The organism is Evansella sp. AB-rgal1, from assembly GCF_041820985.1.
Lineage (GTDB): Bacteria > Bacillota > Bacilli > Bacillales > Salisediminibacteriaceae > Evansella.
Window position 1 is genome coordinate 57,672 of sequence record NZ_JBGUAU010000014.1, and the last position, 57,671, is coordinate 115,342.

45 protein-coding genes, 1 pseudogene and 1 riboswitch (1 of these 47 only partly in view) are annotated in these 57,671 nt (G+C 38.6%); of the genes and pseudogenes, 35 read left to right on the forward strand and 11 right to left on the reverse strand.

Annotated features, from left to right (window positions below; all coding sequences use genetic code 11):
• Both ACERII_RS13340 and cysI read left to right on the forward strand, forming a co-directional pair.
• Window positions 1-100, forward strand: partial view of an assimilatory sulfite reductase (NADPH) flavoprotein subunit gene (locus ACERII_RS13340; protein WP_373642892.1) — the final stretch only. The gene continues 1,721 nt to the left of window position 1, outside the view; the window shows 100 of its 1,821 coding nt (coding positions 1,722-1,821); its start codon lies off the left edge, out of view; the stop codon is at window positions 98-100.
• 27 nt (window positions 101-127) lie between these two features.
• Window positions 128-1,864: an assimilatory sulfite reductase (NADPH) hemoprotein subunit gene (gene cysI / locus ACERII_RS13345; protein WP_373642893.1), complete on the forward strand. Its 1,737-nt coding sequence runs from the start codon at window positions 128-130 to the stop codon at window positions 1,862-1,864.
• A 202-nt stretch (window positions 1,865-2,066) separates the two neighbouring features.
• On the opposite strand, the gene hflC is transcribed toward cysI, so the two are convergent.
• Window positions 2,067-3,059 (reverse strand): protease modulator HflC, encoded by a 993-nt coding sequence (gene hflC, locus ACERII_RS13350; RefSeq protein WP_373642895.1) that lies wholly within the window; start codon window positions 3,057-3,059, stop codon window positions 2,067-2,069.
• A 19-nt stretch (window positions 3,060-3,078) separates the two neighbouring features.
• Window positions 3,079-4,017 carry an FtsH protease activity modulator HflK gene (hflK, locus tag ACERII_RS13355; protein ID WP_373642897.1) on the reverse strand — a complete coding sequence of 313 codons (939 nt, stop codon included), beginning with the start codon at window positions 4,015-4,017 and terminating at the stop codon, window positions 3,079-3,081.
• A 338-nt stretch (window positions 4,018-4,355) separates the two neighbouring features.
• Between hflK and ACERII_RS13360 the strand changes: the two genes are divergently transcribed.
• The gene (locus tag ACERII_RS13360; RefSeq protein ID WP_373642898.1) at window positions 4,356-5,750 is read left to right on the forward strand and encodes a PAS domain S-box protein; all 1,395 of its coding nucleotides are present in this window, start codon (window positions 4,356-4,358) and stop codon (window positions 5,748-5,750) included.
• Between the two features lie 379 nt (window positions 5,751-6,129).
• Entirely contained in the window at window positions 6,130-6,822 is a 693-nt protein-coding gene (locus tag ACERII_RS13365) for an ABC transporter ATP-binding protein (RefSeq protein WP_373642900.1), read from the forward strand.
• A gap of 161 nt (window positions 6,823-6,983) precedes the next feature.
• Here ACERII_RS13365 and ACERII_RS13370 read toward each other — a convergent pair whose 3' ends face one another.
• Window positions 6,984-8,222: a serpin family protein gene (locus ACERII_RS13370; RefSeq protein ID WP_373642901.1), complete on the reverse strand. Its 1,239-nt coding sequence runs from the start codon at window positions 8,220-8,222 to the stop codon at window positions 6,984-6,986.
• Window positions 8,223-8,437: 215 nt separating this feature from the next.
• Here ACERII_RS13370 and ACERII_RS13375 point away from each other — a divergent pair, with 215 nt between their 5' ends.
• The 3 genes from ACERII_RS13375 to ACERII_RS13385 all read left to right on the forward strand — a co-directional run bounded on the left by ACERII_RS13375 (window position 8,438) and on the right by ACERII_RS13385 (window position 10,811).
• Complete coding sequence (locus tag ACERII_RS13375; protein ID WP_373642902.1) at window positions 8,438-9,046, forward strand: YdcF family protein; 609 nt, start codon at window positions 8,438-8,440, stop codon at window positions 9,044-9,046.
• Between the two features lie 217 nt (window positions 9,047-9,263).
• Window positions 9,264-10,082 carry a histidinol-phosphatase gene (locus tag ACERII_RS13380; protein ID WP_373642904.1) on the forward strand — a complete coding sequence of 273 codons (819 nt, stop codon included), beginning with the start codon at window positions 9,264-9,266 and terminating at the stop codon, window positions 10,080-10,082.
• A 171-nt stretch (window positions 10,083-10,253) separates the two neighbouring features.
• Window positions 10,254-10,811, forward strand: coding sequence for a hypothetical protein (locus tag ACERII_RS13385; RefSeq protein ID WP_373642906.1), 558 nt, complete (start codon window positions 10,254-10,256; stop codon window positions 10,809-10,811).
• A gap of 105 nt (window positions 10,812-10,916) precedes the next feature.
• Here ACERII_RS13385 and ACERII_RS13390 read toward each other — a convergent pair whose 3' ends face one another.
• On the reverse strand, window positions 10,917-11,573 hold the full coding sequence (locus ACERII_RS13390; protein WP_373642907.1) for a hypothetical protein: 657 nt from the start codon (window positions 11,571-11,573) through the stop codon (window positions 10,917-10,919).
• A complete protein-coding gene (locus ACERII_RS13395; protein WP_373642908.1) occupies window positions 11,566-11,910 on the reverse strand; it encodes a PadR family transcriptional regulator in 345 nt (114 codons plus the stop codon). The genes ACERII_RS13390 and ACERII_RS13395 overlap by 8 nt, the downstream gene beginning before the upstream one ends.
• 221 nt (window positions 11,911-12,131) lie before the next feature.
• On the opposite strand from ACERII_RS13395, the gene ACERII_RS13400 reads away from it, so the two are divergent.
• From ACERII_RS13400 to ACERII_RS13420, 5 genes and pseudogenes are all read left to right on the forward strand, one after another.
• Complete coding sequence (locus ACERII_RS13400; RefSeq protein WP_373642909.1) at window positions 12,132-13,754, forward strand: HsdM family class I SAM-dependent methyltransferase; 1,623 nt, start codon at window positions 12,132-12,134, stop codon at window positions 13,752-13,754.
• Window positions 13,755-13,759: 5 nt separating this feature from the next.
• A complete protein-coding gene (locus ACERII_RS13405) occupies window positions 13,760-14,857 on the forward strand; it encodes a DNA cytosine methyltransferase (protein ID WP_373642911.1) in 1,098 nt (365 codons plus the stop codon).
• Window positions 14,858-15,137: 280 nt separating this feature from the next.
• Window positions 15,138-17,759 (forward strand): BpuSI family type II restriction endonuclease, encoded by a 2,622-nt coding sequence (locus ACERII_RS13410; RefSeq protein WP_373642913.1) that lies wholly within the window; start codon window positions 15,138-15,140, stop codon window positions 17,757-17,759.
• A 32-nt stretch (window positions 17,760-17,791) separates the two neighbouring features.
• Window positions 17,792-17,966 (forward strand): annotated as a pseudogene (locus tag ACERII_RS13415) (EamA family transporter); the annotation flags it as partial.
• A gap of 289 nt (window positions 17,967-18,255) precedes the next feature.
• Window positions 18,256-18,408 (forward strand): YpzG family protein, encoded by a 153-nt coding sequence (locus ACERII_RS13420; protein WP_373642915.1) that lies wholly within the window; start codon window positions 18,256-18,258, stop codon window positions 18,406-18,408.
• Between the two features lie 159 nt (window positions 18,409-18,567).
• Here the strand turns inward: ACERII_RS13420 and ACERII_RS13425 are convergent, their stop codons facing one another.
• The 3 genes from ACERII_RS13425 to ACERII_RS13435 form a co-directional block, all read right to left on the reverse strand.
• The gene (locus ACERII_RS13425) at window positions 18,568-19,197 is read right to left on the reverse strand and encodes a YfbR-like 5'-deoxynucleotidase (RefSeq protein WP_373642916.1); all 630 of its coding nucleotides are present in this window, start codon (window positions 19,195-19,197) and stop codon (window positions 18,568-18,570) included.
• A 124-nt stretch (window positions 19,198-19,321) separates the two neighbouring features.
• A complete protein-coding gene (locus ACERII_RS13430; RefSeq protein WP_373642919.1) occupies window positions 19,322-19,480 on the reverse strand; it encodes a hypothetical protein in 159 nt (52 codons plus the stop codon).
• 194 nt (window positions 19,481-19,674) lie between these two features.
• Complete coding sequence (locus tag ACERII_RS13435; RefSeq protein ID WP_373642921.1) at window positions 19,675-20,946, reverse strand: MFS transporter; 1,272 nt, start codon at window positions 20,944-20,946, stop codon at window positions 19,675-19,677.
• A 275-nt stretch (window positions 20,947-21,221) separates the two neighbouring features.
• Between ACERII_RS13435 and ACERII_RS13440 the strand changes: the two genes are divergently transcribed.
• Window positions 21,222-21,422: a cold-shock protein gene (locus ACERII_RS13440; protein ID WP_373642923.1), complete on the forward strand. Its 201-nt coding sequence runs from the start codon at window positions 21,222-21,224 to the stop codon at window positions 21,420-21,422.
• Window positions 21,423-21,968: 546 nt separating this feature from the next.
• Window positions 21,969-22,682, forward strand: coding sequence for a polysaccharide deacetylase family protein (locus ACERII_RS13445; RefSeq protein WP_373642926.1), 714 nt, complete (start codon window positions 21,969-21,971; stop codon window positions 22,680-22,682).
• Between the two features lie 684 nt (window positions 22,683-23,366).
• Here the strand turns inward: ACERII_RS13445 and ACERII_RS13450 are convergent.
• Complete coding sequence (locus ACERII_RS13450; RefSeq protein WP_373642928.1) at window positions 23,367-24,122, reverse strand: class I SAM-dependent methyltransferase; 756 nt, start codon at window positions 24,120-24,122, stop codon at window positions 23,367-23,369.
• Window positions 24,123-24,405: 283 nt separating this feature from the next.
• On the opposite strand from ACERII_RS13450, the gene ACERII_RS13455 reads away from it, so the two are divergent.
• The gene (locus ACERII_RS13455) at window positions 24,406-26,721 is read left to right on the forward strand and encodes a beta-galactosidase (protein WP_373642930.1); all 2,316 of its coding nucleotides are present in this window, start codon (window positions 24,406-24,408) and stop codon (window positions 26,719-26,721) included.
• Window positions 26,722-26,813: 92 nt separating this feature from the next.
• Here ACERII_RS13455 and ACERII_RS13460 read toward each other — a convergent pair whose 3' ends face one another.
• Window positions 26,814-27,701: an AraC family transcriptional regulator gene (locus tag ACERII_RS13460; protein WP_373642931.1), complete on the reverse strand. Its 888-nt coding sequence runs from the start codon at window positions 27,699-27,701 to the stop codon at window positions 26,814-26,816.
• A 123-nt stretch (window positions 27,702-27,824) separates the two neighbouring features.
• Between ACERII_RS13460 and ACERII_RS13465 the strand changes: the two genes are divergently transcribed.
• From ACERII_RS13465 to ACERII_RS13480, 4 genes are all read left to right on the forward strand, one after another.
• Complete coding sequence (locus ACERII_RS13465; protein ID WP_373642933.1) at window positions 27,825-31,154, forward strand: DUF5107 domain-containing protein; 3,330 nt, start codon at window positions 27,825-27,827, stop codon at window positions 31,152-31,154.
• Window positions 31,151-33,931 (forward strand): glycoside hydrolase family 2 protein, encoded by a 2,781-nt coding sequence (locus ACERII_RS13470; RefSeq protein WP_373642935.1) that lies wholly within the window; start codon window positions 31,151-31,153, stop codon window positions 33,929-33,931. Before ACERII_RS13465 ends, ACERII_RS13470 begins: the two co-directional genes overlap by 4 nt.
• Before the next feature lie 240 nt (window positions 33,932-34,171).
• The gene (locus ACERII_RS13475; protein ID WP_373642937.1) at window positions 34,172-35,326 is read left to right on the forward strand and encodes a Gfo/Idh/MocA family protein; all 1,155 of its coding nucleotides are present in this window, start codon (window positions 34,172-34,174) and stop codon (window positions 35,324-35,326) included.
• A 16-nt stretch (window positions 35,327-35,342) separates the two neighbouring features.
• Window positions 35,343-36,434, forward strand: a complete 1,092-nt coding sequence (locus ACERII_RS13480; RefSeq protein WP_373642939.1) for a Gfo/Idh/MocA family protein — start codon at window positions 35,343-35,345, stop codon at window positions 36,432-36,434.
• A gap of 808 nt (window positions 36,435-37,242) precedes the next feature.
• Here the strand turns inward: ACERII_RS13480 and ACERII_RS13485 are convergent.
• Window positions 37,243-38,190 (reverse strand): agmatinase family protein, encoded by a 948-nt coding sequence (locus tag ACERII_RS13485; protein WP_373642941.1) that lies wholly within the window; start codon window positions 38,188-38,190, stop codon window positions 37,243-37,245.
• Window positions 38,191-38,716: 526 nt separating this feature from the next.
• Here ACERII_RS13485 and ACERII_RS13490 point away from each other — a divergent pair.
• The 16 genes from ACERII_RS13490 to ACERII_RS13565 all read left to right on the forward strand — a co-directional run bounded on the left by ACERII_RS13490 (window position 38,717) and on the right by ACERII_RS13565 (window position 57,397).
• Complete coding sequence (locus ACERII_RS13490; protein ID WP_373642943.1) at window positions 38,717-39,355, forward strand: TetR/AcrR family transcriptional regulator; 639 nt, start codon at window positions 38,717-38,719, stop codon at window positions 39,353-39,355.
• Between the two features lie 53 nt (window positions 39,356-39,408).
• Window positions 39,409-39,918 (forward strand): acetyl-CoA carboxylase biotin carboxyl carrier protein, encoded by a 510-nt coding sequence (gene accB, locus ACERII_RS13495; RefSeq protein WP_373642946.1) that lies wholly within the window; start codon window positions 39,409-39,411, stop codon window positions 39,916-39,918.
• A gap of 90 nt (window positions 39,919-40,008) precedes the next feature.
• Complete coding sequence (locus tag ACERII_RS13500; protein ID WP_373642948.1) at window positions 40,009-41,565, forward strand: acyl-CoA carboxylase subunit beta; 1,557 nt, start codon at window positions 40,009-40,011, stop codon at window positions 41,563-41,565.
• 145 nt (window positions 41,566-41,710) lie between these two features.
• Window positions 41,711-43,828, forward strand: coding sequence for a methylmalonyl-CoA mutase family protein (locus tag ACERII_RS13505; RefSeq protein WP_373642949.1), 2,118 nt, complete (start codon window positions 41,711-41,713; stop codon window positions 43,826-43,828).
• A 59-nt stretch (window positions 43,829-43,887) separates the two neighbouring features.
• The gene (gene scpA / locus ACERII_RS13510) at window positions 43,888-46,026 is read left to right on the forward strand and encodes a methylmalonyl-CoA mutase (protein ID WP_373643040.1); all 2,139 of its coding nucleotides are present in this window, start codon (window positions 43,888-43,890) and stop codon (window positions 46,024-46,026) included.
• Complete coding sequence (meaB, locus tag ACERII_RS13515; RefSeq protein WP_373642951.1) at window positions 46,019-47,062, forward strand: methylmalonyl Co-A mutase-associated GTPase MeaB; 1,044 nt, start codon at window positions 46,019-46,021, stop codon at window positions 47,060-47,062. The genes scpA and meaB overlap by 8 nt, the downstream gene beginning before the upstream one ends.
• A gap of 279 nt (window positions 47,063-47,341) precedes the next feature.
• Window positions 47,342-49,168, forward strand: coding sequence for a MotA/TolQ/ExbB proton channel family protein (locus ACERII_RS13520; RefSeq protein ID WP_373642953.1), 1,827 nt, complete (start codon window positions 47,342-47,344; stop codon window positions 49,166-49,168).
• A complete protein-coding gene (locus tag ACERII_RS13525; RefSeq protein ID WP_373642955.1) occupies window positions 49,161-49,850 on the forward strand; it encodes an OmpA family protein in 690 nt (229 codons plus the stop codon). Before ACERII_RS13520 ends, ACERII_RS13525 begins: the two co-directional genes overlap by 8 nt.
• Before the next feature lie 213 nt (window positions 49,851-50,063).
• Window positions 50,064-50,510, forward strand: a complete 447-nt coding sequence (locus ACERII_RS13530) for a DUF5392 family protein (RefSeq protein WP_373642956.1) — start codon at window positions 50,064-50,066, stop codon at window positions 50,508-50,510.
• 277 nt (window positions 50,511-50,787) lie between these two features.
• A complete protein-coding gene (locus tag ACERII_RS13535; RefSeq protein WP_373642958.1) occupies window positions 50,788-51,003 on the forward strand; it encodes a hypothetical protein in 216 nt (71 codons plus the stop codon).
• A 366-nt stretch (window positions 51,004-51,369) separates the two neighbouring features.
• Window positions 51,370-52,413 (forward strand): LLM class flavin-dependent oxidoreductase, encoded by a 1,044-nt coding sequence (locus tag ACERII_RS13540; RefSeq protein WP_373642960.1) that lies wholly within the window; start codon window positions 51,370-51,372, stop codon window positions 52,411-52,413.
• 468 nt (window positions 52,414-52,881) lie between these two features.
• Window positions 52,882-53,550 carry a response regulator transcription factor gene (locus ACERII_RS13545; protein ID WP_373642961.1) on the forward strand — a complete coding sequence of 223 codons (669 nt, stop codon included), beginning with the start codon at window positions 52,882-52,884 and terminating at the stop codon, window positions 53,548-53,550.
• A gap of 35 nt (window positions 53,551-53,585) precedes the next feature.
• On the forward strand, window positions 53,586-54,884 hold the full coding sequence (locus ACERII_RS13550) for a HAMP domain-containing sensor histidine kinase (protein ID WP_373642963.1): 1,299 nt from the start codon (window positions 53,586-53,588) through the stop codon (window positions 54,882-54,884).
• Between the two features lie 175 nt (window positions 54,885-55,059).
• Complete coding sequence (locus ACERII_RS13555; RefSeq protein WP_373642965.1) at window positions 55,060-55,974, forward strand: ABC transporter ATP-binding protein; 915 nt, start codon at window positions 55,060-55,062, stop codon at window positions 55,972-55,974.
• On the forward strand, window positions 55,971-56,678 hold the full coding sequence (locus ACERII_RS13560; RefSeq protein WP_373642966.1) for an ABC transporter permease: 708 nt from the start codon (window positions 55,971-55,973) through the stop codon (window positions 56,676-56,678). The genes ACERII_RS13555 and ACERII_RS13560 overlap by 4 nt, the downstream gene beginning before the upstream one ends.
• Complete coding sequence (locus ACERII_RS13565) at window positions 56,678-57,397, forward strand: ABC transporter permease (protein ID WP_373642968.1); 720 nt, start codon at window positions 56,678-56,680, stop codon at window positions 57,395-57,397. The genes ACERII_RS13560 and ACERII_RS13565 overlap by 1 nt, the downstream gene beginning before the upstream one ends.
• Window positions 57,398-57,523: 126 nt before the next feature.
• Window positions 57,524-57,603, forward strand: a riboswitch (ZMP/ZTP riboswitch).
• Window positions 57,604-57,671: the final 68 nt, after the last annotated feature.

Sequence of the window (57,671 nt, forward strand, 5' to 3'; positions counted from 1 at the left end):
AGATATACTTGCAACAGAGGGAAAAATGAGTGCGGAAGATGCAGAAGCGTATCTGAAGGACATGCAAAAGAACAAACGTTATCTACGAGATGTGTATTGATAACGGGTTGGGAAGGAGTTTTCTTACATGGCTGATTCAAAAGTAGAATTAAAAGCACCAGAAGGTAAACCGGATGATGTGGAACGTATAAAAAGAGAAAGTAATTATTTGCGAGGTTCTTTAAAAGAGTCTATGCTAGAGCGAATTAGTGCTGGTATTTCCGATGATGATAATCGGTTAATGAAGTTCCATGGAAGTTATTTGCAGGATGATCGTGATTTGCGTCTGGAGCGTCTAAAGCAAAAGCTTGAGCCGGCATACCAATTCATGCTTCGTGTAAGACTTCCAGGTGGTATTTCTACACCAGAGCAGTGGCTAGTAATGGATGATCTTGCAACGAAATATGGAAATGGAACGTTAAAGCTAACGACTCGTATGACGTTTCAAATGCACGGTATTTTAAAGTGGAATATGAAGAATACCATGCAAGGCATTAACAATGCATTAATGGATACCATCGCAGCATGTGGGGACGTAAACCGTAACGTTATGTGTAATCCGAACCCGTATCAATCGGAGATCCATGGCGAGGTATATGAGTGGGCGAAAAAGCTTAGTGATGATTTATTGCCGAAAACTCGAGCTTACCATGAGATTTGGTTGGATGAAGAGCAAGTAGCAGGAACTCCTCAAGTGGATCCAAATGAGCACGAGGCGGAGCCAATGTATGGTGCCCTATACTTACCGAGAAAGTTTAAAATTGGGGTAGCAATTCCTCCATCGAATGATGTGGATATCTATTCTCAAGACCTTGGATTTATTGCTGTTGTAGAAAATGACAAGCTTGTTGGTTTTAACGTAGCCATCGGTGGTGGATTAGGGATGTCTCACGGAGATGAGAGTACATACCCTCAATTGGCGAAAGTAATTGGTTTCTGTAAGCCAGAGCAAATCTATGATGTAGCATACCAAATCATTACGATTCAGCGTGATTATGGAAACCGATCTGTTCGTAAAAATGCTCGCTTCAAATACACAGTAGATCGTCTTGGTTTGGAAAACGTGAAAGCGGAGTTGGAGAACCGACTTGGCTGGAGCTTGGAAGAAACACGTGAGTTTACATTTGATAATAACGGAGATCGCTACGGCTGGGTAAAAGGTGTGAAAGGGAAATGGCACTTTACATTGTTCGTAGAAGGTGGACGTATTGTTGATACGGAAAACTATAAACTGATGACAGCATTGCGTGAAATCGCTGGTATCCATAAAGGTGATTTTCGCTTAACTGCCAATCAAAACGTGATCATTGCAAATGTTTCAAGTCAAAAGAAAAAGCATATTAATGATTTGATTGAAAAATATGGTCTTATTGATAGTGAGAAGATTTCCGGACTTCGCCGTAGTTCCATGGCCTGTGTTGCGCTACCAACATGTGGTCTTGCGATGGCAGAGGCGGAGCGTTACTTGCCTACACTGATCGATAAGATTGATGAGATTGTGGATGCCAATGGTCTTCGAAACGAGGAAATCACGATTCGTATGACTGGATGTCCGAACAGCTGTGGTCGTCCATCTCTTGGTGAAATTGCCTTTATTGGGAAAGCACCTGGAAAATACAATATGTATCTTGGAGCAGCACACGACGGTAGTCGTCTAAACAAGATGTATCGTGAAAATATCGGGGAAGCGGAGATTTTACGTGAGCTTGGAGGATTGCTGTCTAGCTACGCGAAGGAACGTGAAAATGGAGAGCACTTCGGTGATTTCGTCATCCGAACGGGTGTTGTGAAAGCAACAACAGATGGAACGAATTTTCATAGTTGAGATTGATATGTTTTGATGGAAAGAACAGCCTGAGGGCTGTTCTTTTTCTGTTTTTTTGGATGAGGGGAGAGAGTATTGTGTATGGAACGCCAGATGCAATTAGAAACTGAAACAGCTTAAACGAGCAAATAAATGATTGGTTTTGAAAAAGACGGCCCACATATAAAATGGACCGTCCAACTTTCCTTATACATTATGAATACTAGTTTTGATTTCCAAGTAAATATTTCGCAAAATCACTATCTGATGGAATTACGATCGTTGTGTCGTTTATAAGCGCTTCTCGATACGTTTGTAAAGCTCGGAAAAACTCATAAAACTCAGGGTCTTGGTTGTAAACTTCCGCGTAAATTCTTGTTGCTTCTGCGTCCCCTTGACCACGAAGAATTTCAGCTGTTTCATAAGCTTCCGCTTCAATTACACGACCTTCTCTATCTGCATTGGAACGAATTTTTTGTGCTTCTTCTTCTCCTTCAGATAAATATCTATTGGCAACTCTTTCTCTTTCTGTACGCATTCTGTTATAAATATTTTCAAGATTTTGCTCAGGAAGGTCTGTTTGACGAATGCGGATATCTACAACTTCCATTCCATATTCCTGTAATCCTGCATTGGTTCTTGTGATCACATTCTCTAACATTCCTTCTACATGATCAATATCTGAAATGAGCTGTGTCATATTCGTTCTACCAATCTCACTATTTAAATTCGAATAAATCATATCATCAAGACGCGTGTTTGCATTCACTTCCGTACGCATTGTCACCCTGAATAACGCAGGGTTTGAAATAATCCACTGAGCATAGTTATCTAATTCGACACGCTTTTTATCTAATGTGGTTACTTGGCGTGGACGTGTATCATATGTTAATAATCGATCTGAATATGTTTCTACAGTGTCAATGAATGGAATTTTGAATTGAAGTCCTTTTCCTTCCACAATTTTAACACCACTTAAACGACTATGCTGTTGAATCTGCTCTACAACCTCGGGTGTTTTTTCAGAGATTACTATTTTTTGAACCTCTCCAAAACGAACAACAACAGCTTGATCTGTTTCCTTTACACTGAATGTAAATAGAAACCATGCTATGAGTACTACAAAGAAAATTCCAATAATAGCACCTATTTTTTTCACAGCTGGTAGTGTGTCTTTTTTTACTGGATTTACTTTTTCCATATCTATTACGCTCATCTATCATTCACCCTTTCCATTATTCTTCAATTACTTTTTTTGAACCGGTTAGAGGTAAAAAGTTCAGTGTATTCCCATCAGCACTATCAACAATAAACTTTTCCATACCTGGAAGAATCTCTTCCATCATTTCATAGTACATACGAGTTCGTGTAACCTCTTCCCCTAGACGATAGGATTGAAGTAATTCATTGAAAAGAGCTGTATCCCCATTTGCTTCTGCCACTCGTGCTGCTTTATAACCTTCTGCCTGAGCGATTGCTTCTGCTGCATTACCACGTGCTCTTGGAATAACTTGGTTTGCATAGCTTTCTGCCTGGTTAATTAACGCGTTCATCTCTTCACGGGCACCGACTACTTTGGTAAACGCCTCTTGAACCTCCACAGGTGGATTTACATCCTGAAGTTGAACGGTTGTTACTTGAACACCGATTTCATATTTATCTAATATTTCTTGGAAATGCTCATGAATTTCTGCTTCTACACCGCCACGGTTTTCCGTCACTACTCCATCAAAATCATTACTTGCGACTACGCGACGGATAGCCGCAGCACCTGCGTGGGCAATGGTTTCGTATTGATCGTCCACATTAAAGAAAAATTGCTCCACGTTAAATATTCGAAATTGAATAACCGTTTCTAATGATACTAAATTTTCATCTCCTGTAATCATAAGAGACTCTCTCGATACCTCTACATATTCAGATAGGTTTCTTGAATCCCCTTCTGATGTTGTACGAAAACCATATTCCATTCGTTTTACTTCTTGCGTATTTTCTTTCCACACTGTTTGAATAAATGGAATATGCCACTTCATACCAGATTCCACAACGGTATCATGGTGTTTCCCAAATTGAAGCACAACTGCTTCTTCTCCGTCATCGACAATATAAATTCCTAATAATCCAACTGCTGCAATGAGGATGAATAAAATAAGTCCAGAAATAATCTTATACAAAATAAATCAGCTCCTTTTGTTATAAAAGTAATACAGTAAAACATTATCATAAAAATCACTTCTTAAGTGGACTATTTTTTTACGAGATAAGTGTGTGAAAGGTTTCAAATTAAATTTGAAACCTTTCACACAACTTAGAAATAGTTAGATCATGACATTTCTTTAACAGAAAGCTTGATTGATCTTCATGGAGGAGGAAATATTATAAAAGAAGGAATTTATATAAAAAGGTAGAAGTAAATATAGATGATATGTATGAAGTTTCCGTGATTCAAGTAGAGGTCACCAATTATTCTTGTAACTTTTACGTGGCTTCGATAGAGATGGAGGAGTAAAATTTGGCAATACATAAAGAATATGAAATTTTAGATCGTATATCCGATGCATTTTTTGCAGTAGATAATGAGTGGAATATCACCTATTTCAACCATGAGGCAGAGCGGTTATTAAATAAGATAAAAAGTGAAGTTTTACATAAGTATCTATGGGATGCATTCCCTGAAGCAATAAATCAAGAGGTATATAGACAATATCATAAGGCTGTAAATGAACAAGTACCTGTCTTTTTTGAAATGTATTGGCCACCGCGCAATATGTGGTATAACGTCCGTGCTTTTCCATCGATGAATGGCTTGTCTGTTTTTTTTCAGAATATAACGGAACAAAAGGACCTAGCAACAAAGCGTGAAGAACATTATAAATCTTTGTTTCATAACAATCCTGATGCAGTATTTTCCTTTGATTTGGAAGGGAATTATCTAAGTGTAAATCCGGCGATGGAACAGTTAATGGGATATACTGAAGCCGAATTCACAAATATGAATTGGAACCCACTTGTAATAGAAGATGAAGTGGAAAAGGTAAATAGTTATTTCCGTAAAGCGGCAACTGGTGAAACACAGCATTATGAAACGAAAGTGGCCCATAAGGATGGTAGTATCAAACATGTGAAAGTTACAAACATGCCCATCATTGTACAAGGACAAATTGTTGGTGTTTATGGAACAGCAAGAGATGTAACGATAGAAAAGGAGACCGAGAAGCTACTGTTAGAGTCAGAAAAGTTGACGGCAGTAGGACAGCTTGCAGCCTCCATTGCACATGAAATAAGAAATCCATTAACTTCAGTAAAAGGTTTCTTACAGCTTATGAAACAATCAACAGGTGAATCTAATGAGACATATTTGACTATTTTGTCTGATGAGGTATCGAGGATTGAGCTCATAACTGGTGAATTGTTAGTTTTAGCAAAACCGCAAGCTCAAGACTTTCAGGTGGCAGATGTAGGGAAAATCATGAAAGATGTGATTGCATTAATTAGCTCTCAGGCCTTAATGTATTCTGTCGATATCCAATACAAATTTGGTGAACTTCCTAAATTGAAGTGTATCAAAAATCAATTAAAACAAGCATTCATAAATATATTAAAAAATGCTATTGAGGCTATGCCTAATGGAGGTAACATTCATATTACAGTAAACCATGAAAATGATAGGATTGTTGCTATTATTCAAGACGAAGGAGTTGGGATTCCAGAAGAAATTCTGAGTAAAATCGGGTCACCGTTCTATACGACAAAAGAAAAGGGAACGGGCCTTGGGATGATGACGACAGTAAAAATAGTGCAGACGCATCATGGAACATTTGAAATAACAAACACTTCTAATAAAGGTACTTCAATAAAAATTACATTGCCTACAAACCTCGAAGCTGTTGAGGATTTAATCCTTTAATTATGTTCCGTAAAAGCTCATAGTGCATGCGGGAAAATTTAATTAGAAGTTTTACAATGCTCATTTAGGGAGTTAGCCGTGTACATAGGATGAATTTTCATCGAAATTTAGAATGAAATTGGCGATGTGCCACATATGGAAAAATGCAACCTTTTAAGATAAGATAAACTATAACTGCTTGTCGTTGTTGTTCCTAACAACGTGATAGGCAGTTATTTTTATATTTAAGTAAAGTCGCTTCTCTGTACTAGTGCTTGTACTAAACGGAATCTATTGATAAAATTTTAAGGGAATATAGTTTTCGCAGCTAATGAATTTTGTAAGCAACCCGTTAAAGAGATAGATACAAACGGTTTTTGACAAGGAGGATATAAAGCGCATGTTTGTTGAGATAGAAAATCTAAAATACAAGTACCCTACCAGCAACGAGTTAACTATTAAAGATTTTAGTTTACAGATGGAAAAAGGAGAAATTGTAGCGATCTTAGGGGAAAGCGGCAGTGGAAAAAGTACACTATTAAAGCTAATTGCAGGTAAGGAGAAAACAAAGGTCGGGAAGATTGTGATCGATGGGGATGTGGTTGTTGATAAGAAAACTTGTAAATCCCCCAAAAAACGTGGCATTGGTATTGTTTTTCAGGAGCATGACTTGGCTGCAAATAAAACAGTAGAAGGAAATATCAAGCGGACATTACCACTCCTCATGGCGAAAAATGCAAAAGAAGATCGTGTAGAAGAGATGCTAGATTTAGTTGATTTATATATTTTTAGAGATCGTTTTCCGAAAGAATTAAGTGGGGGTCAACAGCAACGAGTAACCCTAGCGAAAGCACTAGCACCTGAACCCTCTTTAATTTTATTCGATGATCCTTTTAGAAACTTGGATCCTTCTACCCAAAAGAATCTAAGAGAAGAATTGCGTGCTATTTTGAAGAAGGCAGGAATTACTTCCATCTTTGTTTCAAATAACAAAGCAGATGCAAAAGTGCTTGCAGACCGCGTCTTATTTATGGAAGATGGGGAAATTAAACAGACATGTAAGCCTGAAGAAGTTTATAACGTGAATCTGTAGGGGCAGGTCGAGTTGACTCGTTTTAAATTGTCCCTTATGAAGGGCTCATAAGGACAAAATCAAGCTTGAATTAGTTGAAATTGTCCTTATGAAAGCCCAACAATGAAGATAGCCTTCAACTAGATATGAAATGTTTCTCATAACTAAAACCGGTCCGCATTTTATTTACTAGGATCAGCAACATGCCCTAGAAACAAAACCACATCTGTTTTTCCATCTACAATTCGGAATAAAAATGGACGATCTACAATCATTTCGAATGAGTCAATTGGCTCAGCTGATCCTGCCATCTCTGCAGAAGTCACAGCCGCTGCCTCTGTGCCAGTTTCATTCACCTCTACGAAAGATTTATGTTTTACTTCACTAATAAATAGTGGAGTATCGGTTGTTATTCCAGTAAAATCAGCTAGGTTTAAATCAAAAGCTTGTGTTATACCTAAGACTTGTAACACATCGCCTAATTGTAAATCAGTATCAAAGCCGAATTTTGGAAGTGCCAGTAAACCATGCTGTAATTCCTTAGGACTCTTCCATTCAAGAAGTCTATCCTTGAATTGTTTCATTATTTCCTCTACACTACTATCCTCCGCGGGCAAAAGAACCTCCATGAAATACCTTTCTTCTCCATATGGGATACGAATCGTTTTATATTCTTCCGTTTCTTCGTATGAATAATGTTCCTTTCTATACATCATAGGAACTTGCACGATTTCTCCTGAGGTCGGATAGAACGATTCGTCTCGTGTAAATTCCTTAGGAAACGGGTCGCTCCATTCTCCTAAGAAATAGACAGCGTTTATTAGAAACATTATTGTATCAGGGTTTATTTCATCCACGATACTTTCAATTTTTCCAGCAGTTTTATCCTTCACCCAGTTGTTTACTTCCTTTGCTGTTGATAATTGCTTAGCTTCCGCATTGTACTTTTCCTCAAGAAGTTGAATGAATTCTTCGTTAAAAACCACGTCTTCTTTCGTCCAAACCGAATTTCCTACTAATGTTGTGACTTTAGGTTCACTATGCATAAAGATATCGATTAGTGCTTGATGAGAATCATGAAGTACCTCTTCAGAAATATGTTCTGTATGTAATACATTTCTCAACTCTTCCTTCGTTTCTCCACCTGCACCAGCTAATGCCATGGACAGAACAGACGCGATGCTGTATGGACTAATCATTTGATTTTTGTCCTCCACATAAAGCTCGTAAAAGAGATTAGTAGAGAAATCTACAATACTTTCACTTAATTCAGGACTTACATCTTTTTCAGAAAAAAGAGGATCCCTTTTCTTGATAAGTTCCTTTCCCTGTCCAGTACCACCGGCACATCCAGCTAGAGTTACAAAAATGAAGATAATGAATGTAATAACTAATGATGCTCGAAATATAGATGTTTTCATCTTGATACCGCCTTTTTAATTAGTTGTAAATCTATTACATAACTTTAAGACGTATTGTAAAGTAGAAATGTTTCAACAAATGAAGCTATAATTAGTAGATATCACCAATCGTACAAAAAGAAGTCAGGGTTGAGGAGAAATTATTTTTTGAAAAATAAAAGATTATTATTTTAATCTTTCATACAAATATTTGATTCAGAGAAGGGAGAATTTAGTTGAAAAAATTACTAATCGTTCTCATTGCATGTAGCTTAGGCTTATTTATTATGGTGGGTTATATCGTCTACCAATACAACTCCATCTTAAAAGTAGGAAAAACGGTGGAGCCTACTCCAGCTGATGTGATCATCGTGTTGGGGGCTGGTGTGTGGGAGAATGGTCCGAGCCCAGCATTAAAAGCAAGACTCGATCGTGCATTAGAAGTTTATGACGAGGGGTTGGCGAAAAACTTTATTTTGACAGGTGGGTTAGGCACCTTCCCTCCAACGGAAGCGGAGGCCATGAAGGAATATTTGTTGAACTTCGGTGTACCAGAAGAGCATATGTTTCTTGAATCACTAGCAACAAATACGGAAGAGAACTTAAACAATAGTAAGGAAATCATGGACGAGGAAGGCTGGGAATCAGCCATTATCGTTACCGATGTTTTTCACATAAAACGAGCGTTAACAATTGCAGAAGATCTTTCCATAGACGCTTCTGGGGCAACTGCAATGGAGAGTGTGTTGTATAGGAACAGAAGCTTGCGAACGTCGTATACATTACGGGAAGTGGCTGCGTTAACTATGAAGTACTTCAATGACATTAATAGAACTATAAACTAGTAGTTAACATCTTATTTGCTTTGGAACTGCTGACCAATTACGATATGAGTCCAACTTAGACGAGCGTCTTCAATTAATGTTGTTTAGCTGGACCAATGTTCTTTTGGACAGAATGCAAGTTGTTATATCCTCCCAATAAAAAGAGACAACACTATTGTTTTCCTAAAAAACAAATTATACTAATACTAGACTAAAAGTTTCGTAGGAGGGGTACATTATGTCTAATGACATAAAATTTGATTTACACACACACCACGAACGTTGTGGTCATGCCATCGGTGATATTGAGGATTATGTAAAGCAGGCCATTGCTTATGGGCTACAGTTTATCGGTATTTCTGATCATTCTCCGTATTTTTACAGTGAAGAGGAGCAGTTGTTTCCTGGTATTGCCATGGGGAAAAGCCAGTTAGCAGAATATGTAATTGAAGTGCTTCAGTTGAAGGAGAAGTATAAAGATCAGATTACTGTCTTATTAGGAATGGAAAGTGATTTTTTTCCACAACATCTTGAACTCTATCGTAAGCAATATTCGCAGTATCCCTTTGACTATCTAATTGGATCTGTCCATTATGTAAATGACGTTAATATTTTCAAAAAAGGGCGTTGGGATGACGTAACGGAACAAGAACAAGTGAAGGTAAAAGAAGAATATTATCATCTAATAGAAGATTCAGCGAAAAGCGGCTTGTTTCAGATTCTTGGTCATATCGATGCGATGAAAGGATTTTATCCAGAGTTTACTCAAATTCAAACAGATGTGGTGGATCGCACATTACAAATCATCGGAGAAAGTGATGTAGCCATTGAAATTAATACTTCTGGAAAAACAAAAGACTGTGGTGGCTGGTATCCAGCGAATGATTTGTTAGAGAGAGCCCTCTTCCATAATGTTAAAGTCACCTTTGGATCAGATGCCCACACACCACAACGAATTGCAGATGATTTTGATAAGGTGAGAAAGCAATTAAAAGAGATTGGTTATAAGGAATGGGCGTATTTTGTGGAGAAAAAAAGGTACATGACACCTTTATAAAAATAAGCAATAGAAGAAGTCGTTTTTTGTTCCCAAAGATTCGTGAACAGGAAACGGCTTTTTTCTATTGTGTGATAGCCTATTTACGATCGTACAAGATTTCAAGATGATTCATTGTCATATAATGATATCGACCTATGAGTCGAATACCTAATATAGGAGGCTATTATTTTGAATCCATATAATATGAATCAATATGAGAATTCAAGTTATGAGTACGATCCTGCTTATACGAGACAAGTTCAAGAGCATAGCATCATGGAAGAAGGATATGATCAGAGGCAGTTTCCAAATTGGGGGCAATTTATTGGAGGGTTAACGGGGATGTTCGGACCTGGATTCGGGATGCCTGGTTCACAACCAATAGGAAGACCACCGTATGGACCACCAGGTGCTGGGCATGGATTTCCACCTTATGGTCCACCTGTAGGACCAGGGCCAGGAGCTCCATCTTTTCCACCCCCTCAGGTAGGGCCACCAACGTCTCCTCCACCTGCAACGATTCCAACTGCTCAGGCTGCTAATGTCGGAATACTTGCAGTGGACCCTGGTGCCATCCGTGGATGTTTACATCGATACACGTACGTTTGGTTAACAAATCGCCAGCAGTTTTGGATGTATCCAGTATATGTAGGGCATCGTTCCATATCTGGCTACCGTTGGACAGGATTTAACTGGGTGTACTTTGGAATTGATGTGAATCAGATAAGCTCGTTTCAGTGTTATTAGTAAAGGGTAGAGAAGTTGAAGCAGCGGCACTAAAAAGGTAGAAAACCCTTTTAGTGCTTTTTTTCTTTATTGTTACTATCTAAGCTAAGCAATTGAATGAATTTTTTAACCATTCATTGCCACTGTGATCCATGCCCTCTTGTATAACCTTGTAATGGCATAATACAAAATACTCCACCCAATCAAGTATCCTATCAAATAATAAAAAGAAAACAAAGGAACTCCATCTGACTGAAATGTTGATAGAAAAAAAGCCCCGATTGGTATTACCAATATTCCAATTATTCCTATTCGAGCAAAACGGAATATCTTCATTCTTTCCGCATTGAACCTTGTTGGAAAATACAAAAAGAGAAACGAGAGTGCAATCAACAACTTTAGACTGTGTGCTCCTAACGTTCCAGCCAGACTTCCATCAATTCCTCCATAGTATATAGGGAAAGCAAGGACGGCACTTCCTGAAAGGAGTGAACCTGTTATAAAAACGAATCCAATATTTTTACCACTAAAGTAATCATTTTGCTCCTTGTTGTACTGATCTACTATTTCTTTCGCTAATGTATCTACAGCAACAAATGACTCCAGTGCTTTTTGTTCAGCAGACTCAACTTTATAGCCAACGTCCGAAACCATCTCTTCTTTTAATGATAATAATTCGTCTTTTATTTCGTTTAAATGCTGTTGTTGTTCTTTTTTAGGTAAATATCGTAGTTTTACCTCCATAACAGCAAGGTATTCTTCTATGCTAACAACATCAGACATTATCTTCACCATCCTTTAATGCTGTAATAAATCCAAATAACTCCTCCATAAACTCATAACGTTCAACTAATACACGATTTCCCTCTTTTGTGGAGAAATAATATTTTCTACTCCTTCCTTCATGTTCTTCTTGGTAAGACTCAATCCATCCATTATTTGTTAATCTACGAAGAATAGGGTAGATGGAGCCGTTTGCTAACTGCATCCCGGTTCCTTGTTGAAGTTTTTTTGTAATTTCATACCCATACATTGCTTTTTTACTTACAAGAAGTAAGATAGCAAGCTCATACATTCCCTTTGTCAGTTGATTATTCCAATCTACTTTTTTATTGTTCATATCTTTAGTGTATATCATTAAACTATATATTTCAATAAACTATATAATGTGGTGATACTTTACGAATGAGAAGAAGTAAGCTTTTTGTAGCATTACCCCTATCAAAACATACAAAGTGATAGTATGACATATTTTTACTGGTGAAAATGTAAGCTTCGAATCAAAAACCTTGTCGAAATTCATGTATAATAAGATAGACGAACAATATAGGGGATACGAATATGGTAAAACAGTTTGATTTGGTTGAGTGGTTTGAAGAGAAAAAGACAAAAAAGCAACAAATGCTAGGACAAGTGTATACACCGAAGCATATCGCTGATTATATGGCTGAGCTTGTGTTGTCATTACAGCCAAAGAAGGTGCTTGATCCTTGTTTTGGAAAAGGGATATTTATCGATTCACTTCTTGAAAAAGGAATGGATTCCGACAGCATCGTCGGTGTAGAAGTAGATCCTTTTAGTTTCCGTGAGTATAAGGATATCCATCCATCTTTGCATTTGGAAAACAGTAATTTTTTTGATTTTCATAGACAGGTAGACTGTGTTATTATGAACCCTCCTTATGTAAGGCAGGAGAATTTGACAAGTGAGATGCCTGATTTTTTAAATAAAAAATTCTTACAAGATAAAATAAAAGAGTGTGACATACAGCTATCAGCTCGTAGCAATTTGTATCTTTATTTTTTCATAAAAGCGTGGTCAATCCTTGAAGAGAAGGGTAGCATCATTGCCATTGTTCCCAACACATGGGCCGTAGCGGACTACGGAAGTGAGTTTAAACGATTTTTGTTAGATTACTTTCAGATTAATCGTTTCATCTCCTTTGAGAAGGATGTTTTTCCCGATGCTGATGTAGAGAGTTGTATTCTTCATTTAACGAAGCTGGACAAGAACGAGAATCTCGAGAATCATGAGATGAGCTTTGTGACCCTTTCACATAAATCGGGTTCATTCCTGGATATGGATGAAAAGGTTGTTAGACGCTATAAGCAAAAAGATCTGCATGAGTCGATGAATTGGCTCACCATTTTTCACAAAAATGATCTTTGGGAGGAATCTGCGTTCGTTCCTTTAGAATCCATTGCTTCCATCAATCGCGGGATTGGAACAAACAGTAACTCCACGTTTATTACGGAACCAGCAAGATTTAAGGATTACTACTCAGAATTTTTCCAAGCGATCGTATGTAGCCCAAAGGATGTCGCTGGGTATACGACAAAAAAGCTGGTGAAAGAAGATGTTATGTTTTTTACGGATGTAGACAAAGAGAGTTTGCCTCAGGAACTGGGTCAGTATATTGAAGAGCAGGAAAGAAACATCGTAGCAGAACAAACACCGAAGACGCTTTATGAAAAAATAGTCAAGAGTCCGAATTCATGGTATAAATTTAAAGCGAGGAAAGCCGCACCAATCCTTTTTAGCTATATCATAAGAAAAAATAAGAAATTTATATGTAATGAGAAAAACGTAATAGCTAGAGATAATTTTTATGAGATTCACGTTCATGATGGAGTAGATGCTTGTCTATTGTTTTCCATATTAAATAGTGGAGTTACCTCCTATTTTCTAGAAAATATGGGGAGAAGTCACGGGAATGGATTATTAAAAATACAAAAATATGAATTGGATATATTGAGTGTTGTAAATCCATCTCTTCTTTCAATGGAGGACAAAATGGAACTCATTTCGTATGGGAAAAAATTGATGGATGAAAATAATCCTGACTTTATTGATAAGATTGATTCGGTTCTTCTATCGTATGTATCAAGTGATCTAACGGTAGACGAGCTTCGTTCCTTATTGGCCGAAAAGGTAAAAGAGAGATTGTCGAAGAAAAAGGTGTGAAGATAATGGGGTTAAAAACGATAAGTTTATTTTCTGGCGGTGGCGGCCTAGATTTAGGTTTCCAACAAGCTGGGTTTGATATTATATGGGCAAATGATTTTGATAAGGAAGCAGTAGCTAGCTATGAGGAAAATATGGGCAAGCATATCGTATTAGGTGATATTGCGACGATTGATAAATCTTCTATCCCTAAGGCGGATATATTAATAGGTGGACCACCTTGTCAATCCTTTTCTTTAGTGGGGAAACGACATGTGGATGATGATCGAGGTCAACTCGTATGGAGTTATTTAGAAGTTCTGTCAGAGGTTCAACCGGAGTGTTTCGTTTTTGAAAATGTTACTGGCTTAAAGTCGGCGAAAACAAGAGATGGAAACTATGTAATTGAAGACTTACTGAAAGCCTTTCATGAACGTGGTTATACGGTAAACTGGGAAATTATCAATGCAGCAGATTATGGTGTTCCACAGCGCCGTAAAAGGGTTATTCTTGTTGGTGTGAAGGGGGATCATTCCTTTGAGTTTCCTGAACCAACTCATGATGAGAAGGAAAGCTTATTAAGAAAACGATGGGTTTCTGTATACGATGCATTATCTGACCTGCCTAGTCCTGATGAAACAGGTACCTTTGAATATACGGCACCGATCATGAGCGATTATCAAAAGTATATGAGAGAAAATAGTGAGCTCATTACAGAACACGCGGTACCACGTCTGAGCGAGTTAGATAAAGTGATCATTGATCATATCCCTGTTGGTGGAAATTACATGGATGTTCCTGATTGGGTTCCGTCAAAGCGGATCAGTACGTTTAAAAAGACAGGTGGTCGAACCACTTGTTATGGAAGGCTTGTTCCAGAAAAACCAGCATATACGATAAACACTCACTTCAATCGCCCGAATGTTGGCTGCAATATTCATTACGGAGAGAAACGATTAATTACCGTCAGAGAAGCGATGAGGCTCCAAAGCTTTCCAGACAATTATAAACTTGTTTCTTCCACAAAACGAGGGAAACATACTATTGTAGGAAACGCGGTGCCACCATTGTTAGCAAAGGCTCTCGCGGAAAAAATAAAGGAAACTGTGTTGCAACGGGTTTAATGTATGGAAAACGTTCATTGAATAGTAAATGTCGGCTTAGGACCACTGTTTATGATGGTCCTGAGCCTTTTTATCTGGATTTGTTATGGAATAGATACCTTGTGGAAAGTTATAAGTACCATTTCATTAGTTTCAAGCTCATTTTTGTCCTTAACTGCCTATGAGAAAATAGATACCTTAGAATATCGACCAAATCCCCTACATCTCTACACACTTTCATCAATCCTTCATTTTTATGTTACTATTATCTTGTTACTTTACATTAGGGGAGGAAGCCACCTTGAGTACCTGTCCATTTACGAGATTACCTAATTATGGGGATGATGAAGTTCGAGTTTTTCACCCACTATGTGAGAAAGCATTGAAGCAAGCTCTGATTCACTTAGGATTAGATAATACATATGAAGTGCTTCATCACGAGGTAGTGGGGACATTACAAGCAGATTATGTATTAAAAAATAAAACAACAAAAAAGTATTTGCTTTTTATTGAAGTGAAGCGAACTCCAGGAGCTGTAAGTAGTACAAGATACAGAAATCAAGGACAAGCATATGTGAGAGAAGCAAATATTATGGTAGAACAGCCATATTACTGTTTAACGAATTTAGAGATAATAGATCTATTTAAACACGATTCCTCTCGACCAGTTGTATCACAGCAACTTATCGATCCTAGCCCAATTCGAGTGGGTAATTTTCAAGATCCAGTTACTGATTTTTACGATCATTTAGTAAAAGCATTTGAACAAATTATTTCCATATCTGTTCAGGATACAGGTGTTTATAAGCTGTCCACCGCTAAGCTATTAGCTATTTTACAGAGCAGAAGAGATAACGTTACAACATGGCATCAAGCATTAGTGGTTGCAGGCTATGAATACATAAGAGGAGTTCTAAAGGGACAAAAGGTTTCCGTTCCTGTTAGGGAAGCCGTAAATTTCCGGAACAGACCAGCTAAGCTTTTACAAGAAGGAAGGAAAATAGACTTTAACGTTCTTTTCTCGGAACCTCATCCTAATTCTACAGATTCAGATGTATGGGATGTCAACTTACTAAGTGAGATGAATGAGCTAGGAGAAAAGGCTCTAACGGGAGATGAATTAGCCGAGTTAATACATTCTATTGCCATCAGAGGGAAAGGTCATGAAGGGATTGTTCCCACGGATATTGAGTTAGGAAAAGTATTATCTATCTTGTCTCAACATGTTTTAGGGGGAGAGTTGGGTGAGGATGAGATCATTTGTGATCCTGCTGCAGGAAGTGGCAACTTATTAGCAACGGTGAGTACTGGTTTTCCAAATATTAGTCCTGAGCAATTGTGGGCAAATGATATAGAACCACTATTCCTAGAGCTACTATCCATACGGCTAGGTCTGCTATTTCCTCGAGTGATTAGTCCAAGAAACGCACCGATCATCACAGGAAGAGATATATGTGATATAGATCGGGACGAATGCCACAATGTGAAAGTTGTTGTACTCAACCCTCCCTATTTGTCCGGGGTATCTAATCCAGGGATGAAAAGAAAGTTTGCTGCGAAAATAGAACAAATTTCTGGAGAAGAGCCAAAAACAAATGTTGGTCAAATAGGAGTAGAGGCTCTATTTCTTGAATTAGTGACGGAATTAGTAAGTGATGGCACCGTAGTTTCCGCAATTATGCCAAAGCAATATCTAACTTCAAGAGGAAATGAAGCGAAGGCATTCCGAAACTTTTTGCTTGGTACGTTCGGTTTGCAGCACATCTTCCTTTACCCTAGACAAGGATTATTTGAAGAAGTGACGAAAGATACGGTTGTTTTTGTTGGGAAAAAAAATAGTGCTATTCAAGACATAGAGGTTTTCCATTCCTTTATATCGTTAGAGGAAATTGAGCTTCATTCTTTAAAACAACGGCTTAACCAAGTTCAAACTTCAGAGGACTCATCCATCTCTCTGGGAATGGGCTTAGAGCTCAACAAGATAAAGAAACAACAGCTGGCAGCACGAGTTGAAAATGGTTGGAGAAATATTACCAAAAGTGGAGAGTTAGCTGAAGAGTGGATCACGAACAATTTAGAAGGAACCTGCACGAGGTTATGTGATACAGAGTATCTGTTGAGACGAGGAAAAGTGGGGAATAAAGGTGCATCGGACTTAGTTTTTATCAATTCCAATAAATCCTTTTGGAGTATCGTACAAGAATTGGTTCCAACGAGTTGGTTATATCCTGCTTTACGCAAAGTCAATGAGATAGAGGAACCTATTATAAATCTGACTTCTACTCCGACAAAAGTAATGTGTCCACCACCGGAGACATTTGAAGAAAACACGAGAGAATCTGAAGTATTAGATGAGATTGTTGAAAAATATATTGAGTTTCAAGTTTATAAGTCGAAGCAAAAGAAAGCTGTTAAAACGAAAGAGGACTTAATCAGTATATTAAAATTCGAAGCTAATAACGGTACAATTGTAAATACTATCCTAATTCCTAGAGCGTTACGGCGAAAAGCAAGAGCCTTTATCAATGAACAGGAAGTATTTTGCTCCACAAATGTAATTGAAGTAATCGGAGGAGAAGAGGAAGAAAAGTGGTTATTACTTTCGTGGCTTTTGAGCATTTTCTCCCAGATGCAATTTGAAGCAATGGCGAAAGATCAAGAAGGTGCGCGGAAGCTAGAGAAAGATAATAGTATCGAGAACCTATATATCCCAGACTTCACTTCCATACCAACAGCAAGAAAACAAGAATTAATTCACGAGGCCCAAAACGTAGATTTCTTTGATTTAGTTGCACCAACCATTCGAAAGGTAGACGAGCTATGGGCTCAAACACTATGGCCAGAAGAAGAATCACTTAAAACAGCAGAAGCGGTTGACCTGCTAGAGGAATTGGTTTATGAGCGGTATCCAGTTAGCAGATAAACATAGTATGTTTTTGAGGTGGAGTTTTTATTATGATAGGTCGCAATAGAAAATTAGGTTTCCTACTTGTTATACTAGGTGCTTCTTCGTTCTGGGGGATCGGTGGTACGGTTGCGCAAAAGCTTTTTCAAGATTTTAGTATTTAAGGTAAATTGGCTTGTAACGGTAAAACTGTTGGTGGCGGGGATGCTGTTGTTAACTGTTCAATTTAGGTGTTGCCTTGATGAAAAAGGAAACTCGAGGGGATGAAAATCCACATAATAAGAAGGACTCATCAATGCAAGTAGGGTGAAGTGATCCTTGCAGCGGAGCAACGGTGGTTTAGTTAAGGAACGGAATTGAATGTTGATCAGAGTGATACAACCTTATTGTTTGTGCCTCCGCTTTGTTTTCCCAAAAAGGAAATCATTTCTCATCATAATATTCGTCTGTGGTGAAAGGATAATAGTGATATTCCTTTGAATATAACTTAATCCTTCAGAAGAGGTGATTCGTGATGAGCATTAGGAATCAGTTAGATCCCCATTCTCAGAAATTTCACCATAACTGGACGAGGTATAAGCGTTCGAAGTCGCAGGTGAATGGTCATACGGAAATGAGTCAGACCAACATTATTCTGCGGAGTAATGCGAAGGCCCATCGTTGGTAGGGATTGTTATGAATCAATTGGAATACAGGAAAGGCTTAGAGGTTCTCTAGGCCTTTTTCTGTTTTTACGAGATGACTAGATATGGTCCTTTTTCTCCCAAGACTAAACTAGATAACAAATGGAAACCAGCTTCTCCTTTTCAGAAGTGGTTTCCATTTGTTATTTCGCCAATATTTTATCTGTTATGATCCGAATGCCTTCTGTTGTCTCCGTATCATCTTCTAACATTTCAGCTAAAATATGATTGAAGAAGTAGGAAACACAGTGTAAATTTATTTTTTGAATAGAAAGCAATGCTTCTTCATACATTTCTCGATATACTCGCTCCGTATTTCCTTTCTCAATTTCATTAAATGCTTCATAAACTTGGTCCATCTTATCTGCAACAGCTAAGATTCTACCTTCTACGGTTTCATCTTTGCCTTCCTTTAATTTTTCTAAGTAAATAGGAAGTAGTTCATCAGGAAATTCTGCTTCAATAAATTTTTTTGTCATTCCCTCTTCCACTTGTGCTAGCATTTCTCGTAGCTCTGGGGTTGCATATTTTACTGGAGTTTTGATATCACCAATAAAAATTTCACTATAATCATGGTTCAATGCTTTCTCATATAACGATTTCCAATCAATTTTCGTTCCACTTTGTTCCTCTACCGTTGCTAATAACTGTGCATACTGCGCTACCTTAAAGCTGTGTGCAGCAACATTATGTTCCTCAAATTTAAATTCACCAGGGGCTCGATGTATTCGTTCTAGTTTTGATAATGACTGTAAATAAGTATGAATTCCCATATTAACTCCGCCTTTTAAGTTCGATTAACTATTATTTTTTTTCAATAGGTAGCAGGATATGCAATATTACTAAATGAAAGAATGAAAAAGACGAACAACTTTTGTCCGCCATTTGTTTTATCATTTATTCTTCTTCCAATTTTTCTTCATAATACACTTTTGCATCTGTATCGTTAAATTGTATTGTAATAGTTGTTAAGTTTTCAAGACTCCCCAGCCAGTCGCTAATTTGTTCAAAGACAGGTGTCGCTTTCGAATCAACTTCAAAAATTTTCTCCTTCACTTTCAAGACCTCCAATTAGTATGTAGCTACTTTCCATGTTGCTAATTCCATTATATTGGAGGAGGTATGAGAGATATGTTAGTTATTGTCTGTAGAAATACATTATTTTTGTCAGAAATTGAAAGGTATATTTTCATACTATTAGAAAATCAAAATGGCACTGAAAAAGTTAGGTTTCCAGTGCCAAAATTCAATTATTCCTGATTAATTTCCTTCAGTCGTTTATCCGACGGTAAAAACACTGTCAATATACCAATGAAAGGTAAAGAAACAACAAACAGCATAGTGTTCGATAACCCTACTAAGTCTGCAAACCATCCAAGAGCCACGGAGCCAACTGCCCCCATCCCAAATGCTAATCCGATGATTAATCCAGAAACAGTACCAATTTTTCCAGGAACTAATTCTTGCGCATACACTACTGTTACGGAAAAACTCGAAAGAATAATAAATCCAATGATTGCCATTAAAACATAGGTGAACCCTGGTCCGGCATGAGGAAGGATGAGTGCTAAAGGGGCGGATCCCAGCATGGAAAAGAAGATCATATTTCGTTTTCCAAATCGGTCAGCAAGTGGTCCACCAACAAATGTACCCACTGCACCAGCCGCTAAAAAGATAAAAATATACACTTGTGCTTGAGAAATTGTTAAGCTAAAACCATCAATAAGATAGAAAGCATAGAAGTTTGTAATTCCTGCGTGAAACCACGATCTTGCAAATACTAAAAAGATAAGTAAGCTGATCGAATAAATGATGACTTTACGCTTCTTCCCATTATCTATCACTTCGTTTGCATCCAACGCTGTGTCTGTTTTCGCTTTGTGTTTCTTCATAGGTTGATAAAGCTTAATCTGCTCTGAATACCAGCGAGCGATATACATTAGTAATCCAACTGCCAAAGCTGCTACAATAGCAAACCAGATTGCTCCAAATTGTCCTAGAGGAACTAAAATAAGCGCGGTGATAAGTGGAGCTAACGCTTGACCTGTATTTCCGCCTACTTGAAAAATAGATTGGGCAAGCCCACGTTTTCCACCAGTACCTGCAGCCATATAGGCGACACGGGATCCTTCAGGATGAAAGGTTGCTGAACCTAATCCAATAAAGATGACAGATACAATAACCATCCAAAATGATGGGGCAAAGGCCAAGCCGATCACTCCTAAAAAGGTAAAACAAAGGCCAATTGGTAAGGCATACGGAGAAGGTTTCTTATCAGTATAAATTCCCACAACAGGTTGAATGATCGAAGCAGTTAAGTTAAGTGCGAATGCAATTAACCCTAGCTGTGTAAATGTTAATCCCATGGATTGCTGTAATATAGGAAACATCGCTGGAACAACTGCTTGAATAGAATCATTTAATAAATGCACAAACCCAATAATAACAAGAATTTTATACATCGTTTGCTGCTGAGGTTTTTCCTCAGACAACACTTGTTTTTTTGCAATTCCCATGATCATACCCCTTTTCAGTTACGATTTAATCATACTGCAAAAGGGGGGGAGGTGTTAAGAAAAAAATGCTATTTTGGTGCTATTAACTTCACCATATATTTGCTCAATAAAAAATATTATAAAACAAAGTTTGCATTTTAAAAGAATATCTGTTATTCTAAATAAGAATTATATTTGTTCGGTAGAAAGGAAAGAACAAGTTACAAACTTTTCGCCTTGATATCCAAAAGAGCAACTATAGTAATAAATCGTGGGAAAAACCCACACAGGAGGAAACAAACATGCAACAAGGTACAGTAAAATGGTTCAACGCAGAAAAAGGTTTCGGTTTTATCGAAGTTGAAGGTGGAGACGACGTATTCGTACATTTCTCTGCAATCCAAGGCGAAGGATTCAAAACTTTAGACGAAGGTCAAGCAGTTACTTTTGAAGTTGAACAAGGTCAACGTGGACCACAAGCTACTAACGTAAACAAAGCGTAAATAGCTAAAAAGGACTCTTTATGAGTCCTTTTTTTTATGGTGTTTTCAGACTACGGTACAGTTGAAAACAAGTGTGGATTAATTATTTTCACTAGTGGAAATATTCAGTTGGATAATTAAAAAATAAAATCTAGTACAAACCAAATAAAGCTAACTACTGATGCCCTATCATTTAAAATATACAGGAGTTATATTTTAAGAAAAGATGACATGTTCGTTAGCTTCGGAGAAAACATGATACAGGTAGTTAAAAATGGTCAAACAAAGCATAACATATTTTTACAAAAATACCTAATAAATTTACAGAAGTGTCGAAATTTGTCCAAATATATTTTGGTAATGATTGAACCTGTCTATAAGTAACGTTATTCAGAGAATATGTATGAATCAATAAAACGGGTTAGAGCCGCCTATTATAAATTCAGATCAGTGACTTTTCACTCAAACCAAATCGCAAATTGCATGTTGATGCTTTGAAGAATTTGCAGAGACTGCTAAAAAGTGAGAACGAAAAATAGAAAAAAATCTAGATTAGCTGGGGGATAAATGAAAAAAATTACTATTATTTTGTGTATTGTATTAGCATTACTTGTCGGAAATAGTTATGTATTATACGAGGTGTCGGGTTCTAGAAGCTTTCAATTCTTTGGAGAACTTGTAACAAAGATAGAAACATCGGAGAAGGTGGTCGCATTAACATTTGATGACGGTCCGGGTATTAATACAGACGAGATTTTACATATGTTACAAACTCACGACGTAAAGGGAACATTTTATCTAACAGGTTCTGAAATTGAAGAAGACTTTGAAAAAGCTGTTCGAATAGTAAAACATGGTCATGAAATCGGAAATCACACCTATTCCCATCCACGGATGGTGTTAAAATCTCCATCATTTATTACGGAGGAGATTAAAGAGACAGACAAACTAATTAGGGAAATTGGATATGAAGGTGATATTCATTTTCGCCCACCTTACGGAAAAAGACTGTTCATTCTTCCATATTATTTATCAAGTAATGACCGTAAAACAATTTTATGGGATATTGAACCTGAAACATATCCTGAGATAGCAGCAAGCTCAGACAAGATTACAAAGCATGTGGTTGAAAACGTAGAACCAGGTTCCATTATTTTGTTACATGTGATGTACGAAAGTCGAAGAGAGTCATTGGATGCTGTTGCCCCCATAATTACGGCATTAAAAGACGAAGGCTATACCTTTGTCACAGTCTCACAACTGTTGGAGTATGAAGAGTAGAAGCGAATGGAATACAAACCAACAAACATATTAATACTTTAACTCCGCTTTATAACACGTATTTTGTTACCCAACTGCTTTTTTGTTGTGCTGTTCGGGCACATTGACGTCTTCATTGTTACCCAATTGCTTTTTTTTAGTGCTGTTCGGGCACATTGAAGCTTTCATTGTTACCCAACTGCTTTTTTGTTGTGCTGTTCGGGCACATTGAAGCTTTCATTGTTACCCAACTGCTTTTTTGTTGTGCTGTTCGGGCACATTGAAGCTTTCATTGTTACCCAATTGCTTTTTTTAGTGCTGTTCGGGCACATTGAAGCTTTCATTGTTACCCAATTGCTTTTTTTTAGTGCTGTTCGGGCACATTGAAGCTTTCATTGTTACCCAATTGCTTTTTTTTAGTGCTGTTCGGGCACATTGAAGCTTTCATTGTTACCCAACTGCTTTTTTGTTGTGCTGTTCGGGCACATTGACGTCTTCATTGTTACCCAATTGCTTTTTTTTAGTGCTGTTCGGGCACATTGACGTCTTCATTGTTACCCAATTGCTTTTTTTTAGTGCTGTTCGGGCACATTGAAGCTTTCATTGTTACCCAATTGCTTTTTTTTAGTGCTGTTCGGGGACATTGACTCTTAAAGGTAGACAAAAAGCTTAGAGAAAAACAACTTCTCTAAGCTTAAACCCCCGTTATCTTCTTTCCGAAACCACCATAATCTCCATGCTATCTACCTTCAAAGGGCTTTCCCTGAATGCTCCAGCAGTACACCCAAAAGCCGTTACCACTTCAAACCCTTCACTATCAAGTAAAAACTTCAACTCTCGGAAAGTAAAAGCTGTTGTATAGATGGTAACATCCTTTTCCACACCTTCAGCATTGCTTATCTTTTCCCGATCAATACTAGTGCAAGAATACGGATCAAATTCAGATTCATCCGTTATCCTTCTAGCTAAGTGCAGTGCATTAATAACTGTTAAAATAAATTGTGAGCCAGGCTTTAACGAACGATGAACTCCTCTTAACACTTTGCGATGATTTTTTTCATTCCCAGCTAATCCAAAAGCACCCTCACACAAGCAAATAGCAGCATCAAACTCTTGGTGAAACATTAACTCTCGTGCATCAGTAGTGATAAATTGTGCAGAAAGCTTCTCTTCAGTAGCTACTAGGGAAGCTAGATTTATGAATTCCGATGAAATATCGACTCCAACGGTTTCATAGCCTTGACGAGCAAGTGCTAATGAATGACGACCCGGACCACAACCGATGTCCAAAATACGAGAGCCTTTAGGAAGTTCCATATACCCAACAAGAAAATCTACCTCTTGCTTCGTACCTTTTGTAAAACCGTAATCTAAATACTTATCTTTTATAAAGTCTCCAATCTCTTCGTAAAAGCTCCCATCATATTCAAATGAGTTTGCTAGATTATTGTTCTTTTTCAACATGAAAACCTCCGTGTTTTTTATTTTGCACGGAAGGAAAATTCTTATCTATCCGTGCCCCCATTAACATTGTTTTCCTGCAAGTTTGTCACAATCATCTATATCACTCACTTTCAATTATTGATACTATAATTTTACTCCTTTGGTATAAAATGCACAATGAGGCTTGCGGAAATCATAGAAAAAAAGAGAGCGTTTACTTTTTCACAAAGGAATAATCAAATCGTTGGCGAAAGTATGTGAGGGAAGTTCTTTTCTAGAGTCAAAAAAAGGAGTGACAAAATTGCGAGAATATCGTATTTCATTAAACAATGTAAAAAAAGACATTTATCCAGCAGAGCTGAATGCTGGTGGCTCGAATCCAAGTGGAGACCATTTTGGTTTTAGTAATTATTATATGGAACTAAATGGCAAGCCTTTTTTCGGTATATCCGGAGAATTTCACTTCAGCCGTTATGATCACAAGAAATGGGAAGATGAGATTATTAAAATGAAAATGGCGGGAATAAATATCATCTCCACGTACATTTTCTGGAACCATCACGAGGAAGAACAAGGAGTGTTCGAATGGGACCGCAACAAAAATCTTCGTTACTTTATTGAGCTGTGCCAAAAACATGATCTATATGCAATCATCCGAATTGGTCCGTTCGTTCATGGAGAAGCAAGAAACGGTGGTTTTCCTGACTGGCTGTATGGTAGGCCGTTTGACTTACGCGCTAACGATGAAGAGTATTTACAGCTTGTTCGAAAACTATATTCTGAAATCAACAATCAAGTAACAGGTCTCTATTATAAAGATGGAGGACCCATCATCGCTACCCAAATTGAAAATGAATACGAGCATGCGGCGGCACCTTGGGAAATGACAACAGGAACTAGCAACGAATGGTTACCAGGAGGGAGAGACGGAGCCGCTCATATGAAAACACTGAAGGAAATGGCACGAAAAATAGGGATTGAAACACCGTTTTATACGGCAACTGCATGGGGCGGCGCATCGGCACCAACAGAAGAAGTAGTACCCTTGTGGGGCGGATATGCTTTTTGGCCATGGATCTTTTATGGTGATGTAAAAGAGCATCCAGCAACACCAGAATTTATATTCAGAGATTTTCACAATGATCAAATAAAAGAAACATACGGATTTGATCCCAAATATCGCCGTGAAAGCATTCCTTTTGCATGCTGCGAAATGGGTGGAGGCATGACCGTATTTTATAAATACCGATTCAAGTTACCGTTCGAAAGTGTAGATGCCATGACTGGAATCAAAGTTGCTGGCGGGTGTAACTTCGTAGGATATTATGTTTTCCACGGTGGCTCTCATCCGAAAGGAAAGCGCACACCATTTTTAAACGAAATTGCTACACCGAAAATTTCATATGATTACCAAGCTCCACTTGGGGAATTTGGACAAGTTCGCGATTCCTATCGTCGCTTAAAAAGACAACACTTCTTTTTTCAAGAGTTTGAAGCAAGTTTTAGCAAAACGAAAACAGTGCTTCCTTACGATACAGAAAATATGGATCCTACCGACGTGGACACACTTCGCTATGCGGTCCGCGCTCACGACAAGTCAGGCTATGTTTTCATCAATAACTATCAAGATCACGTGGAAACAAAGGATCAAAAGGATTTCTATTTAAACTTGAACATTGACGGCGAAGAACTGCGTATTCCGGATTCTGGAACACTATCCCTAGCGAAGGATAACAACTGCATGCTCCCCTTCAACCTAGATATAGAAGGAGCGAACCTTCGCTATGCCACAACACAACTACTTACGAAAATGGAGCACAAAGGAGAACAGCATTACTTCTTTTTTACCCCAAAAGGAATGGAGGGGGAATATTGTTTCTCCACTGACGTTCGAGGATTGACCGTGGATAACGGAACGGTGGAAGAGCTTTCTGGGAAAACAATTGTTCGTGTTCCAAATACGAAGGTAACGACTGCGTCCTTTCAAACTTTGACTGGTGGTTCTGTATTCATACACTCTCTCACAGAGAAAGACAGTCTAAACTTCTGGAAAGGACACTTTAAAGGAGAAGAACGAGTAATCATCACAGAAGCAAATGTACTTGCAGATAATGATCGAATTCGTTTGGAGTTGGAGGACAAGTCGGATGTTTCTCTTAAAGTATTTCCTGACTTTCACGAGCCAATTAAAATGGAGAAAAAAGAGAAGGAAGGTCTATTTACAACGTACCAAGTGGAGCTCGAGGAACAATCTATTACTCTCGGTGTAAAAAAGGTAAGTGACTCGAAAGCTACCGTTCATTTTAAAGCAGAGTCGTTTGAAGGAGCAAAAGAACTTTTACTAAGAGTGAAATATGTAGGTGATATTGGATATGCCTTTATTAACGGGGAACTAGTCCACGACAACTTCTGCAACAACGATGTATGGGAAATCGGTTTGAGCGGGATAAAAGAACAACTTCTAGAGCACGGCATGTACATTTCCGTTTCCCCTCTAAAAGGAGACAGCTTTGTAAAATCAGACTCCCCAATGGCAGCAAGACAGGAAATAGCCAAAAATCAGATCGCAGACATTGATTCAATAAGTGTAGTTGCGGTTCGGGAGATAGAACTTTAGATTACTTGGAAGAAGCGTGGGTCCCCATGCTTCTTTTTCATGATAAACAGTATTTTTCCAATTAATTGGATAATCTTACAATTAACTAAATCCTACCCCTTCTTCAACTTCCGATACTCTCTTGGTGACAATCCCATAACCTTAGAGAACAACCTCGAGAAATAATAGGGATCTTTAAACCCAACGCGCATGCTAATTTCTTTGATAGAAAGCATGCTTAAGTCAAGCAATTGCGATGCGTGTTGGATTTTCAGACGATTGAAGTAATCGATAGGTGAATATCCCGTTGTTTCCTTAAAGAGGTGAAGATAGTGACTTTTAGATACGTTTGCTTGAAATGCCAACTCATCAAGTGTGCACGTACTATCCATGTTTTCTGTCATCCACTGAATGGAACTATTCACATAATTACTTGTTTGCTTATGGGAAATGGAGTTGTATGAATGTGAATGAAAGAGAATACTGCCTAATAAATGACTCAATGTAGTAGATACATAGACTAAATTACGAATCATATATCCCTTCATCAATTGGCTATAGCATTCATCAAAAAGCTCGATAAGTTTCAAAGAGCTTGAAGGGGATAAACGTATAGGATTCCTTTGCATCGATTCAAAATAATACTCAGCCAACTCTCCAGATATATGAAACCAATAAATACTCCATGGATTCTCCTCACCTGCACCGTACTCATGGGGAGTGTGTGGTGGAAGGACAAAAAACGATGATTCTGGAATTTCCACCTTGTTTTCTCCATCAAAGCTCATCCAACCTTCCCCTTTGGCACAGTAAATAAATATATAGGACGAAGAACCAACATCTCGACTACGGAAGTGATGTTCCGCTTTAGGGAAAAAACCGATATCTGTTATGTATAACGTCTTAGTGATAGGGTGTTCCATTACTTTATCTATTATCTCTTTTGGTAAAACGAGAAGTTTCTGATTTGTAAAGCCATGAGCCTTCTTTTTATCTGTCATTCGTACGTCATCCCTCCAAAACAAAATCATCATATTGTCCATCAACATCAGTATATCGTGAATTGTCCTCAAATGAAATAGTACGTAAACTGACTATAAGAGAAAATAAACGAGGTGAAATCCATGCAACATGTAAAGGTATGGGAAGAAACAGTAGAAATACCCACGTACGGTGTAGGGAAGCCGAACAAGAACCCTATGTTTTTAGAAAAACGGGTATATCAAGGTAGCTCTGGAAAAGTATATCCTCATCCAGTGATTGATAAAATTGAGGACGAGAAAGAAATGAAACCATACAAGATGGTATATCTGGAAAATGAATACGTTCACATCGAGATCATGCCAGAACTTGGTGGGCGTATTTATCGAGCACTAGACAAGACGAACAACTATGATTTTGTTTATTACAACCGTGTGATCAAGCCAGCTCTCGTTGGTTTAGCGGGACCATGGATTTCCGGGGGAATTGAATTCAATTGGCCACAGCATCATAGGCCAAATACGTTTGGACCTGTGGAATACAAATTAGAAGAAAATGAAGATGGTAGTAAGACTGTTTGGGTTAGTGAAGTTGATCGAATGTATGGAACGAAAGGCATGGCGGGCTTTACTCTCCATCCAGAGAAAGCGTATCTCGAAATTCAAGGCCAATTATATAACCGGACAGCAGAGCCGCAAACCTTCCTTTGGTGGGCGAATCCAGCTGTTGCCGTAAATGATCACACTCAATCCGTATTTCCGCCAGATGTTCATGCTGTTTTCGATCATGGGAAACGAGATGTATCGAAGTTTCCTATTGCAACGGGAACGTATTATAAGATGGACTATTCTGCAGGAGTGGACATTTCAAAATATAGTAACATCCCAGTACCAACGTCTTATATGGCGTATCACTCTGATTACAATTTTGTTGGTGGATATGATCATTCTGTAAATGCAGGAATTCTTCACGTGGCAAACCATCACATCTCTCCTGGAAAAAAACAGTGGACTTGGGGGAATGGGGATTTTGGTCAAGCATGGGATCGCAACTTAACAGATGAAGATGGTCCATACATCGAATTGATGACAGGGGTATATACAGATAATCAGCCAGATTTCTCTTGGCTACAGCCGTATGAGGAGAAAACGTTTACCCAATATTTTATGCCGTATAAAAACGCTGGAATTGTGAAAAATGCGTCCATTGATGCAGCTGTGAACCTTGAAGTAGATGGAGACAAAATCACTGTTTCTGTTTATGCTACATCCGTTTTTGAACAAGCAACCATTGCGTTAACTGGGAAAAATAATAGCTATTTTCATCAAACAGTAGATATTTCTCCAAATAATACTTTTCAACAAACTGTTGTCTTGGATAAAAACGATGCGGAGCATGATCTCTGTGTAGAAGTGTATTCACAAGATGGAACTCTTCTTGTTTCGTATCAGCCTGCGAAACCAGAAGTTTTACAAACTCCAGATGCAGCGAAACCAATCGGAGAACCTGAAGAACTTCCAAATACAGAGGCACTTTTTCTAGCCGCTCAACATTTAGAGCAATATCGTCATGCAACCTATGAACCGGAATCATATTATTTAGAAGGCTTGAAGCGTGACCCAAAGGATATTCGCTTAAATAATGGTTACGGTGCGTTGTTGTATCGTAGAGGAAACATTCAGAAAAGTGAAGAGTATTTCCGAACTGCAATCAAGACGTTAACCAGACACAATCCAAATCCATATGACAGCGAGGCGTATTACAATTTAGGAAAGTCACTGAAATACCAAAACCACTTAGATGAAGCTTTTGAAGCCTTTTATAAAGCTGTTTGGAGCGCTGCTTGGCAAGACGTAGGGTATTTTTCCTTAGCCCAAATTGCAGCGGAGAAGAAAAACTACAACGAAGCATTGCAATTAGTGGAAAAATCACTCATCCGAAATATCAGAAACTATAAAGCTAGAAACCTAAAGACTGCATTATTGCGTCATCTAAACCAACACGAACAAGCAGAAAAGCTAGCATTAGAAACACTACAATATGATGTTGCTGATTTCGGAGCAAGAACAGAGTTGTATTTCATCTACAAAGAAACAAACCAAGAATCAAAAGGGGAGGAAACATTATCTCAGTTATCGAAGTTACTAAGGAATGATATTCACAATTATCTTACAATCGCTGCTGATTATGCTGAAGCAGGCCTGTTTCAAGAAGGCATAGACGTTTTGGCGCTCTGTGAAGAGCAAGGATATCCAATGGTGTCCTATTATTTGGGGTACTTCCTGGAAAAGACAGGGAACTCACAAAAGGCATTATATTACTATGACAAAGCTAGTAAAGCTTGCCCTGATTATTGTTTCCCAAATAGCTTGTTAGATATGCTCGTGCTGCAGCAAGCGATCAACACAAACGAGAGAGATGCGAAAGCACATTATTACCTAGGAAATCTTTTGTTTGATAAAAAACGATATGAAGAAGCAATTCAGCATTGGGAATTGTCAGCAAACCTAAATTCAACTTTCCCAACCGTTCATCGTAATTTAGCACTTGCCTACTTTAATAAACAGAAGGATGGAGAAAAAGCACAAGCTGCACTGGAAAAAGCCTTTGAATTAGATTCTACTGATTGCCGGGTGTTGTTCGAGTTAGATCAACTCTATAAGAAGCGAAACAAAGAACCGAGAGAACGACTTTTGATTTTACAAAAGTATAAGCAGTTAGTAGAAGAGCGAGATGACCTGTTCTTAGAATTTGTTACGTTGCACAATATGCTACAAAATTATGAAATGGCATTGGATTTGTTATTACATCGGAAGTTTCACCCTTGGGAAGGTGGCGAGGGGAAGGTTACGTCTCAGTATGTTCTCGCTAAGGTGGAATTAGGGAAAAAATATCTGGGGGAAAACAAGTATGAGCAGGCAATTCATGAACTAGAGCAGGCACTTTCGTATCCGGAAAACTTGGGAGAAGGAAAGCTTGCTGGTGCTCAGGACAATAATATTTACTATTACTTAGGCTGTGTTATGGAAGCTGCGGGGCGAACAGAGGAAAGTGTGTCCTATTTACGTAAAGCTTCCATTGGCTTAGAAGAACCCACAAGTGCGATGTTTTATAATGATCAGCCCCCAGAAATGATATATTACCAAGGCTTGGCCTGGAGAAAGCTAGGGAATGAGGAGCAGGCTCGTTCAAGATTTCATAAGTTAGTAGATTACGGAGAAAAGCATCTGTTTGACGAGGTGAAAATTGATTACTTTGCGGTGTCGTTGCCTGATTTTCTCGTGTTTGATGAGGATTTAAATAAACAAAATCAAGTTCACTGTCGGTTTATGATGGGCTTAGGTTATGTTGGACTTGGAGAGACGGAAAAAGGGAAGAAACAGCTTCACGATGTACTTAGGGTGAATCAAAATCACCAAGGAGCAAAGCTACAGCTAATAGAAATAGAGCAAAATGAGGAGGTTATAAAGTGACTTTACAATTAAATGGGAACTGGACATTTCAGTTAGATGAAGAGGACTCTCTAAAAATAGAAACAATAACTCTACCGTTGCAAAGTGAGATCACCGTACCTGGTTCGTGGGAGGAGCAAGTGTTTGGAGTAGAATCGCAGCATGAACCCATTGGAACGTGGAAGAAAAAGCAGGAGTACGTGGGGCGAGCTTGGTATGCTCGGGAGTTTACCGTACCTGCAGAGGAAGCAAAGTCGACCTTTATACTCCACTTAGCAGGTGTACACTGGTTTACGAATGTTTATATTGATGGCGAGTTTGTTGGATCTGGTGAGGGGCTTGTTATGGAACAAACGTTCGATATATCTAACTATATTCGTAAAGGAAAACAGCAACAACTCGTTATTTCTGTGGACAATCGACTTCATATACCGCTTATGGAAAGTCATATCCACTCGTACCATACCGCAACAAATTGGGGAGGAATCTCAGGTGGTGCCTGGATCGAGGCAATTGCAGATGTAACAATAGAGAAGGCTACTTTTAACTATCAATACGAGTCAAAAGTAGTCACAGTAAATGCAGAGGTTCGAGACATCAGCAAAGACAACACTGATTTTAAAGTGGTTGTTGCAATAGGGAACAAAAAGGAAACTGCAACAATTCAAACGAATCAGGGGAGCGGAGCTGTATCTCTGCAGCTTTCCATGGGTGAAGACGTAATCCAATGGACGGATTCGAATCCATACCTTTACGATGCAACAGTAACTCTGCTTCACTCCGGAGAAGAAGTAGCTACTTCTGCGCATAAGATCGGTCTACGTCAGTTTGAAACGAAAGGGAAAGACTTTCTCTTAAATGGAGAACCAGTCTTTCTACGAGGCTATGTGGACTGCTGTATTTTTCCAGAAACAGGCTACCCTAGTTGGGATATAGATCATTATCGTAAACAATTCCGCATCGTAAAAGAGCATGGATTCAATCACGTTCGGTTACACGGGTGGACACCACCAAAGCCATTTTGGATTGCAGCAGACGAAGCGGGTATGCTTGTGCAAACGGAACTTCCTCACTGGTCGTTTCATTATACAGATCGAAACACGGCGGCACCGACAGAAGTAAATGCTTTTTTCTATCGAGAACTAGAAAGAATCATTATAGCAATACAAGACCATCCATCCTTTGTCATGTTCGCTCTTGGGAATGAACTTATCGGACCAGATGGCCATGAAGAGTTAAATGATATGGTGCGGAAAGCACAAGAACTAGATCCTACCCGTCTATACACGGATAACACTGGCTTCGGTCAGCTACCTGCGCACGATCGCGAAGGAGATTATTACATTCAATCATTAAACTGGCACCCACCGTACACGCTCGATTACGCAGGTTCGCCGAATACGGAGCACGACTACCGAGAGCTACCTAAGCTTGATGATAAGCCATTAATCGGCCATGAACACGGACAGTTCACCATGTATGGAGATCCAACAGCGGAAGAAAAATACACAGGAGTTTTACAACCATCATGGCTCACCACCTTTCAACAAACGCTTGAAGCAAAAGGATGGTCAGACAGAGTACCAGAATTCAAAACAGCAACAGGAACACATATGGTTCGTTCCTACAAAGAAATTATGGAACGAGCAAGACGAACAAAAGGACTATCAGGCGTCCAGCTGCTAGATATTCGCGACTTCCCAGGCCAGGGGCACGCAACTACTGGAATTCTCGACGTCTTTTGGGATAGCAAAGGAGTGATTACTCCAGAAGATTATCGCCAATTTAATGACGACCGAGTTCTGTTAATGCGTAGTGACCGACGCACCTATTTCGGCGGAGAACAAATCGAAGTGAAACTAGAACTATCTAACTTCGGTGGCAAGATAAACGAAGGAGAAGTGCACTGGCAGTTGATGAGTGGAGACAACACGTATGTGGATAGTGGGAAAACAAGAGTGGCGAACCTTAAAACGGGTATCGTTTCTCACCTAGCTACAGTTTCTTTAGATACACTTAGCAAAGGTGCACACTCTTATAAATTAATCGTTACACTGGCAACAGAAGATGGATCGATTCTCTCTAACAATTGGGATTTTTGGTCCTTTGAACGACCATCCCTACCTGCAGATCTAGATACCGTTTGGACAAATATTGGATCTCTTCGTTCGTTCATGTATGGAGCTAGATATGGTGAAGAGATTGGTATAGAAGAAAGAAGTTATAAAGAAGAAAAAGGAGTATCGTTGGCAATAACAAATCAACTGTCACGAGATGTGCTTCAGTTTGCTATAGACGGAGGAACCGTTTGGCTCATGGCAAACAACGGTGGTAGCTATGATGAAGTTCGGACGAAATATCTTCCTATCTTCTGGAATTTCCTTTGGTTTCCGACGCAAGAAAGTACAACGATGGGAGTGATTGTACGAGATCATCCTGCATTAAAAGACTTCCCTTCAGATGCGTATTCCAATTGGCAATGGTACCACCTTGTAGATGGCGCACCAGCGATTGGATTAGATGGGGTAAAAGGCTTAGAACCAATAGTAGAAGTGGTTGATAATTTCAATCGAATGAAAAAGCTAACGTATATGTTTGAAGCAAAGGTAGGAAAAGGTAAGGTGTTTGTTTCCTCCTTCCGCACATTAGACGTAGTTGATTTGAAGAGACCAGAAACAAGCTACTTATTTTTACAACTATTGAACTATGTGAAAAGTGATGGATTCCAACCAACGACAACGTTATCGATGGGAGAACTACTGAGAATGTTTAAAATAAGCGGGCATTCGGCGACGTGATACTGTACGGGAAGCTAACTGGTTTTGGCTTCCCGTTTTAAATGGCTAAATTGATATCTGGAATTTAATGTGGATATGACTTCATCTGCAATCATATTCAAGTTCTGTACAGAAAAGGAAAGAGCGTTTGAATTCTAAATAAAAATATTCCTACATTTTAAAAACTACCATACTACTATACTGGCTTTTCGATTATAATGTAAACGTATACATAATTTAATGGGATAAGGAGTGTGGGATATGATTCAGGTTGCAATTATTGGTTCAGGTGCTATTTCTGGGGCACATATAAAAGGATATTTACAATTTCAAGATACGTGCAAGATTGTTGCACTTTGTGATATTTATCCGGAAAAGGCGAAAAAGCAGGCAGAACAATTTGGTTTAGATGTAACCGTTTTTAGTGACTACAAAGAAATGTTAGTGGACACAAAACTCGATCTTGTTTCTATTTGTACGCCACCGTATACTCATGCAGACCTAGCTATCGCCTCCATGCATGCGGGTGCTAATGTCCTTGTGGAAAAACCGATGGCATCTTCTTTAGAAGAATGTGACGCTATGAATACTGTAGCAAAATCAACAGGTAAAACCTTATCGGTAGTATCTCAAAATCGATTTATGACACCAATGATGAAACTAAAGAACGTCCTTGATACGAAGTTGATGGGACCAATCGTCCACACTCAAGTTGATTCTTTCTGGTGGAGAGGCCATAGTTATTATGATTTATGGTGGCGTGGTACCTGGGAAAAAGAAGGTGGTGGTTGTACATTGAACCATGCTGTTCATCATATCGATATCTTTCGCTGGATGAACGGAATGCCTTCAGAAATCACGGCTGTTATGAGTAATACGGCGCACGATAACGCTGAAGTAGAGGATATATCTATTGCTATTGCTCGTTATGAAAACGGAAGTTTAGCACAAATTACAAGTTCCGTTGTTCATCATGGAGAAGAGCAACAGCTTATTTTTCAAGGGAAAAATGCCCGAGTTTCTGTACCGTGGAAAGTAACTGCTTCCAACTCGCAATCCAATGGCTTTCCTATGGAGGATCAAGAGTTAGAAAAAGAACTTCAAGAGGTGTATGAATCTCACCGTCCGTTACAATATGAAGGACACATAGGACAAATTTATGATGTTTTACTTGCACTGGAAGGGAAGAAGGATGTACTAGTAACTGGGGAAGACGGAAGACAGACACTAGAGCTTATTACCGCCATTTTTCAAGCAGCGAGCTTTGGGAAAACTGTTGCGTTGCCATTGGACGAAAGTAGTCCTTTTTATACGAGAGACGGGGTTCTTAAGAATGCCACTCATTTTTACGAAAAGAAAAATAGTATTGAAAACTTTGAAACGAATGAAATCACGACAGGTGGAAATTACGAATAACGAGGAGGATATCCACATGAGTAAAAACGATGGGATGAATTATGCTCCAAAAGGAAATGTATCAAAAGTAGTCCAAGAAGGAGAATTTATTTTTGCAGCAATTGGCTTGGATCATGGCCATATTTATGGTATGTGTAACGGATTGATTGAAGCTGGTGGGGAACTAGTGGCAGTATATGACCCTGATCCTCAGAAAGTGGAAGGATTCTTACACACATTTCCTCAGGCAGTTGCTGCAGCATCAGAGGAGGAGATTCTCCAAGATCCTGCTATTAAACTAGTAGCAGGTGCAAGTATTCCATCCATGAGAGGAGACCTAGGGTTACGAGTACTAGATTATGGAAAACATTATTTCGTTGATAAGCCAGCATTTACAACGATCGAGCAACTAGAAAAAGCAAAGGCGAAAACAGCAGAGACTGGACTCAAGTGGGGTATTTATTATAGCGAGCGCCTTCATGTGGAAGGTGCTGTGTTTGCAGGACAATTAATTGAAGAAGGGGCAATTGGCCGAGTTATTCAAGTAATAGGAACAGGTCCACATCGAGCAAATCCTACTTCAAGACCAGATTGGTTCTTTGATCCAGAATATTATGGTGGTATTTTATGTGATATTGGAAGTCACCAGATCGAACAGTTTTTACACTATGCAGGGGCGAAGGATGCGAAGGTGCTTCATAGTAAAGTAGCAAACTATAACTTTAAAGAGTATCCGAAGTTTGAGGACTTTGGAGATGCTACGTTAGTTGCAGATAACGGAGCAACCTTTTATTTCCGAGTGGATTGGTTTACACCTGATGGATTAGGCACGTGGGGTGACGGGCGTGTAACGATCCTTGGAACAGAAGGATATATTGAAGTTCGAAAGTATATTGATATTGCTCGAGATTCCTCTGGAGATCACGTTTACTTAGTAAATAAAGAAGGGGAAAAGCATTTCGAATGTAAGGGGAAAGTAGGCTATCCATTCTTCGGTCAATTCATTTTAGATTGTTTACACGAAACAGAAAATGCCATGACACAAGAACATGCCTTTAAGGCTGCCGAGCTATGCATTGACGCGCAGGTAAAAGCAATAAAAGTGGAGACAGGAGAAACGGTAAAGTAAATCAAGGTAATCAAAGAGCAAAATTCTTATTTTAAAACAATCTAGCTGGGGCATAACGAAAGTGTTGAACCGAGAAGAAATGCTCAATTGAATAAATAAACGGAGAATTTTCCCTTATTTTATAAATAGCATGGAAAACAGTCTGAATAAACGGAGAAATTCCACTTATTGACTCAAATCTAGTTAAAAAGGTGGAAATTCCGTTGCATAGTCGGAAAAACTTCTCTTATTTTTCAAGAAATTAGCTGTATTTTTATTTTAAACGGAAATTCTCCGCTTATTTTATACTTTAAGAAGAGTTTAACTTCGCTAAAGGATTAAAGTATAAGATAAATTAAGACTTTCGCCATTAATGACTTGGCGATAAGCTAGGTTTATCTAATAAATTTCCAAGAAAAACTCATTTGTTTCAACAAACTGCTAGTGAAGTAAGCAAATATACGAAGAGGCTGGAACAGAAGTGTACTCAGCAAAGAGAAATCCGAACGAAATGATTCTTGGTATACTATTAGCTGGAGAAATATACTTCGCTTTCCGCGGGTGGCTGGTGAGCCTCCGAGTGCTTAAGCACTCTTGGGGTCTCACCCTTGCCTTTTGATCCCGCCGGAGTCTTCGTATATTCCCTCCGCTAAGGTTACCTATCATTCGTCTTTTCAATGTTACACTTTCGTTATGTCCCAGCCTCATTATTCGAATTATACTGTGAATCTAGTTGCGAAAGATGTGTGATTTATCGTGTGAATTTGTCTGTGAGTTGACGTTTTGCATCTCACAAGTAAACCCTTTTGTTCCAGCAACATGCTTTCTTTTATGATTTTGTATTTTTCTCTTCAATCACACCCGCCAGTGCATACAAAGCTATAGTGGATGCAAAGTGGGAAGAAACATCTGTCGGATCTTGCTGAGGGTAGACTTCCACGAAGTCCATTCCTACAATACCTCGTTTTGCAAACTCATAAATAAGTGTTAATAACTCGTAGGATGTAAGTCCATTCCCATCTACAGGACCTCCTGGATTGAAAGCAAAATCAAGGACATCACTGCAAACACTTAAGTATACTAACTCTGTTCCTTCGCTAGCCTGTTCATAGATAGATGCAGCTAGTTTTCGTAAATCTTTTGCTTCGCGTATATCGTTAATGGTTATCGTCTTTGCACCAGCTTCTTTTGCGAAGCGTCCACTTTGTGGTTTGTTTCGCGGGCCATGAATCCCGGTATGGATCAGACTTTCATTTCGAACACCGTCCAGTTCATAGATTCTTGCAAAGGGAGTGGATCTTGCGTACTTATCGCCTTCATGGTGCGGCATATTATCATAATGAGCATCTAAATGAATGATTCCTATTTTCTTCTTTGTTTTCTTCGTTAAAGCCTTAACAATTGGATAAGTAATTCCGTGATCGCCACCTAATGCGAGTGGGAATTTGCCTGATTCCCATACTTTTGTGGCAAAATCCTCAATTCTTGTCATTGTCTCTGGAACATCGGCAGGAACAACGTCCACATCCCCTAAATCAGCAAGCTTCAAATGTTCAAAAACATCGATATGATCAAGCTCTGGTAAATACCCACTATATCGTGCAGAACATATACGCATGACTTTTGGTCCTAGTTCACACCCAGTATACGTTCCCCACGTAACCGCACCTTCCCATGGTACTCCGTAGATAACTACATCAGAATCCTCTATCGAATTTTCCGTACCATCTATAGCACCCAAGAACGGCGGTGTATTTCCATATAAAGTTTCAGACAAAGTACAAACTCCTCTCTTTTTTCAAGGTTACATAATCCTATACCCGTTCTATTAAATATTATGTGAGAACATTTTTGCCCATACCCCTCATATGTATGACCGGTAAATTATTTCTGGTTGACACTTCTAATGCTACTCAAGTGTAAATGCATGGTAGTCAGTTCCTCAAAGGTATAGAACAGCATATATGTACTTATCTGACATATGTATTTTCAAGGAGAGAATAAAATCCCTTGACAATAAATGTTTTATTATTTAGAATTTTCATATAATAAGTAAAGACTGACTAGTCGGTCTTATACTTGAACCTACATAAAATAATCCTCACTTCAAACCAATACAGTCTACAATACTTGAAATCTACTAAGAAAATCTCTTCTATTTTTTAAAATGTAAGCGCTTTATTTATCTAAAGGGAGAAAGCTACGAAACCAAAAAGCTGATTGAAAAACCATAGGGTGATAATAGAAAACGATAGGAAGGATACTATTTTTTTCAAACCCGATTAAGAAGGTGATAAGAAGCGATGAGCCAAAAAACAACGAAAGGTCGGATAACAGAAGCGGCGTTGCAGTTATTTGAACTACATGGCTATCATGCAGTCACTGTAGATAGAATCGTTCAAGAGAGTGGAACTTCGAAAGGTGGGTTTTATCACCACTTTAAAACGAAAGACGAACTACTATATACAATCCATGATTCTTTTATCACGTATGTAATTGATAAAGCGCAAGAAGCTTATGAAACGAAAACAACCCCAACAGAAAGACTTTATGCCACAGTGAAATCATTTGTGATGATGTTTGAATTGTACCGTTCCCATGTCACCGTTTTTTATCAAGAACATCTCTATTTAGCACCAGAATATTCAAAACTTATGAAACAGAAAAGGGATAAATATAAAGAAATGATGTTTCGCATCGTTCAAGAGGGCAGAGAAGCAGGTGAATTTCGCCAGGAGATTCCTGTTCCTATCATGTCCATGTCTATTTTTGGGATGATTAACTGGACATACAAATGGTATAAAGCAGATGGAGAGTACTCTGTTAGCGAAATTGCTGATATTTTTGCCGATGTCATTTTACATTCTCTATTAACACAGGAAGCCTTAGAGAATAAAAAATACGAAACATTTTTTATCAAAAAGAGCGGTACTTTTAATTGAAAGATCAACTAGCCGTTTCTAGACTACCAACCTATAAAAAGGAGCGATTATCTATGTTTAAAATCAACGATATTAAGGAGTTAATTCGTGCTGTAGATCGTTCATCTATCGGAGAACTTGTTATTAGTGGAGAAAATAAACAAAAAATTACGATTAGAAAGCAAGGAGCCGAGCAAAAAGCAGTAGTACAGACACAACAACCAGCACCAACAGTTCCAGTAGCACCATCGGTAGTAGAAGTAGCAAAAGCTCAGCCAGCAGAGGCAGCAGCAACTGCTGCAGCGACGAGTGAAAAAGTGAAAGAACCAATAGAAACAGAAGCACCATTATATAAAGTGGTTTCACCAATGGTGGGAACATTCTATGCAGCACCAGCACCAGATGCTGAAGCTTATGTAAGAGTTGGAGACAAAGTAACTCCTGATTCTGTTGTTTGTATTGTCGAAGCCATGAAACTATTGAATGAAATTGAAGCAGAAGTAACAGGAGAAATAATAGAGATACTTGCTGAGAACGGTCAATTAGTAGAGTACGGGCAACCTCTATTTTTAGTAAAACAATAGAGCGATTGTTGTTCGAAGTGGATACTGATAGGCGACGTTAGTTTATCAATACATTGTCATACCAATCTATCACAGTGGGGGAAACATAGAATGGACATTTTTGACAAAATTCACATCATGGAAGAACGACGGGATAAAGTAAAGTTAGGTGGCGGAGATAAGCGTATCGATGCGCAACATGATCGGGGCAAGTTAACGGCAAGAGAGCGCATAGATTTACTCGTTGATGAAGGATCATTTGTCGAGTTGAATCCTTTTATTGAACATCGTGGATTAAGTTTTGGAGCAGAAGGAGCTGAGGCACCTGGAGAAGGGGTTGTTACTGGGTACGGGAAAGTAGATGGTCGATTAATTTTCCTATTTTCACAAGATTTCACCGTATTTGGTGGTGCATTGGGGGAAATGCATGCGGAAAAAATTGTGAAAATAATGGACTTAGCAGCTGAAAATGGTGCTCCCATTATAGGACTTAATGACTCAGGGGGAGCGAGGATTCAAGAAGGAGTTTTATCACTAGATGGCTACGGGAAGATTTTTTATCGAAACTCCATATACTCTGGTGTTGTTCCGCAAATATCCGTCATTATGGGGCCATGTGCAGGAGGAGCCGTGTATTCGCCTGCGATAACCGACTTTGTTTTCATGGTGGAAAAAACGAGCCAAATGTTTATTACTGGGCCAAAAGTAATTGAAAGTGTAACAGGAGCAAAGATAAACACAGAGGACCTAGGAGGCGCAAAAGTTCACTCTTCCTTAAGTGGAAACGCACATTTTACTGCGCCAACGGAGGAAGAAGTATTAGATGAAGTTCGACGCTTGATTAGTTATATCCCTTCTAACAACGAAACAAAGCCGCCTAGGAAAGAGCCAATAAAAAGCCGTCCATTAGGTGAACGTGTGGATGAACTTCTAGATGTGGTTCCCATTGATGGAACGAAGGTATATGATGTGCGAAGTGTGATTCAGCATATTGTAGATGATGAAGATTTTATGGAGGTTCAACCATCTTTTGCGAAAAATATTGTTGTTGGTTTTGGTAGGATAAATGGTGATACGGTTGGGATCGTTGCAAATCAACCAAAATATATGGCAGGGGGATTAGACATTAATTCGTCTGATAAATGTTCACGCTTTATCCGGTTCTGCGACTGTTTTAACATTCCTTTGATCACCTTTGAGGACGTAAGTGGATTCATCCCAGGAGTCCAACAAGAGCATGCCGGGATTATCCGTCATGGGGCAAAAATATTATACGCCTATTCAGAAGCAACAGTTCCAAAGATAACTGTTATTTTGAGAAAAGCCTTCGGTGGAGCTTACGTTGCGTTAAATAGTAAAGCAATAGGTGCAGACTTAGTTTTCGCATGGCCACAAGCGGAAGTTGCAGTAATGGGGCCAGAAGGTGCAGCAAACATTATTTTTGCAAAAGAGATTGCTAATAGTGATAATCCAGAAGCTACTCGAGCGGCAAAAATTGAAGAGTATCGAGAAAGGTTTGCCAACCCATATGTTGCTTCTTCTAATGGTATTATCGACGATGTTATTGACCCTCGTGATACGAGAAAGAGCTTAGCTAGTGCGTTGGAAATGCTGAGAAACAAGAAAAAGTCATTGCCGAAGAAAAAGCACGGAAATATCCCGTTATAGTTTCTTCATCCTTATAAAGTTTTGAAAAAAAGATCAGTAGACTAATAGATGTTATGGAAAAGCATGATTAGGACAGAAGTTATTTTAATCAAAACTAGATGAAGGGGGAAGCTGCAATCGTCTATAGGGGTTGCAGCAATGAGAAATGAGCGAAAATAAATCTACAAAAGAGATTTTAGAGGAAATCTGTGAGTTTCCCATTTCTTCCTATGACATGTGGCGGAGTGTAGCGGAAAAATCGTTAAAAGGAGCATCGTTTGAGAAGCTTCTCACCCACACATATGAAGGGATTACCCTAAAACCAATGTACCGGCAAGAGGACGTAAAGGATATGCCTCATCTTTCTTCCCTCCCTGGAAAAGCACCGTATGTTAGAGGCACAAAAGCAATCATGAATGAGGAGAAGCCGTGGGAGATAAGTCAGGAAATCAATGAATTGGTACCAGAGAATTTTAACGAAGCAGTTCAGCACGATATAGAGCGAGGCCAAACTGCAATGAATATGATTCTAAATAAAGCAACTCTAGAAGGTTTCGATATAGACGAATTAACCGATGGGGAAGCTTCGGGAGTCTCCATCTCTTCCATCTCAGATATCCGCCAGGCTCTAGCGAAAATGGATCTGACTAAAATACCACTCCATGTTCAGACAGGAGCCGTTTCTCTGCCGTTTTACTCGTTAATGATGTGTTATGCAAAAGAGAAAGGAGTTCCATTACATTCTATCCGCGGTTCTATAACTGCCGATCCAATAGGATTCCTTGTGAAAAATGGGCACATCATGTTTTCGATGGAGAAGTGTTTTAACAAAATGGCACAAGTTACCGTTTGGGCATTGGAGCATACACCACATATTCAAACAATTGGTATAGAGGGTCACCCTTATCATGATGGAGGGGGAAGTGCTGTCGAAGAGTTGGCATTTTCTCTTGCAACGGCAGTGGAATATGTTCAGGCGATGTTAGAACGGGGATTGCAGATCAATGAAATAACTCGAAACATTCGTTTTTCTTTTTCCATCGGATCAAACATGTTTATGGAAATTGGAAAACTAAGAGCAGCAAGACTATTATGGTCTACGATCGTAGAAGCGTATGGGGGAAGCAGGGAAGCACAAAAAATGACGCTTCATGGGCGGACCTCTTCGTGGACAAAGACAGTGTATGACCCATATGTGAATATGCTTCGTGGAACAGTAGAAGCGTTTACTGGCGCAGTGGGTGGTGTGGATAGTATGCACGTCAGTCCGTTTGATGAGCCCATTCAAGGAGCCGCTTCGTTTTCAAGGCGAATTGCACGAAATACGCAACTAATATTACAAGAAGAAGCGCACTTATCCAAACAAATAGACCCTGGTGGTGGTTCGTGGTATGTAGAATTTCTTACTGATTCTCTTGCAAAAAAAGCGTGGGAACTTTTTCAGCAAGTGGAGTCAAAAGGGGGAATGCTTGAAGCGTTAAAGGAAGGTTTTCCTCAGCAAACAATTACTAAGACTTCTGAAGCGAAAGCAAAAAACATAGAACATAGGAAAGACATTTTTGTAGGCACAAATATGTATCCAAATGAAGAAGAAAAACCAATCCTCAGAGAGTCAGAAAACATGAAGGTACAATGGGAAAGATGTAAGGCATCTGTGAGAGTACATCGCACCTCTCGTAAGTTTACAGGGAAGATAGAAAATATAACCACCGTGGATGAAGTTATAGACGTTATGAAGCAAGGTGGTACCATTGGTGAAGTTGCAAAAAGGTTAGGGAGAGAAGAGAATCCTAAGTTAACAATCAAGCCCATTTTGGCAGAACGTGGTGCGGAACGATTTGAAGATTTGCGTAGAAAATCTGATGTCCAATTTATGACAACTGGCAAACGACTTCGAGTGTTCTTAGCTAATATAGGACCAATTCCCAATCATAAGGCACGAGCAGATTTTTCCACTAGCTTTTTTGAAGTTGGAGGATTTGAAGTAATCAGAAATAACGGCTTTGAATCAGCAGATGATGCGGCTTCGGCGGCAGTAGAGTCGAAGGCAGAGATAGTTGTTATTAGTGGAACAGACGATGATTACCCTGATGTCGTTCCCGTTATTGCAAAAATAATCATGAAGGCGCGTCAAGGAACCACGGTGTTTTTAGCAGGAAAGCCTCCAACAGAATTGAAGCAAGAATTTATCAAATCGGGTGTACATGACTTTCTTCATCTTGGTTCTAATTGCTATGAAGTTTTATCAAAGCTTCAAAGTGAAAAGGGGGTTGTCTCGTCATGATGAAACCGAACTTTTTGAAAATACCATATACAAAAAAAGCACCTTCAGAAGATGTTTTAATGTGGCGTGAGCAAGTAGAAAAACAATCAGGGAAAGATTTTGATGATCTTCTATTTCGAACTGTAGAACAAATAGATGTGAAACCATTTTATACGGCGGAAGATACGGAAGGGATGAAGCATCTTGACTATGTAGCAGGAATCCCACCATATTTACGAGGACCTTACCCTGCAATGTACAAAAGTCGTCCGTGGACCGTTCGACAATACGCTGGCTTTTCCACAGCAGAAGAAAGCAATGCGTTTTATCGGAGAAATCTAGCGGCAGGTCAAAAAGGATTATCCATCGCCTTCGATTTAGCTACCCACCGTGGATATGACTCCGATCATCCTCGTGTGGTAGGAGATGTAGGAAAAGCAGGGGTTGCCGTTGATTCGATTCTTGATATGAAAATCCTTTTTGATGAAATTCCACTGGACCAAATGAGTGTATCTATGACAATGAATGGAGCGGTACTGCCAGTTCTCGCATTTTATATTGTGGCCGCAGAGGAGCAAGGAGTGAAGCAAGAACAACTAGCTGGTACGATTCAAAATGATATTTTAAAAGAATATATGGTGCGAAATACGTATATCTATCCTCCGAAACCTTCCATGAAGGTGATTGCAGATATTTTTGCCTACACATCAAAGCATATGCCGAAATTCAACAGCATTAGTATTTCCGGTTATCATATGCAGGAAGCAGGGGCTACGGCTGACATTGAGTTAGGTTATACTCTCGCTGATGGTTTGGAGTATGTTCGGACAGGACTGGATGCAGGAATTGATGTAGATGCTTTTGCTCCGAGACTTTCTTTTTTCTGGGCAATCGGAATGAATTATTTTATGGAAGTAGCAAAAATGCGTGCAGGAAGATTACTATGGGCAAAGTTAATGAAGCAATTTAACCCGAAAAATGTAAAATCTCTCGCACTGCGCACACATAGTCAAACTTCAGGCTGGAGTTTAACAGAACAAGATCCGTATAATAACGTAACAAGAACATGTATTGAAGCTATGGCTGCAGCGCTTGGTCATACGCAATCGTTGCATACGAATGCTTTGGATGAAGCGATTGCTTTACCAACGGATTTCTCCGCACGAATTGCACGAAATACACAATTATTTTTACAGGATGAAACAGGTATATGTAATGTGCTAGATCCATGGGGTGGCTCCTATTACGTGGAGTCATTAACTGCGGAGTTGGTAAGTAAAGCGTGGGCGCATATTCAAGAAATTGATAAACTCGGTGGGATGGCGAAGGCCATTGAAACAGGACTACCGAAGATACGAATTGAAGAAGCGGCAGCCCGCCGTCAGGCACATATTGATTCAAAAAAAGAAACGATTATCGGGGTGAATAAGTATCGCTTAGATAAAGAAGATCCTCTTGATATTTTAGATATCGACAATACGGCAGTGAGAGAAGCGCAAATTCGTCGGTTAGTAAAACTAAGATCTGAGCGTGAATCCTCTAAGGTTGAAGCTGCATTACAGGCAATCACAAAAGCAGCAGAATCAGGGGAAGGAAATTTATTGGAGCTGGCAGTGGAAGCTGCTCGAGCGCGTGCTAGCTTAGGAGAAATTTCGGATGCTTATGAAAAAGTTGTGGGACGTCATAAGGCGGTGATTCGATCCATTAGTGGAGTGTATAGTGCCGAGTTTGGAGAGGAAGAAGAGATAAAAATCGTACGTCAAATGACGGATGAGTTTGAAGAGAGAGAAGGTCGACGCCCGCGGATCCTAGTGGCGAAAATGGGGCAGGACGGACATGATCGTGGTGCAAAGGTGATTGCTACGGCATTTGCTGATTTAGGTTTTGATGTGGATATAGGCTCTCTATTTCAAACTCCAGAGGAAACAGCACTACAAGCAGTGGAAAATGATGTTCATGTGATTGGGATGAGCTCTCTCGCAGCAGGACACAAAACGTTATTGCCTCAGCTAGTTTCTGAGCTGAAGAAGCTCGATCGGGAGGATATTATGGTTGTAATCGGAGGAGTGATTCCCTTTCAAGATTACGAGTTTCTTAGAGAAAATGGAGCTTCTGCGATCTTTGGACCAGGTACGGTTATTCCAGTTGCAGCTCAGAAAATAATCGAAGAAATGAACGATCGCCTTGGCTACAATGAGGATGAAGAGACAGATGAGTAAAGAAAAGAACTCCTTTCCGAAAAGAAGAAAGCTTACAGTAGACGACTATGTAGAAGGAGTATTAAGTAGAAATCGTACAATCATTGCTCAAACTATTACATTGGTAGAAAGTAATTCTCTGAAACATATGGAGATGGCCCAAGAGGTGTTAAAGAAGCTCCTTCCTTTCACAGGGAATTCTATAAGAATTGGTATCACAGGAGTACCTGGTGCTGGAAAAAGTACGTTGATTGAGTCATTTGGCATGATGCTTTGTGAGGAAGGGCACCGAGTAGCGGTTCTGGCGGTTGATCCAAGTAGCTCCATCTCTGGTGGAAGTATCCTTGGTGATAAGACGAGGATGGAGAGTCTATCAAAAAGTAGGAATGCTTTTGTTCGTCCCTCTCCATCTGGAGGAACATTAGGTGGCGTCACTCGAAAAAGCAGAGAAACTCTCCTTGTATGTGAAGCTGCAGGCTTTGATGTGATCCTTGTAGAGACGGTAGGTGTAGGGCAAAGTGAAATCACTGTTCGTTCTATGGTAGATTTTTTCCTCGTTATCATGCTTACTGGCGCAGGAGATGAGTTGCAAGGAATAAAGAAAGGCATAATGGAAATTGCAGATGCTATTTTTGTAAATAAAGCAGATGGTGACAACAAGCGGAAGGCATTATCAACAAAGGCAGACATTAATCAGATTCTCCATTATTTACAGCCGGCTACAGAAGGATGGACTCCTCGAGCATATACATGCTCTGCGTTAACGGGAGAAGGTATTCCGGAAATTTGGAAGGTTATTTCTGATTATAAGGAATTTGCGACGAACTCAGGTGTATTTGAAAAACGGAGACAAAACCAACTCTTGGATTGGACGAATTCCATGATTCATGATCAGCTGAAGAGCATGTTTTATAGTGATGAAGCGGTGAAAGGGTTGTTGCCTGAAGTGGAGAAGGATATTCTTGATGGGAAACTGTCTGCAACGTTGGGCGTTCATAGGTTGATAGAGTCGTTTATGGAAAGTCGGTTTCATGGTGGAGTGAAGGAAAAGAGGTAGTGTTCTAAGTTTATCATGGAGCATGAAGAAGTTGTGGACGGCATTTGAACTCATGAAACGCGAATGAGGATAAAAAAACCAAGTTGGAGTTCCATGCCCCCCACCTAGAATAACAGAGGAATCAAAAGTTCCACCCTGTCTTCGTGAACCTTCCCCCTCATCAGCTCCCCAAAATCCTTCCCATCATTAGCACAAAAAAATACCTCGCTCCTCCTTCTCATATTTTGTCCACCCCATGAATATCAATGAAGTAAGTCAGATTTACGTGGGGGAAATAATATGGTGGAAACAATTCTACAGTTGTTTATGAATGAACAACAGGCACAATCAATTTTAGCGAATCCCATAATTGAATTTATTTTTGCGGTTTTGTTCGTCTCATTCGTCATTGCGTTGTTTGTTCATTTTACTTTGTATAACAGATTACGACGGATACGAAATCATATAAGTACAACCAATTCATTAGATATTAATCCGTTGAACAGATTTAAAGCAGAATTTGATGAAAAACAAAAGGATGAATCTATCAAAGTAGAGACATTTGTTCAAAAGAAATTTTCCGCATGGAAAGTATTTAACGTTCCGGTTATCAGTCTCATTAAAATCATTCAAATGACGGTTTCCCTGTTTATATTAGTGGGAGTTCTTGGTACATTCATCGGCTTATCTATGTCCTTAGGCGGAATTGATGCTACAGGTGATGCTCTTGTGGAGAATGTAGCGGGAGTGTTATCGGGTCTCGATGTTGCCTTTTATACGAGTATTGCAGGGATGGGTCTCTCTCTAATTATGACTGTGGTCCTCCGCGTGGCTAACACGGAATTTATGCTAACGGATATTATGTTAAAAATGGAGTCATACCTAGAAGAAAATGAACCAGATGCCATGTCCCGACTCATTGAGGTATCGAAATCAATAAATGGTTCTATCGTGGAGCTTCGGGAAACAAATCAGCAATCTCTACAAAATATTGAACAAGCATTCAACGGTTTTCAAGAATATACGGTCGGCCTGCAGCAATCTGCTAAAGATTTGGCCAAGTTTAATGAGGGATTATCAGCAAACTTAAAAGACTTTACTGTGCTTTTTACAAATATCAAAGAAGTAACAAATGGCTTGGACAGTTCTGTGAAAAAATTAAATACGAATTTCAACTCGTTATTTACCTATTTTTCCAAAATGGACAAACGAAATGAGCGGATAACAAGTACTTTTGAAGAAACGTATAAAAAAATAGAAGAAGTCTCTTCGACTCAGATAGAGACACTATCGACATTTGAGCGGTCCGTGGAGGAATGGCAGGAGTATATGTCTTCCATTGCAGATCGGCAGGAATCAATCCATTCTTCGTTTGAGAGAATGAATGCTCAAACAGAAACTCTTGCGAAATTAATGAAGGATAACAACAAACAGTTTAAAGGGATATTTGGTGATGATGTAAGCTCAAAACTATCTGGAATAAGCAACTATTTACGAGAGCTACGAGGTGATTTTGACAAACTTGGAAACTCCATTGTTCAGCTTCCTGATGCCTTGGAAACTATTAATGAAACACAAGCAGAATATAAGCATTTGTTATCGGATCGTTTTGAAGAACTGAAGCAGTTTAATCGAGATTTCAATAGTCACTTGAAGGCACATAGTGCTGAATCATCCATGTTTGAGAAACGATTGAGTGATGCCTCAAGCTCTTTTGAACAGATGGGAATGAAGAACAACCAGATGATTTCAGAAATTGAGCGTACTGTAGCGCAAATCTCAGATTCCTTCCAAAAACGAGAAGACCAATTAGAATCAAGTGTCGGGGTTCTAAAAGATACGTTGTCTAGGTATGTGGCAAATTTAGAAGGAACGATGGGAGATAAGTTAGACAAAGTTAGCAGAAATCTTAGTGATTATGTGGTGGATATGAATGACAGCATAAAGAAAGAATTTAAGCAAATTGGAGAAATTGCAGAAGATAATCAACAACGAAATGCCCGCTTAACTCAACAAACCATCAATGACTTAAGTCAAGAATTCCAGCAATTTAATCGTCAGCTCCAGTCTTTCACTCAAGATGCATTGAGACAAACTCATAGAGTGAGGGTAGGCACAAATGATTAATAAGTATAAACGATTATTTCGTGGTGAGGAGGACGAAAGTCATTTTTGGCCATCGTTTACAGACTTACTAACTGCTATTCTCCTGTGTTTCGTATTAATTTTTATCATCATGATGGTTATTAAATCGTTTCAGATTGAAGAGATGAAACGGACTATCGATCAAATAATGGGTGTACGAGTTAACTTAATAGAAGAGTTAAACGAAGAGTTTGGGAACTCCGACTTAGGCGTAGAAATCGATGAAAACACGGGTGCGCTTATTTTTAACACGGATATACTGTTTGAATTTGATGATGCCGCATTAAAACCTGAGGGGTACAGCTTTTTAGATGAATTTGTACCAACATATTTAGAAGTCTTACTAGAAGGGGGCTATGAAGAGTATATCTCAGAAATTATTGTTGAAGGGCATGCGGATAATGTGGGGAGCTACTTATACAATATGAATTTATCACAGGAAAGGGCCTTTAGTGTAGCGGAATATATATTGAGTGAAAGGTTTCCAGACCGAAGTGTGCAAGAGCCTTTGATCGAGAAACTGACGGTAAATGGTAGGTCTTATACAGATGGACGAACAGATGAAGCTGGAAATTATAGTCCTGATGACTCTCGTCGTGTGGAATTCAAATTCCGACTTAAAGACCAAGAAATTTTAGAAGCAACAAGAGAACTATTGAACTAACAACCTTAAAAAGTTACTGATGCATCATGGTGGATGTTATATCCATCATGATGTTTTTATGTTTCACTTATAGGTCTTTGATAAACAAGTTAAGAACGTTTATGTATATTTATAATATAATACTAAAAGCAAGACAAAGGCGTTTTCTAGTATTTAAATCCAATGACAATGGGTCATATCATATGACGTGAGAGGTCAAAGGAGTGTGGAATGGTGGATTTTTCTAAAAAGGATTATTCTTCGGAAAAAATAAAGAAAGAATTTGAGGAATTAAATGCTCTTCTTAAGCCATTCGTTAGAAAAAGTTTACTATATGGGATTATATCTGCCCCTCTTTTATCTGTATCAATTGTAAACCTGTTTTACCTTCTATTAATTTTTTCAGCTGAATACAGTATTCTAATTCCAGGAGTTATTTTTTCAATAACAGGTGCATTGGGGGTAGCGCTATTTAAAGAAGCGTTACATCAAAACAAAGAAGCAAGAAAAATGACTATGACATATATAAAAGCACGAATTACGAATAGTAAACATGTAAATTATCATTCAAAAGCAGATTATCTTATGAAATTAGAACAAAATAAAAAAGATTTTCTCCATATCTTTATTCAATTTCTCAAATATGAAGACAGAATGAAAGACATCAATACTCAGGAATAATTAGGAAGCTATCTATTAAATCAATGGGTAGCTTTTTTCGTGATGATAAGAGTTGAATTGATCTGTTTGGTTAAACTATAACAACTTATGACGAAGGCGGATCGGCATCTCCCCACAGGAAAGGAGTGGACAGAAGCGAATGGAATACTATCCAACAAAGTTGTTAAGACTTGATAGGTTATGTTAGCTTGATAACCTATATTTTCAGGGGAAACTTTCTTTATAGTTTAATACATAGATGTAATCCAAGGACTGTAAAAATGAAGAGGTGACATCAATGAACCAAATGGAGACAGAAAGATTAATGTCGATGTTGTCTATCTATGAGCGAAGGGGAAGGGAAATAGGAAGACAAGAAGGCAGAAACCTTGGTCTTATTGAAGTAGCAAAACGGATGCTAGAAAAAGGAATGAAAAAAGAAGAAGTTCTCGAGCTAACGGGGTTATCAGAAGAGATGCTCAACGAATTAGTTAGAGATTATTCTCTACGTTAACAATAACAGAAACTTTTTTATTGGCTATGTTAAAGGATAATGTTGATATTTATACAATGTTGATTTTTACGGAAGGTGCGAGACCATTTAGAAAATCCTACCATATTTTTCTGCGTGCGGTGCCTTTCGAGGATGCCTATTCAGAGTCCTGTAGTAAAAATCAACATCAACGTTTAACAGAGCCTTTTTATTAGAAAACTCCACAACAATTCAATCATAAGCCTAACAATTTTTAGATAGTCTCTAAAGAATAAAACATTCCTGACACAGTTCATAAAACTTGAAATGCCATAAAGAACTCTTCAAAATAAAGATATTACTTTTTACATAGTAGGAAAGTGTGATAGATAATGGGAGGAATAGAATGTGGAGATTGGTATTAGCACGTTCGTAGAGACAACGCCTGATGTGAAAACTGGAAAGGTGATTAGTCATGCTGAACGAATTAGAGAAGTGGTAGAGGAAATTGTTCTTGCTGATAAAGTAGGACTAGATGTTTTTGGTGTAGGGGAGCATCATAGAGAGGATTTTGCAGCTTCTGCCCCAGCAGTCATTTTAGCTGCTGCTGCCGCTAAGACCAGTAAAATTAGACTAACTAGTGCGGTTACAGTACTTTCTTCGGATGACCCTGTACGAGTTTTTCAAGACTTTGCAACAGTAGATGCTATTTCTAATGGACGAGCGGAAATTATGGCAGGACGTGGTTCTTTTATTGAATCGTTTCCCCTATTTGGCTACGATTTACAGGATTACAATGAACTATTCGAGGAAAAACTCGAGTTACTATTGAAGATTCGCGACTCAGAAAAGATTTCTTGGAAAGGTGGGCACCGACCTGCAATTGACAATTTAGGTGTGTATCCACGTCCAGTTCAGAATCCTTTACCTGTCTGGATTGGTAGCGGTGGTAATTCAGAATCTGTGATTCGAGCTGGTTTATTAGGATTACCATTAGTTTTAGCAATTATTGGTGGAAGCCCGATACAGTTTGCTCCATTGGTTCAATTATATAAACGTGCTGCAGCACAAGGTGGACATGATGTTTCGAAGCTACCGATTGCCTCCCACTCCCATGGTTTTGTTGCAGAAACATCAAAAATTGCGGCAGACAAGTTTTTTAAACCAACGCAGCATGTCATGAACGTGATAGGACGTGAACGCGGATGGGGACACTACGGCCGTGAAACATTTGATGCAGCACGAAGTTTTGAAGGTGCGTTGTATGTTGGGGACTCGGATACAGTGGCGAAAAAAATAATACATTTACGTAAAAATGTTGGAATCACTAGATTTATGCTACACGTACCAGTTGGTTCTATGCCACATGAAGATGTAATGAAGGCTATCAAACTATTAGGTACAGAAGTAGCTCCGAAGGTTAGGGAAGAAGTTGCCAGTTGGGAATCTTAGAGTACTGATAATGAAGAAAAATTCCTTCTAAAGAGGAAAAAGCCAGATTAAGCATTAGTGCTATATCTTGGCTTTTTCCTTTACTTTAATTAATGCTTGAAATGGCACGCCATCTACCTGATAATGAAGTGATTTGTCCACTGCTTTATCCGACTCTCAAACTTATATTTTTGTAACTGCATTTTTATTTGTACTCGTTGGGTAAAAGTAATATTTTCAAGAAGGACAGTTAGGGTAATCTACTTGTGACATGGTGGTAACCGAAAAGACACTGAATAACCGATGAAAGAAAACAAGAGTGGATAAATTCCCCGCATGAGTAGGTGAATTCCACTCTTGTTTTCTTTCTTCCGTGTATAGTGAGATTCTATTTCGTTTAAATTTTGTTTAAAATACTCCAACCGAATCCATAGGTATGCTATTGTTTTAATGGAAGAATAGTTAGATTGGAAGGAAGAGACTGGAAGAATGAAGATTTTATATATAGAAGATGAAAAGGAACTCGGATCATGGGTATTCGAAGACTTAACAAGACGTGGTTATGAAGTGATTTGGCTTACGAATGGGGAAGGAGTACAAGAGTATTTGGAAACGTCCGATATCGTTATACTTGATGTGATGTTACCTGGCCTCGATGGTTTTTCCATTGGGAAACGAATAAAGAAAAGTTATCCCCAAATACCGATTATGATGCTATCGGCTAGAGCTCAAATGGATGATAAGTTGGAAGGGCTTCAGTTTGCAGATGACTATGTTACAAAGCCTTTTCATCCTGATGAATTAGAAGCAAGAATTCAAGTTTTAGCTCGAAGATTTGATCGTATTGTGCCAGAGGAAATCCAAGTACAACATTTACGTTATGCCCCTAAACGATACGAGTTGATTCATGAGGAGAAAAGCGAACCAATCTTTTTAACTGCGAAACAGTTACATATATTGGATTATCTGATTAAACATGCTGGACAAATAATGACAAAAGAGCAAATCTTTGAGGCAATTTGGGAAGAGAACTACATAGAAGGGGATAAAACATTAATGGTACATATTCGATATTTACGTGAAAAAATTGAGAAAAATCCAGCAAAGCCATTGATCATAGAAACAATACGCGGTATTGGTTACCGCTTAAAGTTATGAGACTTAATCGAACACTTCAAACAAGATATCTAGCAATGATAGTTTGCTCTATGCTCATTCTTCCCATTGCGTTTCCTTTAGCAAGTTTTGTTACGTACTTACCAGCTATCATTTTCAAAGATGATATCATTACTTATAATAGTACAGAAATAGCATCGTTATGGCATGAGGCGGCTGAACAATTGTCTTCTCCTATGCAGGAAGAAATCATCCATACTCTTGAAAATTGGGAAGAGATGTATGAAGAAGCAAGTATGTTTTGGGTAGATGAATGGGGGAGGACTCGCTTTAAAACAGATCCGTCCTTGCCTATTCCTGAGCTTTGGAATCCTTCCTACACAGTGTCCTTTATGAAGGATAGTTACGGTGGAGATCCTTTTACTGTTGTTGCATTTATTGGAAGTACAAAGGACGATGGCTTCCTTGTTTTGCAAATCCCTAGAGTCTTTATGGACTATCCAATACGACAATTGGAGGAGTACTACCAATATATTTATTTAGGAATGGTTGCACTTGTTTTACTAGTATTTATCTCCCTTTCTTGGTTCTTCTTTAAACGAATTAGGAAGAGGATTGTTCAACTTCAAGTATCAATGGACGTAAAAGATAAAGGTATACCAAGCCGTGTAAAAGTAGGGGAGAAAGATGAAATAGGTGCGTTAGAAGAATCCTTTAATAACATGATACATCAGCTAGAAGAAGGGCGACTTCGAGAGCAGGAAGAAGAACAGCTAAGAAAAGAGTTAATTGCAAACCTATCTCATGATTTACGTACGCCATTAGCATCCATAAGAGCCCATACATTTTCCTTAGGTGAGGAGGAGAAGCTTTCATCAAAAGGAAAGCAATCCGTTGCTATTATAGATAAAAAAATTGATTACTTGCATAACCTTATTGAGAACTTACTTTCTTATACATTACTTACTTCAGGGAAGTATACTTATTGTCCACGAGATATTGATATAAACAGAGCAATAAGGATGTCTTTAACAGCATGGTACCCTATTTTCGAGAAAGAAAAATTTACAATCGACATTCAGTTGCATGAACAAACGGTATATTGGGAGATAGATCCTAATTGGTTCGAAAGAATTCTAGATAATGTATTTCAAAATGTCGTTCGTCATGCTTTAAGCGGCAAGTATATTGGAGTTCTATTCGATGGAAAAACAATATCTATTATAGATAAAGGACAAGGAATGAAGGAAGAGTCCTTTAACGCAGGAGTAGGAATCGGGCTTTCCATTGTACATATTATGGCGAAAGAAATGAAGATTTCTTGGGAAATTAAGAGTTCCAACACTGGAACAATCATTACACTTACGAAGGAGTAATTCGTTCAGATTATCACACCAGTATTTAAACGTTGGAATTGGTGGAAACAACAGGTCTTGCCTCTCTCTTAAAGCTCATTCCTTATTACAAGATAAAAAATTTAAACAATTTTTAAACTTAGCTATCACCTTATTTTAAATCTCTTGCTTTAGTATAAAGTGCGAGGTGATAGTGATGAGGGAATATGTTGTAGAGACAACAAACTTAACAAAAGAATTTAAATCAACGATAGCAGTGAAGGATGTGGATTTAAGAATTCCTAAGGGAGCTATTTACGGATTTCTTGGCCCTAATGGAGCTGGAAAAACTACCGCGATCAAGCTCCTATTAGGATTAATACAGGAAACCAATGGTTCTATTTCTATATTTGGTGAAGATCTAAAGAAAGCAAGGATCAAGATATTGCAAAAGGTAGGGGCATTAGTAGAAGCTCCATCGTATTACGACCATTTAACAGCCAGAGAAAACTTGGAGATACTACGAGTATTACTTCAAGTTCCTAAGAATAAAATTGATGAGGTCCTTTCCATAGTTAAGTTAGAAAAGGATGCAAACAGGGCAGTGAAAAGCTATTCATTAGGTATGAAGCAACGATTAGGAATTGCTGCTGCACTCATCGGTAATCCAGAATTGCTAATTTTAGATGAACCAACAAATGGACTTGACCCTTCTGGGATTATTGAAATTAGGGAGCTTATAAAAACATTACCAAGACAGTACGGTATAACTGTTTTAGTATCAAGCCACCTATTGTCGGAAGTAGATCAAATGGCAACAGAGGTTGGCATTATATCAAAAGGTTCGCTCATTTTTCAAGATTCGATTGAAATTTTACGAAAAAAGTCCGTAAGCAGAATTATGATTCGTACAAATCATAATGAATTTGCTCAAAAGATTTTAGCTTGTCAAGATTGTAACGTGAATATGGAAGGAGAATATATAACATTTCCCTCTAATGAAGATAAGGAGATCTCGAAAATTATAAAAAACCTAATAGCGAAGAATGTGGATATATACAGAGTGGAAGAAGCGAAGAGTTCGTTAGAATCTATCTTCTTGGAAATGACGAAGGAGGATAATAGTCTATGAGCTTTTACGTCCTTCGTGCTGAATTTAAAAAGCTTACGATGATTATGTGGATTCTTGTGTTTTTAGGTCCTATCGGTGTATTTACACTAACTGCTTTTAATTATTATGTACGTTATGATTGGTTACGAACGCAAACGGATGATTATTGGTTACAACTTCTGCGCCAATTAAATTTATTTATCATTCCAGCTTTGGTTTTAGGAACCGCATTGCTTGCGTCCATCGTTGCTAGTATAGAGCATAAAACAAATGCGTGGCGAAAACTTCTAACGTTACCAGTTCCCAGAGTAAATATATACTGCAGTAAATTTATTGTTCTTAGTCTCCTCTTGTTACTTTCTACATTATTAACATTTATAGGAACGTTATTATTTGGAAGCTTCTTTGACTGGGAACAACCTGTTCCTTATGGAGCCATTGCCATCAATAGCTTTTATCCTTTTTTTGCAGTACTACCTTTATTAGCACTGCATCTTTGGTTTTCTGTAGCTAAATCTGATCAAGGACTTCCATTGACGGTAGGGATTATTGGTGCAATTGTTTCCATGTATTCTTATGGTGGTCCGGAATGGTTTATATGGAAATGGGCACATTTAGAAAATAAATGGGAGATTCCTGAAATAAGTGTTTTCCTTGGCATCATCGTAGGTTGTACCATTCTTCTCTTAAGTTTGCTTCATTTTGAGAGAAAGGATGTGAAGTAATGTTTATGAACCTATTGTATACAGAATGGATAAAAATAAAAAAGTCTAGCCTTTTTATCATCCTTCTGATAAGTCCAATGCTCTCCATTGTTGTAGGTTATTTTACGATGTTTGACTTTGGAGGGAATCAATGGATCAGTCCTTTTTTTCAAATGATTATGATACATGCTGTTTTATTCTTACCTTTGTTAGCAGGAATATTTTCCGCAGCAGTTTGTAGATATGAGCATGCTCATGGAGGTTGGAAGCAACTACTCGCTTTACCGTTAAATAGAGCGCAGATATATGTATCCAAGCTTTTAATAATATGTTTATTTATGGCCTTAACACAAATATTATTTTTATTAGGTTTATTTCTAGTTGGGATGATTCATGGATACACCGATCCATTTCCATGGGAGTTCATTCTTATTCGTTTGGCAATGGGGTGGTTAGGATGTTTACCAATAATATCGCTTCAATTATGGGTATCTACTGCTTGGGCCAGCTTTGCTGCGCCAGTCGCTCTGAATGTAATCTTTACTTTACCTAATTTGCTTGTTGCAAATTCAGAAAAGTTTGGTCCTTGGTATCCATGGGCTCAGCCATTTTTGGGAATGGCTCTTACAGATAATACAGGGTTCACCTTTTCTATTGAAACACTTGTATTCGTGATTCTTGGGTCATTTTTTCTTTTTTTAATTTTTGGTATAACTTATTTTAGTAGAAAAGCTATGTAGGGTGAATAAACTATAAAAATTCTTACTTCTATCTCTTTACTACACCACCGTTTTACTGTGTTAGAAAATTTGACACAAATTTTTGTTGAAGGTTGCTGGTGAATTTGTTAACATGTAATAAATGAAATGGCTATGTGTAACTGGCGCACACGGGTTACCGTGAGGGAGCACATAGTATCGACTAGTCGTTCGCCTGGGCAGAGGTAAGGGAAATTTTACATCCCTTACCTCTTTATGCATATAGGAGGGATGGTATTAGCGACTTTTTTTCTGA

What these genes read in the sequence shown, in the direction of transcription:
- ACERII_RS13480 (WP_373642939.1), top strand. Translation starts at nt 35,343, where the DNA reads ATGAGTAAAAACGATGGGATGAATTATGCTCCAAAAGGAAATGTATCA.
- ACERII_RS13380 (WP_373642904.1), top strand. Translation starts at nt 9,264, where the DNA reads ATGTCTAATGACATAAAATTTGATTTACACACACACCACGAACGTTGT.
- ACERII_RS13475 (WP_373642937.1), top strand. Translation starts at nt 34,172, where the DNA reads ATGATTCAGGTTGCAATTATTGGTTCAGGTGCTATTTCTGGGGCACAT.
- ACERII_RS13370 (WP_373642901.1), bottom strand. Translation starts at nt 8,222, where the DNA reads ATGAAAACATCTATATTTCGAGCATCATTAGTTATTACATTCATTATC.
- accB (WP_373642946.1), top strand. Translation starts at nt 39,409, where the DNA reads ATGTTTAAAATCAACGATATTAAGGAGTTAATTCGTGCTGTAGATCGT.
- ACERII_RS13490 (WP_373642943.1), top strand. Translation starts at nt 38,717, where the DNA reads ATGAGCCAAAAAACAACGAAAGGTCGGATAACAGAAGCGGCGTTGCAG.
- ACERII_RS13465 (WP_373642933.1), top strand. Translation starts at nt 27,825, where the DNA reads ATGCAACATGTAAAGGTATGGGAAGAAACAGTAGAAATACCCACGTAC.
- ACERII_RS13520 (WP_373642953.1), top strand. Translation starts at nt 47,342, where the DNA reads ATGGTGGAAACAATTCTACAGTTGTTTATGAATGAACAACAGGCACAA.
- ACERII_RS13505 (WP_373642949.1), top strand. Translation starts at nt 41,711, where the DNA reads ATGAGCGAAAATAAATCTACAAAAGAGATTTTAGAGGAAATCTGTGAG.
- ACERII_RS13445 (WP_373642926.1), top strand. Translation starts at nt 21,969, where the DNA reads ATGAAAAAAATTACTATTATTTTGTGTATTGTATTAGCATTACTTGTC.
- ACERII_RS13425 (WP_373642916.1), bottom strand. Translation starts at nt 19,197, where the DNA reads ATGGGAATTCATACTTATTTACAGTCATTATCAAAACTAGAACGAATA.
- ACERII_RS13565 (WP_373642968.1), top strand. Translation starts at nt 56,678, where the DNA reads ATGTTTATGAACCTATTGTATACAGAATGGATAAAAATAAAAAAGTCT.
- ACERII_RS13560 (WP_373642966.1), top strand. Translation starts at nt 55,971, where the DNA reads ATGAGCTTTTACGTCCTTCGTGCTGAATTTAAAAAGCTTACGATGATT.
- ACERII_RS13550 (WP_373642963.1), top strand. Translation starts at nt 53,586, where the DNA reads ATGATAGTTTGCTCTATGCTCATTCTTCCCATTGCGTTTCCTTTAGCA.
- ACERII_RS13460 (WP_373642931.1), bottom strand. Translation starts at nt 27,701, where the DNA reads ATGACAGATAAAAAGAAGGCTCATGGCTTTACAAATCAGAAACTTCTC.
- ACERII_RS13390 (WP_373642907.1), bottom strand. Translation starts at nt 11,573, where the DNA reads ATGTCTGATGTTGTTAGCATAGAAGAATACCTTGCTGTTATGGAGGTA.
- ACERII_RS13400 (WP_373642909.1), top strand. Translation starts at nt 12,132, where the DNA reads ATGGTAAAACAGTTTGATTTGGTTGAGTGGTTTGAAGAGAAAAAGACA.
- ACERII_RS13525 (WP_373642955.1), top strand. Translation starts at nt 49,161, where the DNA reads ATGATTAATAAGTATAAACGATTATTTCGTGGTGAGGAGGACGAAAGT.
- ACERII_RS13545 (WP_373642961.1), top strand. Translation starts at nt 52,882, where the DNA reads ATGAAGATTTTATATATAGAAGATGAAAAGGAACTCGGATCATGGGTA.
- hflC (WP_373642895.1), bottom strand. Translation starts at nt 3,059, where the DNA reads ATGAGCGTAATAGATATGGAAAAAGTAAATCCAGTAAAAAAAGACACA.
- ACERII_RS13395 (WP_373642908.1), bottom strand. Translation starts at nt 11,910, where the DNA reads ATGAACAATAAAAAAGTAGATTGGAATAATCAACTGACAAAGGGAATG.
- cysI (WP_373642893.1), top strand. Translation starts at nt 128, where the DNA reads ATGGCTGATTCAAAAGTAGAATTAAAAGCACCAGAAGGTAAACCGGAT.
- ACERII_RS13405 (WP_373642911.1), top strand. Translation starts at nt 13,760, where the DNA reads ATGGGGTTAAAAACGATAAGTTTATTTTCTGGCGGTGGCGGCCTAGAT.
- ACERII_RS13500 (WP_373642948.1), top strand. Translation starts at nt 40,009, where the DNA reads ATGGACATTTTTGACAAAATTCACATCATGGAAGAACGACGGGATAAA.
- ACERII_RS13420 (WP_373642915.1), top strand. Translation starts at nt 18,256, where the DNA reads ATGAGCATTAGGAATCAGTTAGATCCCCATTCTCAGAAATTTCACCAT.
- ACERII_RS13435 (WP_373642921.1), bottom strand. Translation starts at nt 20,946, where the DNA reads ATGATCATGGGAATTGCAAAAAAACAAGTGTTGTCTGAGGAAAAACCT.
- ACERII_RS13555 (WP_373642965.1), top strand. Translation starts at nt 55,060, where the DNA reads ATGAGGGAATATGTTGTAGAGACAACAAACTTAACAAAAGAATTTAAA.
- scpA (WP_373643040.1), top strand. Translation starts at nt 43,888, where the DNA reads ATGTGGCGTGAGCAAGTAGAAAAACAATCAGGGAAAGATTTTGATGAT.
- ACERII_RS13440 (WP_373642923.1), top strand. Translation starts at nt 21,222, where the DNA reads ATGCAACAAGGTACAGTAAAATGGTTCAACGCAGAAAAAGGTTTCGGT.
- ACERII_RS13365 (WP_373642900.1), top strand. Translation starts at nt 6,130, where the DNA reads ATGTTTGTTGAGATAGAAAATCTAAAATACAAGTACCCTACCAGCAAC.
- ACERII_RS13535 (WP_373642958.1), top strand. Translation starts at nt 50,788, where the DNA reads ATGAACCAAATGGAGACAGAAAGATTAATGTCGATGTTGTCTATCTAT.
- meaB (WP_373642951.1), top strand. Translation starts at nt 46,019, where the DNA reads ATGAGTAAAGAAAAGAACTCCTTTCCGAAAAGAAGAAAGCTTACAGTA.